We start from the raw sequence: 56901 nt of genomic DNA on the forward strand, positions 1-56901 counted from the left end.
CTCCTGGTCGACCAGCGTCGACTGCTGCTGGGCCTCCGCCTGGGGCACGTCGTTGATCGCGGGCGGGGGCTCGGCTCCGTCGGTGTAGGCGAGGTACGCCCAGGTGCAGGCGGCGACCAGGCCCAGCACGAGGATCATGAGCAGGGCGCGGCTGCGGGGCCGGGGGGTGTCGCTCATGACGTCAGGCCTCCCGTCGCGGGCGCGGCCGGGGCCGGGGCCGGATGGTGGATCGGCAGCGACGGCTCGCGGTGCCGTGGCCGGTCCCCGCCGTACGCGGAGCGGGCCGGCGCGGTCCCGGCGGGACGCAGCGCGAGGACGGGCCGCTCCTCCAGCACCCGCTGGCGCGCGTAGGGGTCGCCGATGGCGGTACGGCGCCGCCGGCGATCGGCTCCCGCCTGGCGCGACCGCAGCGCCGACACGATGACCAGGAGGATGACCGCGGCCCAGATGAGGTTCATCGGCTTGACGTAACGCTTGGCCTTGACCCAGAACGTCGAGGTGTCGTGCCAGGCGTCCTCGACGTTGTCGTGCTCGTTCACCCGGTGGGCGGACCGCGAGACGCTGATCGCGCTGGTGCCCGAGCCGATGACGGTGTTGCGGGTGATCTCGGTGGCGCCGACGTCGCCGACCATGGTGATCCCGTGGGCCCGGGGCTTCACCAAGGTCGTGATCTTGTTTCCCACCACCTTGGCGTTGGAGTCGCGCAGGTAGATCCCGGTCAGGGTGTCCGTGATCGTGTTCCCGGCCACGTGGCCGGCGGTCGCGCCGTCGCGCAGCGCGATGCCCTGCCGGGCCTGGCCGGACAGCCTGTTGCCGGAGATCTGCACCTCGCTGGCGCCCTCGCGGACCACGATCCCCATGTCGCCACCGGTGATCTCGCTGGTGTAGACGGACAGGCGGCTGCCGCCGAGCACCTCGACGCCGTACCTCCCGTTGTCGCGGGCGACGCTGTCGTTGACCGAGTTGTCGCCGTAGACGGCCAGCGACTCGCCGCTCGCGGACGGGCCCTGCGCGAGGGCCTGCCCGTTGAGCGTGAAGCCGTTGCGGCCGTTGCGCTCCGCGAGGCAGTCGGTGATCTGCACCTTCTCGGTCGCGCGCGAGAGCACGAAGCCGTCGCCGCCGCTGCCGATCACCTTGGTCGACTGGACGGTCGCGCTGTTCACGAAACGGTGCAGGAAGACGCCGTGCGCCAGGCTGTCCCTGATCTCGTCGTCGACGATCTGCGTCTGGTTCGACCCCGAGACGAACAGCCCGTACGCGTTGCCGGTGATGACGCTGTGCCTGATCGACCCGGACACCAGGTCGTCGGCGAGCACGTGCGTCGCGGTGCCGGGGCCGATCGGGATGGTCTCCACGTCGCCGAAGCTGCTCCCGCCCCGCTGGCTGCCGGCCTTGGACAGGCGCTCCGCCTTGTCCTGGTGCCGCTGCGTCTTGGTGCGGTGCCGGTAGACGCTCGCCGGCCGCTCGGTGCCGGTGAGCGCGATGCCCCCGGTGCGGCCGCTCCAGAACCCCAGGTCGGAGACCTCGGCGTACGACATCTCGAACTTGCCGCCGACCGCCCTGATGTAGGCGCGGCCGTCGGTGGTGGTCAGGTCGGGCTTGCGCGTGCGCACGTCCCAGCTGGTGATCCGGACCGGCTTGGCGGCGGTGCCCTTGATGTCGATGTCGCCGCCGAACGAGATGATCGAGCTGAACGACCCCGGCAGGCTGCCCATCCGCAGCGTCAGCGGCCCGCGCAACTGCAGGCTCGCCCCGTCTGCCACGAAGACCTGCACGCCGAGCAGGTAGGAGCCGTCCTTCATCCGCCGCAGGTAACGGCCCTTCTCCACCGCCGCGATGTCACGCAGCGTGTAGGGAGCCGTGGTGTCGTTGCGCGCGGGCAGCACCAGGGTCCTGCCGTACGCCGAGACGAAGACCTGGGGCCGCTTGCGCTGGGCCGCGGCGATGCCGCCGGCCTGCAGCAGAGCCGTGAGCGCGGCCCGGGTCTGGATGATGCGCTGGTCCTCGACGTCCACCAGCCGCGCCTGCGCCTCGGCGTCGGCGGAGATCAGGCCGGCCTTGAGCGTCTCGTCGTCGGCCATGACCGCCTTCTCCAGCGGCGGCGGCTCCTCTTCCTCCTTCGGCTCCTCCCGCGTGGGAGTCGGCAGGCTCTGGCCACCCGAAGGAGCCGGCCGCGCCGTCCCGGCCGTGCCGGCCCCCGGCGTACGGGTGGCCTCGGGAGACCGGGCGGACGAGCGGGTGGGGCGGGACGACGGGCTCCGCTTGGGGGTGGGGGACGGCCGGGAGGTCTCGGTCGGCGTCGGATCGGGCGAGGGAGTCGGACTGTTCTCCCGGTCGGACGGGGGCGCCGCCGGATCCACGAGATCCACCGGCGTCGGCTCCGCGGCCGCCGCGAGCCCGCCGCGTACGGGGGCGGCCGCGGCCGCCGCGCCGCCCATGCCGAGCGTGAGGGCCGCCGCCGTCAGAAGAGCGGGCAGCGACCGCCTCACTCAGGCCACCCCCTTGAGGGTGGCCGCGGTCTGGCCCGCCCCGCCCATCTGGTTGGACGAGCGGGTCAGCCATCCCTGCTTGTTCATGGTGACGAACGCGTACAGCTTGATCGGCAGCGCGATCATGATGACCACCAGGCAGACCAGCGGCAGGAGCCAGATCTCCCCGGGGTGGCGGCGCAGGTGCGACCAGCCGCGGACGCCCCGGCTGAGGAGCACCCAGCCGACGGCGAGCGCGATGCTCGGCAGGGTGGGCTGGAGCCTGCTGAAGAACAGGTAGGCCAGCGTGATGCCCATGGTCACCGGGGTGAGCAGGATCTGCAGCACGGTCACCTTGGTCACCAGCGGCGTCTTCCACAGCCACCCCTTCCACAGGGCGGTGAGGTAGCAACGGTAGGAGTTTCGGCTCCACCGGACGCGCTGCTTGACGAAGGCGCGGAAGGAGGAGGGGAACATCGATATGGCCCGCGCGGTCGACTGGTGCACCGTCTTGTAGCCGGAGGCGAGGACCAGCCAGGTGAGCCGGCCGTCGTCACCGGCGATGCAGCGGCGGCCGAGGAAGAACTCGTTCTCCAGGTGCTGGACCACCGGGAGGATGGCCGCGCGGCGGTAGGCCGCCGTACGGCCGGACAGGCAGGCCACGCCGCCCCTGCTGCCCATCGCCGGCACGTAGTCGTAGTAGCGGAGGTTGACCAGCCAGTCCGCGACGCGCCGCCAGACGCTGGTGGTCCGCTGGTAGACGTTCTGCTGGGTGCCCACGCCGCCGACGGCCGGGTCCTCGAAGGGCATCTGCACCGCGTCGAGCAGGCCGGGCTGCCACCACGTGTCGGAGTCGGCGAAGACCACGACCTCGCCCTGCGCGGCCCGGATGCCGACCCCCAGCGCCGAGCGCTTGCCCGCGTGCTCGTAGATGAGGACGTGCAGCCGGGGGTCCTCCACCTTCGCGAGCCTGGCGTGGCATTCGGTGTCGCCCACGTCGACGACGATGATCACTTCGAGCGGGTCCTGGGCCAGCCAGCTCTCCAGGCAGCGCACCAGGATCTCGGGATCCTCGCGATAGGACGGGACCACCACGGAGACCGTCGTCCGGTAGCCGTTCACGATCGGCCTGGCCAGCCGGGACAGCACCACCCGATAGATCCACAGTCCCCACACGAGGAGTCCGGCCAGGCCCAGCGGGATCAGATTGCGCCAGGAACCGTCCGTTCCGGTGCGCACCAGCCATTCATAGGCGGTATCGAGCCAATTCGAATCTGACCCCACGGATCCTCCCCGACATTTATCCGCCTGCCCACGTGCGTGGGGCGACGTGCTCGCTTGGCGACAGGTAGAGAAGATACGTGGCGATATGCCTGGCTTGCCTGGAACGATCCATCTGTTATCAGAGTGAAATATGTTTCATCTAGGGCAGATGGAGTGTTTGAGGTGACGCGAAGTAAACTTGTAGGTAACTAAATATGTCCGCACGAAAAAGTAGAAATGACTTAGTACGGTCATTTCTCGCCTTTAAAGGATACCCGAAACCCCCAAAGCGGACAAACGGTGTGTCGGATAGTGAGATGACTCGAAAATTGACTGAATTGTCAGAGTCAGCTTTCCTTGCGCCTCCTGTCGGAAGATCGCCACTCCATCAGGTTCTGCAGCAGCTCGGCCTGCTCGATCGCATCGTCGAGCGCGTTGTGGGTGTGCCGCCGGCTCGACCGCACCTCGCGCGGCATCTGCCGCTTGGTGGCCCAGGCCACCGGCACGGCGGCCTTCGCCGCGTACAGCGTCTTGATGTCGATGCACCGGGAGTGGCCGAACGGCGACTCGCCCGTGAAGCGCAGGAAGTACCAGTACATCCACATCCAGTCGTATGACAGTGGGAAGGCCGCGAGCACCGGGAGGTCCGCCCCGCAGACCTCCCGGACCCAGGCGGTCGCGGCCGTCATCGCCTCCGCCGGATCGCGGCCCTCGCGCAGCAGCGTGCCGCGGTCGAGGCCGCTCACCGCCAGCGCCTCCGGCACGAAGTCGTCGCTGATCGGCCGCAGTTCGGCGTAGAAGGTCCGGGTCTCCGGATCGGTCCGCTCGAAGCGCCGTCCGATCATCCGGCCCGCCACGGTCATGCCGAAACTGACCATCGAGTACGGGCCCGGGATCGGGCCGTCCGCCTCGATGTCAACCGATATGTACGTCTCGGCTTTCACCAAATCTCCCTGAGGGCCGGGGCGCGGCGGCTAGCATTCCATCACGTTCAGTAGCAAGACGATCGCGGGGGGTGAGAGTGCTGGACGGCGACATGTCCCGGGTCGCCGCCGGCGCGTCGCGGGGCGCACCCGGCCGTCCGGCCGCGCGGCCGGCGAAGTGGGCCGTGCGACACCGGCTCGCCGCCGTCGTCTGCGCCATCGCGGGCGCCCTTCTCGCGGGGATCACCGCCGTCGTGATCCGGTCCGGCGAGGTTACTGCGTCCGTGGCGCCGTACGTGATCGCGCTGCCGCTCGCGGCCGTGCTCACCCTCTGCGCGCGGTACGGCCCCTGGCGCGGGCCGCGCCGGCGCCGGACCGCGGGCGGGGGCCGCGCGGGGCCGCCGCACGCCGGGCCGGCCGGGTGGCGGCGGCTGATCAAGGCCGTCTTCGACCGGCTGGTGGCCACCGTGGCGCTGGTCGTGCTGGCCCCGCTGCTGACCGCCGTCGCCGTCGCCGTACGGGTGAGCGGGCCGGGCCCGGCCCTGTTCCGGCAGCGGCGGGTGGGCCGGGACGGCGCCGAGTTCACGATCCTCAAGTTCCGCACGACGCACCGCGACGCGGAGGCCCGCAAGGTCGAGCTGACCAGCGACGCCCGAGGCGTGCTGTTCAAGGTGCGCAGGGATCCCCGCGTCACCCCGCTCGGCGCACTGCTGCGGCGTTACTCGATCGACGAGCTGCCGCAGCTCCTCAACGTGCTGCGCGGGGACATGTCGCTCGTCGGCCCGCGCCCGCTGCTGCCGGAGGAGGTCGCGCGGTACAGCGACGTACGCGGGAGGCTGCCGGTGCGCCCGGGGATGACCGGACTGTGGCAGGTCAACGGCCGATCTGACCTGTCATGGGAGGAATCGGTACGGTTGGACCTGCGTTATGTCGAGAACTGGTCTCTCAGGCTGGATCTGCAGATCCTATGGAGGACATGGGCCGCGGTCGCACGCGGGGCGGGAGCGTACTGAAGATGACGATGCGGGACGACCATTCCCTCGCGGGGGAACTGGCGTCGGAGGCGGGGGAGCGGCTCCTGGAGCTGCGCGCCCGCCTCGGGTTCGAGGACGGCCGGGCGTTGAAGGACGCCGGTGACCAGACCTCGCACCGGTTCCTGATGGACGCCCTGCGGCGGCTCCGCCCGGACGACGCCGTGCTGTCGGAGGAGGCGACCCGCGAGGAGCGGATGGATCCCCGGCGGCTGTCGGCCGAGCGCGTCTGGATCGTCGACCCCCTCGACGGCACGCGCGAGTTCTCCGAGGCGGGCCGCGCCGACTGGGCCGTCCACGTCGCCTTGTGGGAGCGGGGCTCCCTCAGTGCGGGCGCCGTCGCGCTGCCCGCACAGGGTCGTACGCTCACGACGGCGGCTCCGCCGGAGCTGCCGGAGAAGGCGCGCGAGCCGTTCCGCGTCGCGGTCAGCCGCACCCGGCCGCCGGAGTTCGTCCGCGACCTCGCCGCCCGCCTCGGCGCGGAGCTCGTCCCGATCGGCTCGGCCGGCGCGAAGATCGCCGCCGTGCTCACGGGAGAGGTCGAGGCGTACGTCCACGCCGGAGGTCAGTACGAGTGGGACTCGGCCGCGCCGGTCGCGGTGGCGCTCGCGGCGGGGGCCCACGCCAGCAGGATCGACGGCTCACCCCTGACCTACAACCAGGGTGACCCCTCACTCCCCGATATCCTGGTCTCCCTACCGGATCTGGCGCCAACGTTGCTCGCCGGAATCCGTGACCTGCATCGCCAGACTCCCTGAAGGAAGCCGAATGCTTCAGCGTGACTACACCACGTCGCAGCTCGACGTGCTCGAGGCCGAGGCGATCCACATCATGCGTGAGGTCGCGGCCGAGTTCGAGCGCCCCTGTCTGCTCTTCTCCGGCGGCAAGGACTCCATCGTCATGCTGCGGGTCGCGGAGAAGGCGTTCTGGCCGGCGCCGATCCCCTTCCCCCTCATGCACGTCGACACCGGGCACAACTTCTCCGAAGTGATCGACTACCGCGACCGCCGGGTCGGCGAACTCGGCGCGCGGCTGGTCGTCGCCTCGGTCCAGGCGTCGATCGACGCCGGACGGGTGGCCGAGGAGACCGGTCGGCGGGCCTCCCGCAACCGGCTGCAGACCACGACCCTGCTGGACGCCATCGAGGAGCACGAGTTCGACGCGGTGTTCGGCGGGGCCCGGCGCGACGAGGAGAAGGCCCGGGCCAAGGAGCGGGTGTTCTCCTTCCGCGACGACTTCGGCCAGTGGGACCCCAAGAACCAGCGGCCCGAGCTGTGGAACCTCTACAACACCAAGATCCGCCGCGGTGAGCACATCCGCGTGTTCCCGTTGTCGAACTGGACCGAGCTGGACGTGTGGCACTACATCCGGCGGGAGGGCATCGAGATCCCGTCGATCTACTTCGCCCACTCCCGCACGGTCTTCGAGCGCGACGGCATGCTGCTGGCCGACTCGCCGGTCGTCCAGCGGGGCGAGGACGAGCCGGTGTTCGACGCGGTCGTCCGCTACCGCACGGTCGGCGACATGACCTGCACCGGGGCGGTCGCCTCCACCGCCACGACCGTCGAGCAGATCATCGACGAGATCGCCGCCACCCGGATCACCGAGCGCGGTGCGACCCGCGCCGACGACCGGGCGTCCGAGGCCGCCATGGAAGATCGCAAGAAGGAAGGCTACTTCTGATGGACATCCTTCGTTTCGCGACGGCGGGCAGCGTCGACGACGGCAAGTCCACGCTGATCGGGCGGCTGCTGTTCGACTCCAAGGCGATCTTCGAGGACCAGCTCGAAGCGGTCGAGCGGACCTCCCGCGACCGGGGCACGGAGTACACCGATCTGTCGCTGCTGACCGACGGCCTGCGGGCCGAGCGCGAGCAGGGCATCACGATCGACGTGGCGTACCGCTACTTCGCCACGCCCAAGCGGAAGTTCATCATCGCCGACACCCCGGGGCACATCCAGTACACCCGGAACATGGTCACCGGCGCCTCCACCGCCGACCTGGCGATCATCCTCATCGACGCGCGCAAGGGCGTGCTGGAGCAGTCGCGGCGGCACGCCTTCCTGACGACGCTGCTGCGGGTGCCGCACCTGGTCCTGGCGGTCAACAAGATGGACCTCGTCGACTACTCCGAGGCCCGCTTCGACGAGATCCGCGAGGAGTTCACCGCGTTCGCCAGCAAGCTGAACGCGAGCGACCTCACCTTCATCCCGATCTCGGCGCTGCACGGCGACAACGTCGTCTCCCGCTCCGAGAACATGCCGTGGTACGAGGGCTCCTCGCTGCTGCACCACCTGGAGCACGTGCACATCGCCTCCGACCGCAACCTGGTCGACGTGCGCTTCCCGGTGCAGTACGTCATCCGCCCGCACAGCGCGACGAGCCAGGAACTGCACGACTACCGGGGGTACGCCGGGCAGGTCGCGGGCGGCGTGCTCAAGCCGGGGGACGAGGTGCTGCACCTGCCCTCGGGCCTCACCACCACGATCGCCGCGATCGACACCTTCGACGGGCCGGTGGAGGAGGCGTTCCCGCCCATGTCGGTCACGCTGCGCCTGGCCGACGACATCGACATCTCCCGGGGCGACATGATCTGCCGGCCGAACAACCAGCCGCAGGCCGCCCAGGAGATCGACGCGATGATCAGCTGGATGGCCGACGGCGTGAAGCTCCAGCCCAGGTCGAAGCTGATCATCAAGCACACCACCCGTACGGCCCGGGCGCTGGTGCGCGACCTGCACTACCGGCTCGACGTCAACACCCTGCACCGGGACGAGTCGGCCACCTCCCTCGGCCTGAACGAGATCGGCCGGGTGTCGCTGCGGACCACCCAGCCTCTGTTCGTGGACGACTACGCCCGCAACCGCCTCACCGGGGGCTTCATCCTGATCGACGAGGCCACCAACGGCACCGTCGGCGCCGGCATGATCGTCGACGCACACTGATCCGGGTACGTCTGAGTTCCATCCTGATCGGCCCCCGAGCGCGATTGCGCCGGGGGCCGTTCGCGTACGGAAGGCGCCACCCCGCCCGCCGGTAGATCCTTTGGGAATCGCCGGTCGGTGGATTACTCTCCGCGCTAGGGTCGTCACGTTTCGCATCCGTTTCGTGGAGGACACGTGGCCGACGCTCAGCCGGTGATCTTCGTGGGCGGCCTGGGGCGCAGTGGAAGCACCCTGATCGAGCGCCTGCTCGGCGAGCTGCCGGGGGTGGCGCCGCTCGGCGAGGTGGTCCATCTGTGGGACCGCGGGGTGCGGGCCGACGAGCCCTGCGGCTGCGGGCAGCCGTTCTCCCGGTGCCCGTTCTGGACGAAGGTGGGCGAGCACGCGTTCGGGCAGTGGCGGCAGAGCCAGGCGGAATGGCTCCCGAGCCTGCGCATGCGGGTCGACCGGACCCGGCGGCTGCCCGTCCTCGCCCTCGGGCTCCCGAGCCGTGAGGCCGAACTGGCCGAGTACGTGCGGTCGTACTCCCGCATCTACGCGGCGGCGGCCGAGGTGGCCGACGCCCGGGTCGTCGTCGACTCCAGCAAGCACGCCTCGCTGGCGTACTGCCTGGCCTCGATCATGAAACTCCGGGTCGTGCACGTGGTGCGCGACCCGCGGGCGGTGGCCGCGTCCTGGCGCCGCAGGGTGCGCAGACCCGAGAACGGGCGGCCGATGACCCGCTGGACGCCCGCCAGGACCGCCGTCCACTGGCTGGCCCAGAACCTCGCCTTCGAGATCCTGCGCCGCAGGGGCGTGCGGGTCGTCCGGGTCCGGCACGAGGACCTGCTGCGCGACCCGCGCACCACCGTCGTCCGCCTGGCCGCACGGCTCGGGCTGTCCGCCGGCGGGCTCGACTTCCTCGACGGCCGCCACGCGCGCCTGGGCGTCGCCCACACCGTCTCCGGCAACCCGATGCGTTTCTCCGTCGGCCCGGTCGAGCTGCGCGACCGTCCCGCACCGCTGCCGCGTGCGCAGCGGTGGCTGGTCACCGCGCTCACCCTTCCGCTGCTCCTCTGGTACGGCTACCGCCTCGCCCAGTCCCCTGGAGCCCGGCGATGACGCCGTCGGTCGGGGTCGTCATCCCCACCAGGGGCGACCGGCCCGGCCCGCTCCGCGCCGCGCTGACCGGGGTGCTCGGCCAGGAGTACGGCGGCGAGGTGCGCGTGGTGGTCGTGGCCGACGGCATCCCTGCGCCGCTGGTGGCCAGGCAGCTGCCCGGCGTGGCCGGGCCCGGGAGCGGAGGCCCGCGCGGCGTACGGGTGCTGGGCAACCGGCGCACCCCCGGGCTGCCCGGCGCCAGGAACACCGGGATCGCCGTGCTGGACACCGATCTCGTCGCGTTCTGCGACGACGACGACCTCTGGCTGCCGGGCAAGCTGGCCGCCCAGGTGGCCGCGCTCGCGGAGGAGCCCGCGGCGGCCTTCGCGAGCTGCGCGGTCGAGGTCGAGTACGGGACGCGCCGCGTGCCGCGGCTGGCCGGCACCGACCGGGTCGCCCACCACCACCTCACCCGATCGAGGATGATGATGATCCACTCATCGACGTTCCTGTTCCGGCGCGGCTCGGTGTGGGTGGACGAGAGCGCCCCCGGCGGCCAGAACGAGGACTGGGACCTCGCGCTGCGGGCCGCCCGGCGGCACCCGATCGTCCACGTCGACCACCCGCTTGTACGGGTGCGCTGGGGATCGTCGCACTACGCGGCACGGTGGGCGGACCGGATCGCGGGGCTGGAGTGGATGCTCGCCCGGCATCCGGGCCTGACCCGCGAGCCACGCGGCGCGGCCCGTGTCTACGGGCAGCTCGCCTTCTGCCACGCCGCCCTCGGGCGGCGCCGCGAGGCAGCGCGGTGGTCGTTGCGGGCCTTCTCCGCCCGGCCGGGCGAGCCGCGCGTGGCGATGGCGCTGGCGGTCGCCGGCGGCCTCCTCACCCCGCGCGCCGTACTGCACGCCCTCCACCTGCGCGGCCACGGCATCTGATGGCCGATCCCACATCGATCCCCACGGCCGCTCTGGACCCGGCGTTCGCGGCCGGGATCGGGGCGGTCGGGCCTGGGACGGACAGAGTTCCGGTGGCCGGGGTGCTGCTCGACCCGTTCACCGAGGCGCGGGTGGTGGCGCACATCATGGCCGCGCTGGAGCGCGGCGAGGGCGGTCACCTGGTCACGCCGAACGTCGACATCTGCCGGGCCGCCGCCCGCGATCCGTCGCTGCGTGAGCTGATCGACGCGGCCGAGCTCGCGGTGGCCGACGGTATGCCCCTGGTCTGGGCGTCGCGGCTGCTCGGGCGTCCGTTGCCGGAGCGGGTGACGGGAGCCGACCTGCTCTGGTCGCTGACCGGAGCCGCCGCGGCGCGCGGCCTGTCCGTCTATCTGATCGGGGGACCGCCGGGCGTCGCCGAGGCGGCGCGCGACGCGCTGTGCGGGCGGCATCCGGGCCTGGTGGTGGCGGGCGTCCACGCTCCGCCGTACGGATTCGAGACCAGCCCGGCGGCGCTGGCGGAGATGCGGGGGCGCCTCGTCGCCACGCGGCCGTCCCTGGTCTTCGTGGGTCTCGGGTTCCCCCGGCAGGACCGGCTCATCACGCGGCTTCGGCCCGACCTGCCGGGCACGTGGTTCGTCGGCTGCGGCGCGGCCATCGCCTTCGCCGCCGGTTCGGTGCGCCGCGCCCCCGGCTGGATGGGCGACCACGGGCTCGAATGGCTGTTCCGCCTGATCAGCGAACCCCACCGGCTCGCCCGCCGCTACCTCGTCGACGACCTCCCCTTCGCCCTCCGCCTCCTCACCCGCGCCCTCCTCCACCGCGCACTCCCCCCTCGCCCACCGGACCGCCGACGCTCACCCTGACGGCGCCGAGGAGCGTGATCGTTCCGCAGGCGGAGAGCTCTGGTTCGTCCTTCTGCTCGGTTCTACGCTGCGGTCATGTCCATCGAGCGCTTCGAGCCCTTCCCCGGCTCACTTGATCCTGGCAGCGTGTCCGCCCGCCGCTGCACCTGGCACACGCCTGGGTACAAGCCGTGCCCCGAACCGCCCCGCAACGTCGTACGCACCAGGGACGGGGCACGTTGGTCCGCCTGCGAGGCGGCTGTTCGCGAGATTGCCGCGAAGGAGGGCGTCCCGCTGCCCACTGATCTGGTCTGAGGTCTCAGCTCTCGGCGTTCCACGCGATGATTTGGGCCGTCACTGGTTACGGACGCGGATTCTCGATCCTGGCCTGTTCGACCAGTTCCGCGTACGCGCCGGGCTCGCCGAGGTCCGAATGCCGGAGCAGCGACACCGACCATGGAATCGGGCACGGCGGAGCATGGTCCGGATCCGGGCACAACAGTTTCGTGACGTGTTCCTTGATTTCTTCGGCCTGCTGGGCAGTCGCATAAACGCCAAGCCGGATCTCCCAGATGGTCGGTTCCTCAGACATCGGCACATGTCCTTCCCGGCGGCGCCGCGCCGCCCGCCGCAGAGAAGAGGAAGTGACTTGGTCCCGCCTCCCTTGGGGGACGCCACTGAACACGTCTCGTGTTGGAGTGGCGCTTGTAGTGGCCCTGCGGGCCGGGAATGTCGCGGTCAGGCGTCGGTGTCCTTGGGATGGCGAGTCGAGGCGTAGACGAGGTAGACGGTGCGCCGGGACTCGTCGACCAGGTAGCGGACGCGACCGCCCGCAGTGACCTCGTACTCCCATTGGGGATAGTCGCGGCCGCCGAGCGACCCCGTCGCGAGGCGGCCACGCAGGCGATGCTGCCGGTCGGGGTCGTTCTGTGACAGCGGGTCGGCGCGTAACGCCTCGAAACAGCGCCGGGTGTTCCCGGCCGCGTCCGTACACAGGTCGCTCCAGCCTTTGGCGGCCTCGCTGGTTGCGAAGCGAAGATGCCATTCGTCGCCCACCGGTGGTGGGGCCACCGCGTCTCCGCGCTTGGGGCTCACGGCGCGAGCACCTCGCCGTGGTCCTCGTCGGGAAGCTGCTGAGTGAGCTGTGCGGTAAGCGCTGGGTTCGCCAGTATCCGGGCTGTGGCCCGCCACTCCACGATGACCCGGTGCAGTGTCGCGTGTACGTCCAGATCTATCGCGTCATGAGTGGCGTCGAGAAGGTCCTGAATGAACTGCTGCCTCTCGTCGCCGGACAGGTGCCTGACCCAGGGGAAGACGCGGGGCAAGGCGTGCAGAACGACCTCCGTGCCCTCTTCGCTGGACAGGAGCGCAGAGACCATGCGGGCCGCGACCTCGGCGGTCTCCTCACGTTCGCGGTCGTGGCGAGCGGTGGAGATGAACAGGTCCTCCCCGTCACGCCTCTTGATGTGCACGCGGTGAACCCGCTCCACTGTCTCGGCGACGCGCTTGGAGTGCTTCGACAAGTCGGAGAACGGGACAGTCGGCATGGTCATGCCTAATGCTACTTCGGAACACATTCCGAAGTGAAGAGTTGCCGGTGTGGCGGTGTGGCGCCTTACCTCCCGGACGGTCGTGTGGATCCTGCGCGACGACGGCGTGATCAGCGGGTACGGGCACGGTCGGCGGCGTGGACGGTGTGGCGCAGCAGGAGGGCGGTGGTCACCGGACCGACACCGCCGGGCACGGGCGTGAGCGCCCCGGCGCTGTCGGCGACCGCGACCGCGTCCACGTCGCCGACCAGGCCGCCGTCCTCGGTGGGATTGGTGCCGACGTCCACCACGACCGCTCCCGGGCGTACGTGCTCGGCCGTGATCAGACCGGCGCGGCCGACCGCCGCGACGACCACGTCGGCCGCTGAGGTGACGGCGGCCAGGTCCCTCGTACGGGAGTGGCAGACCGTCACGGTGGCGTTCCGGTCCAGCAGGAGATGGGCGGCGGGCTTGCCGACGACGGTTGAGCGGCCCACCACGGCGACGTGCCGACCGGCCAGGTCGATCCCGTGGTGGTCGAGGATCGCCACGACCGCCTCGGCGGTCGCCGGTGCGAACGCGGGCAGCCCCGCGGCCAGACGGCCGAGCGACAGCGGGTTCGCGCCGTCGACGTCCTTCTCGAACGCGATGGCGCCGGCCAGATCCTCAAGCCTGGCCCCCTGCGGCAGCGGGGTCTGGAGGATGATCCCGTGGACGGTGTCGTCGGCGCTCAGCGACGCCAGCCTGTCGCGGATCAGGGCGGGGCCGGCCTCCGCGCCGAGGTCGACGATCTCGCAGACGATCCCGGACTTCTCGGCGGCCCGGGCGATCGAGCGGACGTACCAGGCGCTGGACTCGTCCGCCGTGGCGACGAGGACCGCGAGCTTCGCCGGGGTCCCGGCCGCCGCGAGTTCGGCGGCCCGCCCGGTGGCCTCGGACCGGATGGACGCGGCGAGTTCCTTGCCGGACAGCACGCGGGCGCTCACTTCGCGATCTCCTCGCGTACGGCGGCGGTGACCTGCTCGGCACGCGCGGCGACGTCGTCCACCTCCGCGGCCTCGGCGGCCAGTCCGGCTCGGACCTTCTCGTCCTTGATCCCGCCCAGGTTGATCTCGATGTTCACCCGGGCGGTGGCCGCTGCGGCCCGCGCGGCCTCGGTGGCGGCGGCGACGTCGGAGACGACGTTGCGATTGGCGACGGGAAGCAGTTCCTCGGCGATCTCGACGGCCCGCCGGGCGACGGCCACCACCTTCGCCGGCACGGTGCCCGCCCCCACCAGCGCCCGCGCGATGGCGGCGGACCGGGCCTCCTTCGCCTCGTCGGTGTCCTTGGGCAGCTTGTAGGCCTCGGCGACCGCCCCGAAGGCCGCCGCGTCGTCCTCGGCCAGGCGCAGCGCCTCCGATCGCAGCACGTCGGTCTCGCCGATGATCCGCTCAATCAGGGACGTGTGCTCGGCGTACCTCTCGCCGGTGCTGTAGCGCGCGACCATCCCCAGCAGCGCCACGGCCTGGGCGGCCTGGAGGGCCGCGGCGGCGCCTCCGCCGGGCGCCGGCACCCGGTCGGCGAGGTGGAACAGGAAGTCGCCGATCGTCTCCTCGCGCATCGCGCCGCCCTCCGCTCGTCGCAACACAACGTGAAAATCCTCCCACGCCCGTCCGGACGCCCCGGCCCCGCAAGTGTCGGCTTAGACGGACCGTGTTCAGCGTTGGTCGGGGAACAGCCAGGACATGGGGGAGATCTTGGAGACGCCAACGGCCATGCCGACCAACTTTGTACCCACTGTGGCGACATCCGTGATGTGCAGGCGCTCGGCCATGGCGATGACGATCGCATCGACGTAGCCGAGCGGCGCGCTCGCCATTCGTCGTACGAGTTCCGCGCTGCGGCGGAGGTCCTCCGCCGTGGGCATGCTGACTGTGAAGTCCCCTGTACCCAGCGCCACGTGCTCGAGCAGGTCGGCCTCATAGAGGGCGCCCTTGCGCAAGTTGTTGCGCAGGAATCCGCAGGTCTCCGCAAGCACCGGCTCAGGTATGACCAGCTGTCCGGGCCAGCCCGACAGGAGTTTGACGCAACGTTCGTGGTGGACGTCGCCCGGCGAGTAGGTGGCGATGAGTGGGTGATGAAAGCTCGTTCGATGACTTAGCGCGACCTCAACTCGAATGAGCTGTCACGGGGGAAGGGTGTGGGGGAGCTTTGGTGGAAGGGGTGGGCTTGGGTGATGTCTGGCCGAGCAGGGTGCCGACGAGGGCGAGGGCCATGCCGAGCAGCTGGATCGGGGTGAGGGCCTGACCGAGCGCCGCCCAGCCGATCACGGTGGCCGACACCGGGCTGAGCAGGGCCAGGAAGGCGACCGAGGTCGCGGGGAGCCGGGAGATGCCGCGGAACCAGATCCAGTACGCGCAGGCGGTGCCGACGATCCCGAGATAGGCGTAGCCGAGGATGTTCTCGGTGGTCAGCGCGGGCGGCGCCCCCTCGATGAGCAGGGCGACCGGGAGGAGCAGCAGCCCGCCCGTGGTCAGTTGCCATCCCGTGAGCGCGAGGGCGCCGACGCCCTCGGGACGGCCCCAGCGCTTGGTCAGCACGGTTCCGGCGGACATGGAGGCGGCCCCGGCGAGCCCGGCCAGCACCCCGACCGTGTCGAGCGCCGCGTCGGCGCGCAGGACGACCAGGCCGACACCGGCCAGCCCCACGAGACCGGCGAGCAGTTTCCGGCCGGTCGGCCGTTCGGCGAGCAGGGCTCGGGCGAAGGCGAGCGCGAACAGCGGGCCCGCCGCGCCCAGTACGGCGGCGACGCCGCCGGGCAGCCGGTACGCCGCGAGGAACAGGAACGGGAAGAACGCCCCGATGTTCAGCACGCCGAGCAGCGCGGCCCGCCAGACCCACATACCGCGCGGCAGCACGCGGGTGACGGCGAGCAGCCCGAGCCCGGCCGGTAACGCCCTGGTCAGTGCGGTGAACAGCGGCCGGTCGTGCGGCAGGAACTCGGTCGTCACGGCGTAGGTCGAGCCCCAGACCAATGGGGTGAGCCCGGTGATGGCGAGCGTGCCCGCGATCGACAGGGATGTGCGGTTCGAGGCTCCCATGATTACTCCTCCGTTGATAATCTCAACGTTGAGATAAAAACATCCACGAAGCTTCAGCGTCAAGTAAACGAACGTTGAGATATCTGGAGGGGTGTCTGTGGGCGATGCGGTGGACCTGTTGCTGGATCAGTGGCGGCGGGAGCGGCCGGACGTGGACCCCTGGCCGATGGGCGTGGTCGGCCGGGTCTCGCGGCTGGCCAAGCTGCTCGACCGGGAACTCAAGGAGTTCTTCGCCTCGTACGGGTTGGAGCACTGGGAGTTCGACGTGCTCGCGACGCTGCGCCGCTCGGGCCCGCCGTACGAGCTGGCGGCGGGTGCCCTGGTCAAGGCGGCGATGGTGACCTCCGGCGCGATCACCAACCGGATCGACCGGATGGTGGCCAGGGGACTGGTCGACCGCCTGCCGGACAAGGAGGATCGCAGGTCGGTCCGGGTGCGGCTCACCGACCGCGGGGTCGCACTCGTGGACGAGATGCTGGCGCCGCATGTCGCGAACGAGGAGCGCCTGCTCGCGGCTCTCGGCCCCCGTGACCGCGACCACCTGGCCGACGCCCTGCGCACCCTCCTCGCATCCCTCGGCGACACGACACTCGGCTAGCGAGCCGAGATCCCACCCAGCAGTCCTTGACGAAACGAGACGGAGAACGGCGGGATATGGCAGAAGGCAAGCCGGTTCTGTATGTGATCGCGTGTGGGGGCCGGCCGGCGGGTGACCTCCCCGCCTTCGTCGAGCGCCTTCAGGCGGACGGCTGGACGGTCTGTGTGATCGCGACGCCGTCAGGCATGAAGTTCGTCGACGCCGAGCGGCTCAGCGCGCTCACGGGCTATCCCGTCCGGTACGACTACAAACGGCCCGAGGAACCGGACGTGCTGCCTCCGGCCGACGCCATGGCGGTCGTCCCGGCGACCTTCAACACGACCAACAAGTGGGCCCAGGGCATCAGCGACACCCTGGCACTGGGCTTGCTCAACGAGGCCATCGGCCTCGGCCTGCCGATCGTCGCCGTGCCGTGGCCCAACCACGCGCTCGCGAGGCACCCCGCCTTCCCCGTCAGCGTGGCCCGGCTCAAGGAATGGGGCGTGCGGGTGATTCTCGACTGGGACCGGCTCCCCGCGCCCGATTCAGGCGTACCCGGAGCGGGTTCCTTCCCCTGGGACGAGCTGCAGAACGCTTTGCACGCCATGCGCGGCACGTTCGGCTCTTCGTCCGGCTGACACCTGCAGCCCTCGATCCGCTGCTCGACGCTGTCACCCGTGCCCGTCGGGCAGTCGTTCGGGCGGGCTCGACCTCCAACGCGCCGTCCAAGGAAGGACACCGGAACCATGACACAACCCGGCGACTACGGCCTGCCTGGGTCGCTGAACCGAGTGCTGAGCGACGTGGCAGCCGAACGGGCCGCCCAGGATGCGATGTGGGGAGTACAGGACCACGCCGACGGCACCGGTCCCGGGTACGGACCCGAGGCCGAACTCGCCAAGCGCGCCGTGACCGACGCCGCGGCCGAAGGCCGGCTGACCTGGCGGCACATCCTGCACGAGGAGGTGCTCGAAGCGTTCGCCGAGGACGACGCCGACCGCCTGCGCGATGAGCTGATCCAGGTCGCCGCGGTCGCGGTCAAGTGGGTCCAGGACCTCGACAGACGCACCCGCTCGCAGGAGGCACCAGCACCACCACCGGTCACGGGCTGAGCCGTCTGCCCGGGTTCTTCTCCGTGAACGGGTTGAGGGAGGTCAGATCGCGGACGGCGGCCAGATGAGTGGGGAAGTTCGGATCGAGGAGACCCAGGAGGAGGACGACGGCCCAGGCGAGGGCGGCGATCAAGGCGCCGTCGTCGAAAGGAGACGGGAGCGTGAGGCCCAGCCGGTGGACGACGAGAAGAACGGCGAGGGGGACCAGGGCGATTATCAGGGTTCGGGTGGTCTCCACGGCACGGACGTGCCAGGTGCGACGCGTGGCCTCGGGGGTGGTTTCGCGGATGGGGAGCCGGTCGTACTCGGCTGTGAGGATGGTGCGGGTCAGTTCGGCGATGCGGGTGCGGAAGTCGTCGTGGCTGGTCGGGGACGGCAGCGCGATCCAGAGTTGGAGGTCGACGACCGCTTTCGAAGCCTCGATCGCACGGGCACGGACGACGGCCCTGGTCAGAGAGGTTCCACCGCGGGCGGCGGCCGGGATCCCTGCCCGCAGGAGGACGGCGACCTTGGCCAGCAGGGTGAGGATCTCCTGACGAGCTTTGGGCGGGAGCTGACCACGACGGTCGGGTTCGGTGCGGGCGAGGATGGTCGTCAGGTGCTCGAAGAGGGCCTCGGCGGGAAAGGTGGGGGACTCGCGGTCCCACAGCCGCATCGCCCCCTGAACCGGAGCCCACGCGAGGACCAGGCCCACGCAGAGGACGCCGATGCTCTGGACGATCGGCATCCACCACCGGCCCGCCAGGTCGACGGCCGATGCTGGGCCGCTCGCGTAGCGGCCGTACAGGGCCACCGGAAAGCAGCCAAATCCCACTACGTTGACCAGCGGGTTGATGAGGAAGCGGAAGAGCAGGCGATGCCGGCGGTTCTCGGACCAGGCGACGATCCCGAAGAAGACCACGAGCCGCCGACGGCCGATCTGAGCTCCTGCCAGGAGTCGACGGAGAAGATCGTCACCAGGACGGTGCAGGCCACGGCGAACATCAGTAGCAGGGCGAGCAGAGACACATACCCATCGACGTTTCTCCGTCGGATCGACCAGCGGGCGGTGGACACCGCCGCCGACCGGTAGCGGCCGCGCAGGCGTGCGGGGTCGGTGGCGGGATCCAGGCTCCGGGCGAAGAGCGGCCAGGCGCCGTCCAGCTTCTTCGCCAGGCCGAACACCTCCGCGAGGTAGGGCCTCTCGTCCTCCACAGGGTCGGCCACAGGGTCGGCCACAGTGGCGGGCGCCGTGGCGGACGCGACGGGTTCGACAACGGGGGGTACCGCTTCTTCGGTCATGAGGTGGTCCTCACGGTGAGCGGATCAGGCAGGTAGCGGGACCAGTGGGAGGAGCGGCCCACCACACGCGGGTCGGCCTGTCTGCAGACAGTACAAAGCGAGGAGACGTCGCGGTGGATACAGGATCGTGTCGGATGCGCGGTCATCGTCCCTCTCCGAGGAGGACGACTGGTGGCATCGGCTCATCGCGGGCCGCACCGGCAGAGGCCGCGTCTCTGGAACACGCCGGGCATCACACGTCGGTCAGGGCCCGTACGCGGACGGCGTCCTCGACGGGGAGGGAAGGCGGGGTGAGGGCCTGGCGGGAGTCCATCGGGCGGTAGGCCGTGCGGGACAGGCCGGTCCAGGTGAACGCGGACGGGGCCGGAGCCCGGCGGGACGTGCAGGCGGCCGCGATGCGGCGAGCGGCGCGATCGGTCCAGGGCAGGCCGCACCAGGCGTACAGGTCGCGGAAGCCGTCGAGCGGCGCCGCGCACAGGTCCTCGTAGCGCACGACCCTGATGCCGGTGGTACGGCCGGCCACTGTGCGAACGAACTGGTGGGCGACCCGCCACAGCATGGCCGCCCCCGTGATCACGTCCTGACCGCCGACGACGGACTCCAGCTCGGCGACGTACGGATGGTCGCGGACCAGGAGCGGCTGGCTCAGCAGTTCGCGGACGTCCACCGACCAGCCGAGCCGTTGCCAGCTTCCGGCGAACGACACGGGGTCGCGGACCACGACGACCACCCGGCAGCCGAGGCGGCGGGCGAACCACTCGGCGGACAGCAGCGCGAACGGGTCGTCGAGCAGCGCCCGCCGCGCGACCAACCGGCCGAGGGTGAAGGCGGTGCCGTATTTGGCCATTCTGGCGAGGTCGCCGGGCCGGTGGTTGCGGCGCAGTTCCGCCCGCCAGTTGTAGCGCAGCGCGACCGTACGGGAGAACGCCCGCAGCCAGGGCGTCTCGTCGTCGGGGCAGATGTACTGGAACCGGTGCGTGACGGACGCGTCGAGCACGCCGGGGGAGCGGCCGGGCGGGCGCTGCGGGTTGAGCGGCTCGTTGACGTAGACCAGGCGGCCGCTCGCCGTGAGCATCCGGCCCATCCAGCTCGTGCCGCTGCGCGGCAGGCCGGTGACCAGCACAGGAGGCCCAGCCGGTGTTGTCACGACGCCGCCCTCCCGGCGCCGCGCGTGTTCCCCACCAGGCAACCGGCCGCGAGGGGCCTGTCGGTGAGGCGGCCCACCCCGAAGGGGCGCAGGCCGTAGCGGCGGTGGACCTGTACGGCGGGCAGCAGGTTCTTCACCAGCACCCCGCCCGACCATCCGAGCGCGGCTCCCAGCGCGCCGTGCGCGGGGACCAGCAGCACGTCGAGGACGATCGTCACAGCCACTGCGGCGGACACGTTCGCCAGGCTGGCCGTCGTACGCCCGGCCGCCACGAGCACGACGTCGACCATCCCGCAGGCCGTGGCGACCATCATCGTGGCCGACAGGACGAGCGCGATCGCGACACCTCCCGCGTACGCAGGCCCGAACAGCGACAGCGCCCACGGCGCGAGCGCCGCGTACCCCAGCCAGAGCGGCCACGTCAGCCCGACCAGCCACCTCGTCGTGGTCCGGTACACCCTCCCGGCGGTGCCGAGGTCGCCCTCCGCCAGGGCCCTGACCAGGCGGGCCTGCGCGGCCTGGGCGAGCCCCTGCCCGGCGAGCTGTCCCACCACCTTGAAGCGGGTCGCGGCGGTGTAGACGGCGGCGGCGGCCGGCCCGGCGAGCAGCGCGACGACCACCACGTCGAGCCGCTGGAACACCGACTGCACCGCCGCCGCCACCGACCGGGGCGCGGTGTGCCGCCAGAAGGCGCGCACGTCTTCCACGTCGTACGGCGCGAGCCCACGCAACCGGGCGGCGGCGAGCACCGCGCAGGCCACGGAGGGCAGCGCCCAGGCCGCCGCCAGCGCCGCTGGTGGAGCCCCGGCGAGTACGGCCGCGGTGACGAGAGCGAGCTGGCCGAGCGGCTGGACGGCCCCGGAGATCAGCAGGGTCGGCCGCATCGTGCCGAGACCGCGGGTGGCGCACACCAGCACGTCCGACAGGACCACGAACGGCAGGGCGGCGGCCAGCACCGTCCAGACGCCGGGGGACACGCCGGTCAGCCCGGCCAGCGGACCGGCTGCCAGCCAGACCCCGGCCGCGGCCACGCACGCCAGCGCCGCCACCGGGGCCAGGACCCCCCGTACCATCCCCGCCGACGCTGCCGAAGGTATCCGACGATGCGGTGCGCCTGCCGACACCCCCCGCGCCGAACCCGGCGACGCCGCTGGAGGTGGTGTCCGTTGACGCGGTGCGCCTGCCAGGACTCTCCGCTCCGGTCCCGGCGACCCGGCGTTCCGCGTCGTTCTCGTACGGCTCCCGGCGAGGGCGTGGACGAGGCCGTTGCCGGTGTCGAGGCGTACGACGCCCGCGAGCATCAGGCACGCCGTGGTGGCCGTGAAGAACGCGCCGGCGGCGCGTGGTTCGAGCGTCCGCGTCACCACCAGCACGATCGCGAACTGCCCGATCGCGGCCGTCGCGGCGGCGGCCAGACCGGCGGCGCCGTGCCGCGCGAGCCCATGCCGGAACAGCTTTCGGCGGAGCCGGCCCAGGCGGAACAGCCAGCGGTTCGCCTCCCCGGTCAGCGTCGCCATGACGGGTCGGCTCCCAGCCAGCGGACGAGCAGGGCGTCCCAGGGCTCGAAGTGCTCATGCAGGCGGCGGCGCACCGACTCGGGCACGACGCCCGTACGCGGGCGGGCGTTGTGCCGCGCGAACTCCACGCCGCCGATCCGGGGCAGGTCCAGGAACTCCAGCACCCGGTCGTACGCGGAGGCCGGATCGTCGAACATCCGCCCGCTGTCGAGCACGAGGATCCGGTCGCGGCCCAGGAGGGGCTCCAGCCGGGCCAGTTGCTCGGCGTACCGGCCACGGGCGAGATAGGCGTGGTGGCGGTGGGCGGCGCTCACGTAGCCGGGCACGTCGCGCAGCCGTTCGACCTCCCCTGCGAGGCGGAGCGGTTCGAGCTCGACGGCGCGCTCGAAGCTCGGCTCGGTCTCATAGCCCCGCGCCAGCTCGTGGGCGTGGGCGGAGCAGGCCCGCTCGACCGGGTCCCGGACCAGGACGATCAGCTTCACGCCGGGCAGGTCGGCGGCGATCCGGGCGCCCGCGAGGGGATGGAAGAGGTAGTAGGGGGTGGATTCAAAGGCCTGAACGCGGCCGCCGTGCCTGCGGCCCAGCGCCCTGGCCGTGGTCACCAGCGGGAAGTGGGCGCGATACCAGGGCAGGCCCCGGTCGTAGGCCATGTCGAAGTAGTGGACGCCCTTGCGCAGCACCGGCTTCATGACGAGCGGGTGGCGTGACAGCGCGCGGTAGAGCGAGGTCGTGCCGCACCGCTGCGCCCCGGCGATGAGGAACGAGGGGAGCACCCGCGCCTCCGTGGTGAGCCGTCCGGCGGCGAACGAGACGGCGTGGGCCGAGCGCTTCAGTACGGACGTCATGGTCGCCCCTTCCGTCGTCCCGGGACGGAGGAGGCTTTCCCGCGCGCTCGGGCGCGTCCGACAGGTTTCACAGGAGGCACTCCAGGTGGTCGATGACGGGGTTGAGCCAGAGGGCGGGGGACCCGAGCGGCTCGTGGCCGTCGCGGCGGTGCCGCTCGGCGAGGGTGATCAGGTAGTGGGCCGCCGTACGACGCGCCGCGGTGGCGTCGGGGCCGAACGGCTCCAGGATCCGGCCCGCCTGGGCCAGGCAGGCGCGGGCGGCGACCGGGGGAGACATCCGGCGCAGCGCCCGGTGGAAGAAGTGGTGCAGCGCGTCGAAGCCCACGGGCACGCCGACGGCGAACCGCTCCCAGTCCCACACGAGCAGCCGTCCGTCCGCGCCCGCCGCCGTGTTCCACGGAGTGAAGTCCCCGTGCCACGCCGCCGTCCGGCCGCGGCCCGCGCACGGGCCGGCGTGCAGGTCACCGAGCAGGTCGCTGTGCAGGTCAGCGGGCGGGACGTCGTGACGCATGGGTGTGGAGCCGCCTGTGGCCTGCCGGGTGACGCGGCCGAGGGCGGCGATCTCCTGGACGGCCGAGGCGAGCAGGCCGGCGGGTACCCCGCATGAGGTGACGGGGCGGTAGAAGACGGAGTGGAAGGCGACGGGGCGGGAGGGGACGGGCAGGGGTGACAGCGCCAGCACCTCCAGACCTCGCCACACACCCTGATGCAGCACCGTGGGCGGCACGACGACCTTGAGCGGCCGGTCGGCGAGCCCGCGCAACACCTCGCCCTCGTGCCGCACCAGTTCGCGCGCTCGCTCGGAGTCGCCGATCTTCACGAACGCCACGAGCCCGGAGGCGTCGTACGCCTCCAGGACCGGCTTGCGGTTGGCCCGGCGGGCGGGCCTGACGTGGACGACGACGCGCACGCGGCGGCCGAGGACCTCGCTCAGGTGTGTCTCGATCGTGCCGGACGCCCCGCCGGTCCGCAGGCCGCGGCCCAGCGCCGCGTGCCACCAGGCGCGGGGGACGACCCGCCGGGGGACGAGGCGGTGCGGCAGCACGGTGCGCGCTGCCACCCCGGCGGGCCAGGAGCCGTCCGATCTCCCACCGGCCAGGTAGCGGCCGCGTCCCGCCGGGGAAGGGGGGAAGTGGTCGCGTGCCTCACCGGCCGAAGAACGGGCGCGTCCCTCGCCGGACAGGATGCGGTCGCGTTCCCCGGCGGGCGGGAAGTCCTCCCCGGCGGGCGGGAACAGCGCTTCCATCACCTCGTCGAGGTAGCGGAGCCGGATGGTCGCGTCCCTCATGGCCGCCGCCGATCGCCGGGGAACGCACCGGTGGCCGTCGTGGCTCCGTTGCGCCAGAGGAGGGCGAAGGAGATCAGGTAGAGGGTCAGGGCGCTCACCAGCCCGTCGTAGACGACCATGTAGAGCAGCACGAGGATCATCACGAGCGTCCCCGCCTTGCCGATGGGCGACCGGTCGGCCCAGTAGCGCCGCACCGCTCCGGCGAAGAAGGCGACGTACAGCAGCGCCCCCGTGAAGCCCTGGCTGATCAGCAGCAGCCACAGGTGCCCGTCGCTCCCGAGCGGGGGATGGCCGCAGTCGGGGCACCACGCGCTGCGGCCCGTCGTGGCCGTGCGGTGACTGCCGTAAGCGGTGCGGGTGTTGCCGTAGCCGATGACCGGAGACGAGGTCGCGACCCGGACCGTGGTCGCGATCGTGAAGGCCCGGATGCCGTTGCTCTGTGGATTGTCCAGGCGCTGGGCGACGATCCCGCTCAGCGGCGACAGCAGGAACGCGACCCCGGCGACGGCCGCGACCAGGCCCGCGAGGAGAGGACGCCCACCCCGGACGGCCAGGTACGCCGCCGAGACGCCGAGCCCGATCCACAGGCCCCGGTTCAGCGAGTAGACGACCGGGACCGCCGCGACGGCGAGCAGCAGCACGGCCGCCGCCCGCCGGTACGGCCCGCCGTAGGTCCACCAGCCCACCACGAACCAGATCACCAGCACCGAGACGTCGCTGCCCCAGGCGTTGGCCCACTCGAACGGCGCCTCCGGGCGCGGCGAGGCGTGCCCGAGCACGTGCTGCACCTGGGCCGCCGTCGGATGGATCAGGTTGGCGACGAACGGGTTGCCGCCGAGCCACGACGGCAGCGCCATCTCCAGTGGCGAGGTGAACTCGAAGCGCGGGACGAGGACGCCGAGCAGGCCGCCCGCGACGGCAGTCAGGAACAGCGCGCCGAGCCACCTCACCAGCGTGCGCTGCGGCAGCTCCGCCACGCTCAGGTTGCCCAGGTAGAGCACCATGATCAGAAGGGCGACGTAGACCGCGAGCCGCATCAGGTAGCCGATGACCCGGCCGGTGCCGAGCTCGCCGTAGGTGCCGTCCGGGGTCTCGGCGAGCGTGAGCGCGCTGACGAGGTAGCCCACGAGCAGCAGCGCCCACAGGCCGAACCCCTTCGGCACCCTTGTCGGCCGCCTGCGCCACAGCACCACCGCCATCGGCACGGCCAGCACCACCACCGACAGGGCTCCCAGGCCGAGCGCCCACCAGAGCGGGTAGCCCAGCAGGAGCGCCCCGATCGGCCACGCCGCCGCGGACGCCCGCCCGGGTCCTGTCGCCGGTCCTGTCGCCGGTCCGCTCATCGGCACGCGGTGCCTGCCACGCGCCGGTTCACGTTCCGGTGCGGGTGGCGGGGCGTCCGCGGACTCCCGGCGCTTCGCGTGCGCGGGCCGGGCCGCGGGCAGCCGCCCGCTCCCGCCCAAGCCGTACGGCGCGGGGTCGGGAGACGCGGCGTACGGCGGAGGATCGATGCGGCCGGAGAAGGCGGCGTGTGGCGTCGGTGACGTCAAGCGCTCCACCTCGTGGGCTCGGTGACGGGCTCGGGAACGGGCGGGGTGAATCCCTGAGGCACGGTGACCACGCCGAGGACCCGCGCTCCCTGCCGCCCGAGCTGCCGTACGGCCCGGGTGACCTCGGTGGAGGTCGTGCGCCTGAGGCCGACGAGCAGCAGGGCGGCGTCCGGGTGGGCGGCGCGGCCGGTCACGACCGTCACCGGCACGAGGTGGGCGAGCGCGGCGCCGAGTCCCCTGGCGAGCTGCCTGGCGGCGCCGTCCGCCCCGGCCCGCCTGGCCCCGCTGTCGGCCCCCGCCCGCCTGGCCCTGCCGCCGTCCCCGCTCCGCCGAGGTCCGGTGTCGGTCCCGACGCCCTCGACGAGCAGCCGGTGCGGTCCGCCGCCGAGAGACGTGGCGACGGTGGCGGCCATCTCGCCGAGGATCTCCGGATCAGGTCTGACCGGCAGTTCGGCGAGCAGGGGCAGGCCGCACATCCGCTCGACGTCCGCACAGGTGCGCAGTCGCCGGTCCGTGTGGTCGCGGGCGAAGGCGGCGCCCGCCCCCGCGAGTATCCCGAGGAACAGGCCGCTGCCCAGATAGAGCGGAGGGCTGGGACTGCCGGGCCGCGCGGGCGGCCGGGCCGGGCTGATCACCGTGCCCGGCGTGACCGCGACCGTCCTGAGCGCGTCGTAGCGCAGGGTGAGATCCGACACCTGGCGGGCCAGCACGGCCTGGCGCCGGGCCGCTCCCAGCCGGGCCGTGGGATCAGCCTGCCCGGCCGTACGCGCGGTCTGCCCGGTCTGCGCGGCAGCCTGAGTGGCTCCGGCGGCCTCGTCCAGGTCGTCCTCCACCTGGCGCAGCCGCGCCGAGATGAGCTTGAGCTGGGCGGCGAGCGCGTCCTCGGCGGAACGGGCGCGATTGCGCAGGTACGCCTCCGCGTACGCCTGGGCGCCCGCCGCCGCGGCCCCGGCATCGTACGCCGTGTAGGAAATGGAGAGAACGGCGGAATTGGGTGGCACGTCCACCATGACGTGTTCCCGTAATTCCTCCGGATCCTGATATTTCAGAGTTCTGGCGGCAAGGGCGGATACGACCGCCGATCGGGCGACCTGTGATTCGGTGTCGAGATTGAGTGGTTCGCGTTGCCGGGTGCTCGGTGTGTTGAGTTGTTCCTGTACGCCGGTCGGCAGCACCTGCACCTGGGCGACCGCCGTGTACCGCGCGGGGGTCGCCGCCAGCGCCGCGGCCCCGCCGCCCACTCCGGCCAGCAGGCAGGCGGTCACGACCAGCCGCCTGCGCCGGAGCACCGAACCGTACTCCCCGATGTCCCGGCTGTGCGGCGGCAGGCTCATGGACCTCTCCGTGCGCTCGTTCGTCACCCCGCCGCGGTCGCGGCACAGCGGCGGCACGCCGTCGGAGACGGGCGCGTCCGCGGTCCCGGCGGCCCTCCGGCGTGACCCGATTTCGAACTATAGGCGGCGGCGGGCTTTCGCCCCCGGCTATTGCTGAATTTCCTCAGGACAATGACCGCCAATTAGCTACTTAAAACCCGCTATTTCGGTACACGTGAGATCGAGAAAACGGCCTCGGAATCCGGGGAATCGGTGGGATGGTGTTCACCCATCCATTGCGGGGACAGGGGGCGCGATGAGACGGATCGCCGGCATGGCCGTACTGGTGGCGGGGGCGTGCCTGACCGCCTGCGGGGGCACCGCGACGGGCGGCACCACCACAGGGGGCGTGGGACCGGGAGACCACACGGCTCCGGGAGACAGCCGCGGGCCCGGGGACAACGCCGGCTTGGGCGGCATCGTGGGGCCGGGCAAGCCGGGGAACGGCGCCGCGCGGACGCAGGCCGCCTGCGCGGTCACGGACAAGCTGATCCCGACGTGCGGGGCGTGGTGGGGGATAGCGCCCGACGTCTTCTCCGGGCGCGGCCCGGTCCGGGCGATCGAGCTCGCCGAGAGGCGGATGGGCCGCAGGGCCGACATCGTGCACGTCTATCACCGGGGCGGCGAGCTCTTCCCGACCGCCGAGGAGCGGGAGGTGGCGAAGGGACCCCGGCTGCTGCTGGTCAACTGGAAGCCCGCGCTCGACCACACCTGGGCGGAGGTCGCCCGCGGCGACGTGGACGGGCGGATCGACCGGCTCGCCGACCACGTCAGGCGCACCTTCCCCGGCCGGTTCTTCCTCACGATCCACCACGAGCCGGAGAACGACGTACGCGAGGGCGGGGGATACTCGGCGGCCGACTACACCGCCATGTTCCGCCACGTCGTGACCCGTCTGCGGGAGCGGGGCGTGCGCAACGCGGTGACCGTGATGACCTACATGGGCGCGCCCAACTGGGCGGCGAGGCCGTGGTTCGGCCGGCTCTACCCGGGTGACGACGTGGTCGACTGGGTGGCGTTCGACCCCTACGCCGACGGCCGGGTGGGCGACTTCGCCGCACTGGTCGACAAGACCCGTCCCGACGTGCCGGGCTGGCCGGGGTTCTACCGGTGGATGCAGGCCAGGTTCCCGGCGAAGCCGATCATGGTCGCCGAGTGGGGCGCGTTCGAGCGGCCGGACGCGCCGCACTTCAAGCGCGACTTCTTCGACTCCGTCGCCCGCCAGATCGGGAACTATCCCCAGATCAAGGCGCTGGTCTACTTCGACTCGCCGCTGGCGCCCCGGGGGGACACCCGGTTCGACACCACGCCCGGCGCCACCCGGGCGTTCGCCCAGCTCGGCCGGGACCGCCGCTTCACCTCCACGCCGGTGCCGGCCTCCTGACCCGCCCGCTCCACCGCCCGCGGCGGCGCTCCCCCGCGAGGCGCCGGAGTCGGACGACAAGGGTCTTCACCCACCGTTCGGCCGATCTTCACGTCGGGCGTGCGGTCCGCGTCACGACGCGTTCCTAGCCTGAGCTGGTCGCAGACACCCCCCCTGTGGAGGACAGCCATGCCGTCCCGCCGGATCACCGCTCTCGCCGCCGCCCTCACGCTGTCCGCCGCCTCCCTGGGCCTGTGGGCCGCCGGGGGCCTCAGCGCCCACGCGGCCACGTTGCCGACGCCCGACCACACGGTGGTCGTGGTCTTCGAGAACCACGCCTACTCCCAGATCATCGGCAGCTCCAGCGCGCCGTACATCAACTCGCTGAAGAGCGGCGGGGCCAACCTGACCGCGTTCTACGCCGAGACCCACCCCAGCCAGCCCAACTACTTCGCCATGTTCTCCGGGTCGACGCAGGGCATCACCGACGACTCCTGCTACACCCCCGGCTTCAGCTCCAAGCCCAACCTGGCGTCGGAACTGATCGCGGCGGGCAGGAGCTGGGCCAGTTACAACGAGACGCTGCCCAGCCAGGGCTCGACCACGTGCAGCAGCGGAAACTACGCGCGCAAGCACAACCCCTGGTTCGGGTTCTCCAACGTGCCGACGTCCACCGCGTACACGTTCGCCCAGTTCCCCACCGACTTCACCAAGCTGCCGACGGTGTCGTTCGTCGTCCCCAACCTGTGCAGCGACATGCACGACTGCTCGGTGTCCACCGGTGACACCTGGCTGAAGAACAAACTCGGCGCGTACGCGACCTGGGCCAAGACCCACAACAGCCTGCTCGTGGTCACCTTCGACGAGGACAACCGGCTGAGCGGCAACCGCATCGCCACCGTGCTGTACGGGCAGCCGGTGCGGGCGGGATCGTCCTCCGGGACCACCTACAACCACTACAACCTGCTGCGCACCATCGAGGACATGTACGGCACCGCCCACGCGGGCAACGCGGCGTCGGCGTCGGCCGTCTCCGGCGTCTGGAACTGACCGCGTGTACCTCGCGGACAGTCGCGGCGCGCCCGCCGCCGTCGAGCACCGGGGACGGCGGTGGGCCGCGGTTCCGGGAACCGTGCTGGCCCTGGGCGCGGTGAGCCTGATCACGGACGTGTCGGCGGAGATGGTCACCGCCGTGCTGCCGCTCTACCTCGTTTCGGGCCTGGGGCTGTCCCCGCTCGGCTTCGGCGTGCTGGACGGCGTCTACAACGGGGTCGGCGCCCTGGTGAGGCTGGCCGGAGGCCACCTCGCCGACGGCGGGGGCGGGCGGCACAAGGCGGTCGCCGTGGCCGGCTACGGACTGTCGGCGCTGTGCAAGCCGCTGCTGCTGGTCGCCCACACCCTGCCGGTGATCGGCGCGGTGCTGGCCCTCGACCGTACGGGCAAGGGCCTGCGCACCGCGCCCCGGGACGCCCTCATCTCCCTGGCCACCCCGCCTGAGCGCCGGGGGCGCGCGTTCGGCGTGCACCGGGCGATGGACACCACCGGAGCCCTCTGCGGGCCCGTCCTGGCGTTCCTGGTGCTCGGAGTGGCGGCGGAGGGCTACGACGCCGTGTTCACGGTCAGTTCCTGCGTCGCCGCGCTGGGCGTGGTGGTGCTGGTGCTCTTCGTCCCCGGCCGTCCCGCCCGTGCCGAGGCGAACATCAATGCCGCCGACACCGCCGCCCACACCACGCGTGCCGCCCGCACTACGAGCGCCGCCGGCACCGACGCTCACGGGAGCGCGGCGTCCTCCGGTCCGCTCCGGGTGACCGCGCTCCTGCGGATGCCCGGCGTACGGCGGCTTGCGGCGTGCGCGGTGCTGCTGGGGCTGACCACGGTGAGCGACTCCTTCGTCTACCTGCTGCTGCAGCGCAGGTTCGAGGTGCCCGCGCAGTGGTTCCCCCTGCTGCCGCTCGGGACCGCGGCCGCCTTCCTGCTGCTGGCCGTGCCCGCCGGCGTGGTCGCCGACCGGATCGGGCGGCGGCGGTTGTTCCTGCTCGGGCACCTGGCGCTGCTCGGCGCGTACGGGCTCGTGCTGGCGGCCCCCGGCGGGCCGCTGCCGGTGATGGCGGTGCTCGTCCTGCACGGCGCCTTCTACGCGGCGACCGACGGCGTGCTGGCGGCCGCGGTGACCGGCCTCGTGCCGGAGGCGATGCGGGCGAGAGGGCTGGCCCTGGTGGGCACCGGCCAGGCCCTCGCCCGGTTCGCCTGCTCGATCGCCTTCGGCGCCGCCTGGACGGCCTGGGGCGACGGCCCGGCGCTGGCCGTCGCGGCGGCGGGGCTGGCGATCTCCACCCCCGCCGCGATCGCCGCCTTGCGCTCGCCGGCGCGCCCCTCCGCGCAGCGGACAGCCTGAGCATGTGACGGAAAGGAACCCCGTGCCCGTCCCGCGCCGTCTGACGGTCCTGCTGACCGCGGTCCTGCTCCTCGGGGGCCTGTCCGTCTGGGCGGTGGTGCACGCCGCCGCCCGGGCGGAGAGCCGGAGCCTGCCGCGGGCGGGGGAGCCCGCCGCCGGACCGGGAGCGGTCACGCTCGCGGCGGGACACGAGCGCAGGATGCTCTTCCGGACGATGGCGTGGGGTCCGCACCGCGACGAGGTGGTCTCCGTGCCCGCGGACGACCCGGGGGCCCCGCGCGTCTCGGCGGGGGTGCGGTGCCTGCGCTTCCACGCCTCGTCCGGCACCGGCGCCTGTCTCCAGGCCGTGCACGGCTCGCTGGGCGACACCTACCGGGCCGTGGTGCTCGACGCGCGCCTGCGGGAGCGGCGCGCGTTCCCCCTCGCCGGCATCCCCACCCGCACGAGGGTCTCGCCGTCCGGCCGCATGGCGGCGTGGACCGTGTTCGTGAGCGGCGACTCGTACGCGGGGACGAACTTCTCCACCCGCACCTCGATCCTGGACACGCGCACCTGGTCCCTGCAGGACAACCTGGAGACCTACCGCGTCGTCAAGGACGGCCGGCCCTATCACGCGGCCGACGTCAACCTGTGGGGGGTGACCTTCGCCGACGACGGCCACTTCTGGGTCACCCTCGCGACCGGGGGCCGGACGTGGCTGGCCCGCGGCGACGTCGCCGCCCGCACCCTGACCACGGTCCGGCGGAACGTGGAGTGCCCGTCGCTCTCCCCGGACGGCACCCGCGTCGCGTTCAAGAAGCGGGTGCCCGGCCTGCCCGAGGACGCGCCGTGGCGGCTGTACGTCCTCGACCTCCGGACGATGCGGGAGACCCCGGTCGCCGAGCGGCGCAGCGTCGACGACCAGGCGGTGTGGATCGACGCCCGCACGCTCGGCTACGCCCTGCCGGGGGACTTCGGCGCCGATGTCTGGACGGCGCCGGCGGACGGCTCGGGCGCCCCGCGCCGCCTGCTCACCGCGGCGCTCGCGCCCGTCGTCGTCGAGTGAGCGCCGTCGCGGCTAACGGATCCAGCCGCCCGAGGTGACGAGGTTCAGGACGGACCCGACCGCGCGTTCGACCGTCATGCCGGTGGTGTCGAGGACGAGGTCGGCGTCCTCCGGCTCCTCGTACGGGTCGGAGACGCCGGTGAACTCCGGGATCAGCCCGGCCCGCGCCTTGGCGTACAGGCCCTTGCGGTCGCGCCGCTCGCACTCCTCCAGCGGCGTGGCCACGTGGATCAGCAGGAAGTCGCCGCCGACCTCCGCGACCATCGCCCGCACCTCGTCCCGGGTCGCGGCGTACGGCGCGATGGGCGCGCAGATCGCCAGGCCGCCGTGCCGGGCGACCTCGGCGGCGACGAATCCGATCCGGCGGATGTTCAGGTCGCGGTCCTCCCGCGAGAACGTCAGCCCGGCCGACAGCAGGCGGCGCACGACGTCGCCGTCCAGGTAGGTGACGGTGCGGCCGCCCCGCTCCAGCAGCGCGTCGCGCAGCCCCCGCGCGATCGTCGACTTGCCCGAGCCGGACAGCCCGGTGAAGAACACGACGAGGCCCCGCCGGTGCGGCGGCCCGGGGATCGTGACCGGCGCGGGGCCGGCGTAGTGCTCGGTGGCGCCGTAGTTGCGGGCCACGTGCTCACGGAGTTCGAGGTCGATCTCGGCGTCCTCGCGCGGCGCGAGCGGCACCGCGACCACCATCGCCCCGGGCAGCCGCTCGGCCGCCTTGAGCGCGGCCCGCACCACCGCGGGGCCCGCCTCGCCGAAGACCAGGGGCATCAGGAGCACGGCCGCGTCCAGTTCCTCCGCGGTCGCCGCGACGTCGTCGAGCGCGGCCGAGTCGAGCGGCCCGCGCATGGTCACCGCGAGGACCTCGCCGCCGTCCGGCAGGTCCTTGCGCACCTCCTCCGGCGTACGGCGCAGCCGCGAGAACGGGCCGTAGACGGGGGCGTCGAGCGCCTCGACCGGCCCGGCCGCGTGGTGCCCGTCGCGCTCGGTGACGGTCAGCACCGCGACTGCCGCGCCCTCGGGGTCCTTCAGCGTCACCCGGTCGCCGGGCCCGATCTCGTCGGGCAGCGCGATGGTGACCGGGTCGGGCCAGGGAGCGCCGCCGGGCAGCCGCCCGCGCCCGGCCACGCTCTCCACCTCCGCCGCGGTGAGGAAGCCGGTCAGCGGCGCGTACGCCCCGGACAGCAGCAGCTCAAGGTCGGCCAGCTCACGCGCGTCGGGCGTCCACTCGATCATGATTTCCGCTTCGTGGGTCGGTGGGTCGTCGGATGGTCAGGAAACTTTACCCCGGAGTACGGCGGACCGCCCGTGCCCGTTGCCCCGCCCGTTCCCCGCCCGTTCCCCGCACGTCTTCCCCGCGCCTCGCGATCGATTCCGCGGCGCATTTCCTTCACGCCGACCTTTTTCGCATAACACAATCCTATGTGCAAATCAGATTATTGTGGATAAATCTACACATAGTGGCCCTGTTGTGAAAGAGGCTCTTTTGGTGGGGCGGTATTCGGTCTAATGTCTGTCGGGCGGAGCGGAAAAGGAGTGACTGTGGCGAACAAAGGACGCACGTTCATGTCTGCCGGGATGCTGCGGGCGACGATGCAGCTGGCCCTGGTCAAGAATCCGGTCACCGTCTACCGGAACTTCAGGCGCACCTACAAGACGATATCCACCGTCCGGCTCGGCCCCTACCCCAAGGCGATCTATTCCCTCGACGCCGGCCAGTCGGCGGTGAGTCACTACTTCTCGGTCATGCGGCAGATCGGCGCACTCGACAAGCCCGACGACGACCTGCGAGTCATCCTCTTCCCGGAATTCGCCCTCAACGGGGTGATCGAACAGGGGCCGGGCGATGGCACGACCAACAGTCAGCTCGTCCACTCGGCCGCGAACCCGCACAGCGAGGAAACCGCCCGGGCTGTCTTCGACGAAATCCACGCGCAGCTCTCCAAGCTGTCTCCCGGATTCGTCGTGGCGGCGGGCGGAATCGCCGTCGACACCGGTGAGACGCTCCCCAGCGGCAAGAAAAAGGGGATGAACGTGGGGGCCGTGCTGGAATCGCACGAGCAGACCCGTGTCTACTTCTCCAAGCACAACGAGAGTGGCATCGACGGCTGGGACTCCAATCGGTACGAGGTGCAGCCGGGCACAGGTCCGATCGCGCGGACCGTCAAGGACTCGTCGGGTGGCCGGTCCGCCACCTTGGGCGCGATCATCTGCCTCGACATGGTCAAGGGCCCCTTCTCGGAGGAATTCCGCGAACTGGACCTGGTGGCCGTGTCGTCCGCGGGAACCCCCCACTGGAGGCGGATGTGGATCGAGAATTCCCCGGTCGGCGCGCAGACCGAGATCGCGGTGGCCGACTCCATGATGGGCGGACGGATCGGAGGCGGACTGTTCGTCCGGGGCGAGTCGCCGAAGCACCCCTACCTCAAGGGGCTGCACTCGCTCGCGGGCCGGGGACTGCTCGCCGACATCCTGCTCGCGGCCTACGACTTCTTCCTGGCCGTCAAGCCCGGCGACGCGCTCGGCGACCGGCCCGACTACGTCATCCGGGGCGAGAAGCGGTACAGCGTCGACGGCATCCTCGTCTGGACCAGCGACCCGCGTGAGCTGCCCGAACTGCCGGGACTGGTGAAGCGTCTGGACGAGAACACCGACACATGATCCTCACGAGGGCCGGACATCGGCGGCGACGTCCGGTCCTTGTGTTGTCGATCCCGCGACGGGTGCGGGTCAGATGAGGCGGGCGAAGTGGTTCTGGGGCCGCCGGATCACCATGGTGATCTCGTCTTCGGTGCCGTTGAGCCCGCCCCGCGAGAGCGCGGCCACGGCCCGGCAGACCAGGGCGACCAGGGTGGGGTGCGGACCCCGCCGGGCCGAACCGCTCACCGCCGAGTAGTCCTCCGCGATCATGAGCCCGCGCATCAGGCAGTACGCCTGGACGCCCTCGCGCGAGGCCAGCGGCTCGTAGACCGCCGGCAGCGGTCCCACGGACCCGGCCGGGGCGAACGCCCGCCACACCGTCCGCCGGAACCAGCCGGGGATCGTCCGGTCGCAGAAGCCGTACGCCGACCTGCGGTCGCGCATCTTGAGCAGCAGCAGCCCGCCGGGGCGCAGCCCGGCGACGAGCCGGTCGAGGACGAGCTCGGCGTGGCGGATGCGCTCGAGCAGGAACGACACGTAGACGACGTCGAAGGAGCGCGGCGGGATCGGCACCAGGCGCAGGTCACCCAGGTAGGACGCCTCCAGGTCGTCGCGGGCGGCGGTGCGCGCCCGCAGGGCCGGGAGGTCCTCGTCCACCCCCGTCATCCTGGGCTCGTACCGTCCGACGTCGAGCACGCCGCCCCGTCCGCACCCGGCGATGAGGATGTCGAGCCGCCGCCCGAGCTGGTCGGTCCACTGTTCGCGGATCCGCTGACTGAACACGTCGTCCTGGTCGGCGGACGACACCCGAACCTCTGTCATGACACCGAGAGTAATGACCTGACGACTCATCGTTGCGCATTTGCCGTCGTCGGTCGCGGGAGGCGAGGGCTCCGCGGACCGCGAACCCCGGGCGCCCCGAGCGGCCGGACGGAGCGAGCCGGATAAACCGGGGTAGCCTTGGTAGCCGCGGCCCGGTCGGGATCGTCTCGTGGATCGGGCCCGTGTCCGCACGCCGGCTGTCTTTGTCACGGGGCTTTTGAAGGCATCGATGTCTCTTTCCGGACTGCTCGACCTCGTTTCCGCCGAACCAAGGCTGGCCGCCGCGCTCGACGCCGCCGGGCAGCCCGCCGATCCGCGCGCCCAGTTGGGCGCCGACCTGGTGGCGCCGCCCGCGCTGCGGCCATTCGCCGTGGCCGCGCTGTCCCGCGTACGGCCCGTGCTCGCCATCACGGCGACCGAGCGTGAGGCGGAGGACCTCGCGGCGGCGCTCACGAGCCTGATCGACGAGAGCACGGTGGCCGTCTTCCCCGCCTGGGAGACGCTGCCGCACGAGCGCCTGTCGCCCCGCAGCGACACGGTCGGCCAGCGCCTGGCCGTCCTGCGGCGGCTGGCGCACCCGATCGAGGGCGACCCGGCCGCCGGGCCGCTGCGCGTCGTGGTGGCCCCGGTCCGCTCGCTGCTGCAGCCGATCGTGTCCGGCCTCGGCGACCTCGCGCCCGTACGGCTGCACGCGGGCGACGACGCCGACCTGGACGACGTGGTGGTCCGGCTGGTGCAGAACGGCTACCACCGGGTGGACATGGTCGAGAAGCGCGGCGAGGTGGCCGTGCGCGGCGGCCTGCTCGACGTGTTCCCGCCGACCGAGGAGCACCCGCTCCGGCTGGAGTTCTGGGGCGACACGATCGAGGAGATCCGCTGGTTCAAGGTGGCCGACCAGCGCTCCCTGGAGGTCGCGCGCGACGGCCTGTTCGCCGCGCCCTGCCGTGAGCTGCTGCTGACCGACGACGTCCGGCGGCGGGCCCGCGAGCTGGGGGAGGAGCACCCGGCGCTGAAGGACGTGCTGGACCAGCTCGCTGAGGGCGTGCCGGTCGAGGGCATGGAGGCGTTCGCGCCCGTGCTCGCCGGGTCGATGGACCTGCTGCTCGACCATCTGCCGGTGCGGGCGGCCGTGTTCGTCTGCGACCCCGAGCGCATCCGCGGCCGGGCCGTCGAGCTGGTCCGTACGAGCCAGGAGTTCATGGAGGCGTCGTGGATCGCCGCGGCGGCCGGCGGCGAGGCCCCGATCGACCTGGAGGCGGCCTCGTTCCGGACGCTGGAGGAGGTGCGCGACCACGCCCGTGAGCTCGGCCAGCCGTGGTGGAGCATCGCCCCCTTCGGGGAGGGCGTCGAGCTGGAGGCCCAGGACGTCGAGGCGTACCGGGGTGACACGCAGCGCGCGCTCGCCGACATCAAGGGCTGGCTCGGCGCGGGCCGGGCCGTGGTGCTGCTGAGCGAGGGACACGGCCCGGCCGAGCGGATGGTCGAGCTGCTCCGGGGCGTGGACGTGGCGGCGCGGCTGGTGCCGTCCCTCGACGGCCCGCTGCCCGCCGACGTCGTGCAGGTCACCACCGGGCGGATCGACCACGGGTTCATCGCGCCCGGCGTCGCCGTGCTGACCCATCTCGACCTGGTCGGGCAGAAGGCCTCGACCAAGGACATGCGGCGGCTGCCGTCGCGCCGCCGCAACATGGTCGACCCGCTCCAGCTCAAGGTCGGCGACCACGTGGTGCACGAGCAGCACGGCGTGGGCCGCTACATCGAGATGGTGCAGCGCACGATCCAGGGCGCGACCCGGGAGTACCTCGTGATCGAGTACGCCAGGGGCGACCGGCTGTACGTGCCGACCGACCAGCTCGACGAGGTCACCCGTTACGTCGGCGGCGAGGCCCCGACCCTCAACCGGATGGGCGGCGCCGACTGGGCCAAGGCCAAGACCCGGGCCAAGAAGGCGGTCAGGGAGATCGCGGGCGAGCTGATCCGGCTCTACTCGGCCCGGATGGCCTCCCCGGGCCACCCCTTCGGCCCCGACAGTCCGTGGCAGCGGGAGATGGAGGACGCCTTCCCGTACGCCGAGACGAACGACCAGCTCGAAGCGATCGACGAGGTCAAGCGCGACATGGAGCGGGCGGTCCCGATGGACCGCCTGATCTGCGGCGACGTGGGCTACGGCAAGACCGAGATCGCGGTGCGGGCGGCCTTCAAGGCGGTGCAGGACGGCAAGCAGGTCGCCGTGCTCGTGCCGACGACGCTTCTGGTGCAGCAGCACCTGTCGACGTTCGGCGAACGGTTCGCCAGCTTCCCCGTCACGGTGAAGCCGGTCTCCCGGTTCCAGACCGACGCCGACGTGCGGGAGACGCTCGACGGCCTCCGTACGGGCGGGGTGGACGTCGTGATCGGCACCCACCGGCTGCTGTCGCCGGAGGTCAGGTTCAAGGACCTCGGCCTGATCATCGTGGACGAGGAGCAGCGGTTCGGCGTCGAGCACAAAGAGGCCATGAAGCACATGCGCACGCAGGTGGACGTGCTCGCCATGTCGGCCACGCCGATCCCGCGGACGCTGGAGATGGGCCTCACCGGCATCCGCGAGATGTCGACGATCCTCACTCCGCCGGAGGAGCGGCACCCGATCCTCACCTTCGTCGGGCCGTACGACGAGAAGCAGATCGGCGCGGCGATCCGGCGCGAGCTGATGCGCGACGGCCAGGTGTTCTTCGTCCACAACCGGGTCCGCACGATCGACAAGGTGGCCGCGCGGCTGCACGAGCTGGTGCCGGAGGCGCGCATCGCGGTCGCGCACGGGCAGATGAACGAGACCCAGCTCGAAAAGATCATGGTGGACTTCTGGGAGCGCAACTTCGACGTGCTCGTGTGCACCACGATCGTGGAATCGGGCCTGGACGTGCCCAACGCCAACACGCTCATCGTGGACCGGGCCGACAACTACGGCCTGTCGCAGCTCCACCAGCTGCGCGGCCGGGTGGGCCGGGGCCGCGAGCGGGGGTACGCCTACTTCCTCTACCCGCCCGAGTCGCCGCTGACCGAGACCGCGCACGAGCGGCTCGCCACGATCGCCCAGCACACCGAGATGGGCGCCGGCATGTACGTCGCGATGAAGGACCTGGAGATCCGCGGCGCCGGCAACATCCTCGGCGCGGAGCAGTCCGGGCACATCGCCGGCGTTGGCTTCGACCTTTATGTCCGGATGATGGCCGAGGCCGTCCAGGAGCAGAAGGCCAAGCTCACGGGGGGCACGCAGACGGAGGAGCGGCCGGACGTCAAGGTCGAGCTGCCGATCAACGCCCACGTGCCGCACGACTACGTCACCTCCGAGCGGCTGCGGCTGGAGGCGTACAAGCGGATCGCGGCCATCGGCTCGGAGGACGACATCGCGGCGGTCCGCGACGAGCTCACCGACCGGTACGGCAGGCCGCCGCAGGAGGTGGACAACCTGCTGGAGGTGGCGCGCTTCCGGATCAACGCGCGCCGGGCCGGGCTGACGGACGTGACGCTGCAGGGTCAGCAGATCAGGTTCGCCCCGGTGGAGCTGAGGGACTCCCAGCAGGTGCGGCTGCAGCGGCTCTATCCCCGGTCCCTGTGGAAGCAGGCCACCGGGACCCTGCTCGTGCCGGTGCCCAAGACCAAGCCGATCGGCGGGCAACCGCTGCGCGACCTGGACCTGCTGAAATGGTGCGGGGACCTGGTCGAGGCCCTGTTCCTGGAGCCGATGCGGGTACAGTGACCCGCGAAATCGTCAACACCACGCCTGGCCGGTGTCGTTCGGGAGGATTGTCCGTGAAGTCGTATCGAGTGCGCGTCGCCGTGACGCTGGCGGCGGTCGGTATCGCCATGACCGCCTGCGGCGGCCCGGTGCAGGCGGGTTCCGCGGCCATCATCGGCAATGAGCGCATCACCTCCAGCCAGGTGAACGACGAGGTGCGCGCGCTGCGTGCCGACCTCGCCGCGAACAAGATCCCCGAGGAGCAGCTCCAGCTCCCCGCCTCGCTGCCGCAGATGGTGCTGCTCAACATGACCTTCAGCAGGCAGTTCGAGGAGCTCGGCCGGCGCAAGGGCGTCGCCGTGAGCGACCGGGACATCGACGACCTCGCCACGGCCCAGGGCGGCTGGACGCAGTTCGACAAGGTGCTGCTGGCCAACGGCATCCCGCGGGACCAGAGCCGTGCCTTCCTCCGCGCCTACATCATCCGGTCGAAGCTGGCCCAGCAGGCCGGGGCGGGCCAGGACCAGGAGAGCCAGGCCGCCGCGGGGCAGAAGGTGCTCCAGGAGGCCGACGCGACGGTCCCGGTGAAGTACAGCCCGCGGTACGGCAAGTACGACCCCCAGCAGGGCTTCGTGGCCGACGACCGCTTCGGCGCCTACACGCCCGTCGCGCCCCCTGCGAACCCCGCGGAGGCGCCGCCGGCCGCCGGCTGAGCGGTGGCCGCTCACCGGTCGTTAGGGTGAGGGCATGTCGTTGATCGTGGTGACCACCTCGCCCCGGGTCGCCCCGGGCCTGCTCGCTCCCGCGGCGTGGCGGGCCCTCACCCGGGGCCGGGTGCTCACCGGCAGTCCAGATCATCCTTGTCTGCCCTATCTCGACGAGGCCGGTGTTCCGGTCGAGGTGGTGACGCCCGACCCGGGCGCGCTCGCCCGCGAGAGCCGTACGGGGACGGTGGTGTGGCTGGCCGCCCAGGACGGCGACGAGGACCTCATGCGCGCCGTCGGCCACGCCGCGATCTCCCTGGACGACCCGCCGGAGATCGAGGTGGTCCCCGGCTCCTACGACCTTCCCGGCGCCCGGGTGCTCGATCTCGTCCAGGTCATGGACCGGCTGCGCCGCGAGTGTCCCTGGGACCGCAAGCAGACCCACGAGTCGCTCGCGCCCTACCTGGTCGAGGAGGCCTACGAGGTGCTCGAGACCATCGACCAGGGTGACTACCCCGCCCTCCGGGAGGAGCTGGGCGACCTGCTGCTCCAGGTGATGTTCCACTCCCGGGTGGCCCAGGAGCGGACGGCCGAGGGCGGCGGCTTCGACGTCGACGACGTGGCCGCCGGCATCGTGGAGAAACTGGTGCGCCGGCATCCCCACGTCTTCGGCGACGTCCGGGTGACCGGGGCCGGAGAGGTCAGCGACAACTGGGAGACGATCAAGGCCGCCGAGCGCGCCGCCAAGGGCGAGACCGCGTCGGCGCTCAGCGGCGTGCCGATGGGCCAGCCGGCGATCTCCCTGGCCGCCCAGCTGCTCCGCCGGGCGGGCCGGGCCGGAGCGCCCGCCTCGCTCGCCGACGGCCTCACCGCGGGCGCCGGGGCCCGCCTGTTCGCGCTCGTACGGAAGGTCCAGGAGGACGGGCTCGACCCCGAGGCCGAGCTCAGGGCGGCGGCCAGGGAGTACCGGCGGCGCGTCGAGCAGTGGGAGGCCGGCGAAGGGCAGGACGGGGAGCCGCGGGACACGCCGTGAACCGGAGCCCCTCCGCGATACGGGGTGGTGGAGACCGATAGGCTCTGGTCGCAAACCGCCCGTCTTTTTGCTAGGAGCGTTCGTGGCTGCCATCGAGGCCGTTACCGCCCGCGAGATCCTCGATTCCCGTGGGAACCCCACGGTCGAGGTCGAGGTACTGCTGGACGACTACAGCACCGGCCGCGCCGCCGTTCCGAGCGGCGCCTCCACCGGCCAGTTCGAGGCCGTCGAGCTGCGTGACGGGGACAAGAGCCGCTATCTCGGCAAGGGTGTCGAGAAGGCCGTCCTCGGCGTCACCGACGAGATCGCCGACGAGATCATCGGCTTCGACGCCGAGGAGCAGCGTCTGATCGACCAGACGATGATCGACCTCGACGGCACGCCCAACAAGGCCCGCCTCGGGGCGAACGCGCTCCTCGGCATCTCGCTGGCCGTCGCCAAGGCCGCCGCCGACAGCGCCGACCTGCCCCTGTTCCGCTACATCGGCGGCCCGAACGCGCACATCCTGCCCGTGCCGATGATGAACATCCTGAACGGCGGCGCGCACGCCGACACCAACGTGGACATCCAGGAGTTCATGATCGCGCCGATCGGGGCGGAGACGTTCTCCGAGGCGCTGCGCATGGGCGCGGAGACCTACCACACGCTCAAGGGCGTGCTCAAGGAGAAGGGCTACGCCACCGGCCTCGGCGACGAGGGCGGCTTCGCGCCGAACCTGCCGTCGAACCGCGACGCGCTCGACCTGATCCTGGTGGCGATCGAGAAGGCCGGATACACCCCGGGCCAGGACATCGCGCTCGCGCTCGACGTCGCGGCGAGCGAGTTCCACAACGACGGCGTCTACACGATCGACGGCAAGGGCGTGTCGTCCGCCGAGCTGATCTCCTTCTACGAGGACCTGGTCCGCTCGTACCCGCTGGTCTCCATCGAGGACCCGCTGAACGAGGAGGACTGGGAGGGCTGGAAGGCCATCACCACGTCCCTCGGCGCGAAGGTCCAGCTCGTGGGTGACGACCTGTTCGTGACCAACCCCGAGCGGCTCGGCCGCGGCATCGGCGAGGGCGCGGCCAACGCCCTGCTGGTGAAGGTGAACCAGATCGGCACGCTGTCGGAGACCCTCGACGCGGTCGACCTCGCCCACCGCAGCGGCTACCGCTGCATGATGAGCCACCGCTCCGGCGAGACCGAGGACACCACGATCGCCGATCTCGCCGTGGCCACCAACTGCGGCCAGATCAAGACCGGCGCCCCGGCCCGCTCCGACCGCGTGGCGAAGTACAACCAGCTCCTGCGCATCGAGGAGCTGCTCGACGACGCGGCGCGTTACGCCGGTCGCTCCGCCTTCCCGCGCTTCAAGGGATAACGGCGGCGTGACGGGGTAGCCTGCGGCGAACGCGGGCGGCCCGGCCCGGCGTCGTACGGACGGGCGGCGCGGCACCCCGCCGCGCCGCACCCGGCGTGACCGGGCCTGTGCGAGCACCGACCGGGAGGGGTGGTTTCGGTGGCGGCGACGCGGCCGCAGCTCACCGGGCGCGCGGCGATCCTCGCGGTCGTCGTGTGCGCCATCGCCATGAGCCTGGCCTACCCCGCCCGGGAGTACGTCGCCCAGCGCCGGCAGATCGCCCAGCTGGAGGCGCAGCAGGCGAACGCGCTGAGCAAGCTCCAGAAGCTGGAGGAGCGGCGCCGCCGGCTGGAGGACCCGGAGTACATCAAGCGCCTGGCCAAGGAGCGGCTCTTCTACTGCGAGCCGGGGGCCGACTGCTACCAGGTGCTCGACGAGGAGGCGGCCGGCTCCACCGCCGCGAAGGCCGGGAGCAGGCCGCCGGAGCGCCCCGCGTGGTACGTCACGCTCTGGCGGTCCTTCGAAGCGGCGGACAGAGGGTCTGACAGGGGACGGCCCGCCGCACCGGCGGCGCGGCCGAGTCCCGCGACCTCCGTGGGGCGGCAGAAGAGCCCGGCGCCGTCGGTGGGATGAGACCGCGGACGGCGTCCGGACCGGCGCGCCGGCACCGCGGCGAAGCACCGTGGCGGAGCATCGGGGCGGGCATCGGGGCGGGCATCGGGGCAGGCATGGTGAAGGGCGAGGAGATCGACGTGGCGGACCAGGTGGACCAGGCGGACCTGGCGGCGGCGCGGGCGCAGCTCGGGCGTCCCCCGCGCGGGGTGCGGGCCGTCGCGCACCGGTGCCCCTGCGGGCTGCCCGACGTGCTGGAGACCGCGCCGCGGCTGCCGGACGGCACGCCGTTCCCGACCCTGTTCTACCTGACCTGTCCCAAGGCGGCCTCGGCCATCGGCACGCTGGAGTCGTCCGGGCTGATGAAGCGGATGCAGGCCCGGCTGGCAGAGGACCCCGAACTGGCCGAGGCGTACCGGGCGGCCCACGAGGACTACCTCGACCGCCGCGACCGGGCGGCCGGCGAGGAGGGCATGGAGCCGCTGCCCCGCGACATGCAGAGCGCGGGCGGGATGCCCGGCCGGGTCAAGTGCCTGCACGCGCTGGTCGCGCACGAACTGGCCGCGCCCGGCGTCAACCCCTTCGGCCGGGAGGCCCTGGACGCGCTGCCGCGGTGGTGGGCCGACGGACCCTGCGTGACGGACGAGGAGACGAGCACCGACGGGGGGACCCGGGCATGAGGCGGGTGGCGGCGATCGACTGCGGGACCAACTCGGTCCGGCTCCTCATCGCGGACATCTCCGGCGACGACCTCACGGACGTCGAGCGCCGGATGGAGATCGTCAGGCTCGGCCAGGACGTCGACAGGACGGGACGGCTCGCGCCCGAGGCGCTGGAGCGCACGTTCACCGCCATGCGCGGGTACGCCAAGCTGATCAGGGAGCACGCCGCGGGCGAGGCGGTGCCGGTCCGGGTGGTCGCGACCTCGGCGACCCGGGACGCCGCCAACCGGGCCGACTTCACGGCCGGCGTGCGGGAGATCTTCGGCGTGGAGCCCGAAGTGGTCTCCGGCGACGAGGAGGCCAGGCTGTCCTTCACCGGCGCGACCCGGGGCCTCGCGCGCGCCGGCGCCGCCGCCGAGACGCCGTACCTGGTGGTCGACATCGGCGGCGGCAGCACCGAGTTCGTCGTCGGCTCCCGGAGCGTCGAGGGCGCGCTGTCCGTGGACATCGGGTGCGTACGGCTCACGGAGCGGCACCTTCGGGCCGATCCCCCGGCGGACGGGGAGGTGACGGCCGCCGTCGCCGACATCGAGGCGGCCATGGACCGGGTGGAGGAGCACGTCCCCGTCCGTACGGCGCGGACGCTGGTCGGCCTGGCCGGTTCGGTCACCACGGTCGCCGGGATCGCGCTGGACCTGCCCGCCTACGACCCCGAGCGCATCCACCATTCGCGGATCCCCGCCGAGCGGGTCCACGAGGTGTCCGCACGCCTGCTGCGCATGACCCACGACGAGCGGGCGGCCGTACCGGTCATGCATCCGGGCCGGGTGGACGTGATCGGGGCGGGCGCGCTGATCCTCGACCGGATCGTCCGCCGGTACGGCTTCGCCGAGGTCGTGGTCAGCGAGCACGACATCCTCGACGGGATCGCCTGGTCGCTCGCCTGACCGGCCGGGAGGCGCAGCTCCGCCTCCGGCCCGCGCGGGTCCTCGCCTGACCGGCGCGTGCGCCGCGATGTGTGCCGCGATATGTGCCGCGCGTGCCTGACCGGCGCGTGCCTGACCGGCGCGTGCCCGGCGGGCGCGGGCCTGACCGCTCACGCCGCCCGCACGGGCCGCTGCGGCGCACGGGCCGCTCCGGCACGCACCGGTTGCTCCGGCATGCGCAGGGCTCGATCTTGTAGCTATTACGCATTGCGTAGTACTCTGCGGTGCGTGGACAGTAGCCAGCTTCTCAAGGGGGTCCTCGACCTGGCCGTCCTCGCGGTGCTCGCCGAACGTGACAGCTACGGCTACGACGTCGTACGCCGCCTGCGCGAGGCGGGGCTGGAGGACGTCGGCGACGCCTCCGTGTACGGGACCCTGCGGCGGCTCTTCAAGGCCGGAGCGCTCAACTCCTACGTGGTCGCCTCCGACGAGGGGCCGCACCGCAAGTACTACGGCCTGAACGACGTCGGCCGCTCGCTCCTCCGGAACTCGGCGACGACCTGGACGTCGTTCGCCGCCACCATGAACGACCTGCTGAAGGAGGTCGCATCGGCATGAACTCCCCCCTGACGCCCAAGGCGTACGCCGACGCCGTGCGCGAGGCACTGGCCGATCTTCCCCCGGAGGACCGGGAGACCCTGCTGGAGGACCTTCACGACCACATCTCGGAGGTCGCGGCCGAGCCGGGACTGTCCCTGGAGGACCGCCTCGGCGCCCCGGAGGCGTACGCCGCCGAGTTGCGCGCCGCCTACGGAGGCCGGTCGGCGGGCACCGCGACCTCCCGGCGCGGCCGGCTGCGCTCCAGGACGGCCGGGGCGGCCCGGCGCGCCCACACCCGGATGCTGGGCCTGCCGCCCTACCGCCAGGCGGCCGCCTTCCTCCCCGAGTTGCGCCCGGCCTGGTGGGTGCTGCGCGGCTACGCGATCGCGCTGGCCGTGCTCGCGACCCTGACCTCGCCCGGGCTGGTCCCCGGCGACCTGGTGGCCTGGGTGTTCACCCTCACCGTCGTCTGGGCCTCCGTCTGGCTGGGCCGGCACGCCCGCACCGGGCCGAGGGGCTGGGGGCGGACGCTGCTCGCCGGGGCCAACGTGCTGGCGGCGGTCCTCGTGATCTCCGCCATGGCCGACGCGTCGAGCACGTCGCCGATGAACGTGTCCTTCGACTACGGTCCCGGCCCCGCCGCCGTGGGGCCTGGGCGATCGGTCATGATCGAGCGGGCCGCCACTCTGGACGGCGGTCCGGTCTACAACATCCTCCCGTACGCCGCGGACGGCACTCCGCTGCGCGACGTGCGTCTCTACGACCAGGACGGCAGGCCGCTCACCCTGCGGCCGGAGGACTTCGGGCAGATGCTCGTCATTCCCTGCGAGGGGGAGCCGCCGCTCCGCAACGCCTACCCCCTGCCGCTGACGCCGTTCGACCCCCGGGCGGCCCGGGAGCGCGACTGCGCCCCCAACGCCGCCTCCGCCACCGCCACGCCGGGTCCCGCGGTCACGGCGGCCCCGGGCGACGGCGGCGAGGAGGCGACCCCGACACCCGAACCCTCCGCCGCGTCACCGGCCCCGTCCCCGACGAAGCCGAAGCCGAAGCCGGGCCGCCAGGGGGACTGACCGGTCAGGCGCGCAGCCGGACCGGCAGCGAGAACAGGCCGCGCATGATCATGCTCGGCCACCACCGCAGCTCGGCCGGGTCGACGGCGAGGGTCAGATCGGGGAAGCGCTCCAGCACCCTGCCGATCGCGGCCTCGCCCTCGACCTTGGCCAGGGCGGCGCCGATGCAGTAGTGGGGGCCCCGGCCGAAGGCGAGGTGCGGCTCGCCGATCCGCCCCGGCGTGAACGTGTCCGGGTCGGCGAAGGCGCCGGGGTCCCGGTTGGCGGCCAGAAGTGAGACGAGGATCGGCTCTCCGGGCCGCATCTCCTGGCCGCCGATCACCACCGGCTCGGTGGGGAAGCGCCAGGTGGCGTTCCGTACGGGGCCGTCGTAGCGCAGCATCTCGTCGATGTAGTCCGGCAGCAGGGCGGGATCGTCGCGCAGGGCCCGGGCCTGGGCGGGATGCCGCAGCAGCGCGAGGAGGCCGTTGCCGATCAACGCCACCGTCGTCTCGTGACCCGCGACGAGCAGCAGGAACGCGGTCGAGGTCAGCTCGTCCTTGTCGATCTCGCCCTCGTTGGACCGCCGGACGAGGTCGGTGAGCAGGTCGTTGCCCGGCCTCGACCGCTTGAGCTCGACCAGGTCGTCCAGGAACGCCTCCAGGCCGTCGGTCGCCCGGGCGATCTCCTCCACCTCGGACGCCGCCGCGGAGTCGATCACGGAGGCGTGCCGGTGGAAGACCGCCCGGTCCTCCTCGGGCACTCCGAGCAGGTCGCAGATGATCGCGATCGGCAGGGGGTAGGCGAGGCCGGTGACCAAATCCGCCTCCGGGCCGTCGAGACGGTCGAGGAGGTCGTCGGTGATCTCCAGCGCCCGGGCCCGCAGCCCCGCGATCCGCCGGGGCGTGAAGGCCGCGCTCACGAGACGGCGCAGCCGCGCGTGGTCGGCCCCGTCCGCGTTGATCATGTGCCGGGCGAGCGACGGCCGGTGATCGAGGGGCAGGCCGAGACCGGCCGCCTGCCACTCCGGCGAACCGGCGGCAGGGTCCTTGGCGAGCGACGGGTGGGTCAGCGTGGCGACGGCGTCCTCGTACCGCGTGACCAGCCATGCCTCGCAGCCGGGCAGCGGCACGCGGCTGATCGGCGCGTTGCGCCGCAGCCAGTCGAAGGCGGGATAGGGGTCGGCGTCGAAGGCGGGGCCGAACAGCGGGGGGCATGAGTCGGTGGACACGGGCCGATACGTACCCACCTCCGCCGCCGCGGAAAAGATCGGAATCTTTCTCGGTGCGTGACCTCCTGACACCCGCGCTCACGCGCGCCGAGCGTGCCGGTTCCCAGGCGTCGCGCCCGGCCGTCGCGGGCCTCGTGAGAGCCGGCTTCCGGCCGACGCATCCCCGTCCCACCTGGCACGATCGGTGTTATGAGCTTCGTTCCTCCCGGTTCCGGCTGGCCGGGCGACCCCGCCGATCCCGGCACCCCCGTCGCCCGTGACGCCCACGAGGTCGCCAAGCTGGCGGCCGAGAGCCGTACGCTCGCGGACCTGACGGCCAGGCAGTCGGTGTGCCGGGCCTGCCCCCGGCTCGTCGAATGGCGGGAGGAGGTCGCCGACGTCAGGCGGCGGGCGTTCGCGGACGAGACCTACTGGGGCCGGCCGATCGCGGGCTGGGGCGACGACGCGCCGCACACGCTCATCGTGGGCCTGGCCCCCGCCGCGCACGGAGGCAACCGTACCGGGCGGATCTTCACCGGCGACCGCAGCGGCGACTGGCTGTTCGCCTCGCTGCACCGCACCGGGCTCGCCGCGCAGGAGACCAGCGTCCACGCGGGCGACGGCCAGCGGCTGATCGGGGCCCGGATGATGGCGGCCGTGCGCTGCGCGCCGCCCGCCAACAAGCCCACCCCCGAAGAGCGCGACACCTGCTTCCCCTGGCTGGCCGCGGAACTGGCGCTGGTCGCGGGAACGACCCGGGTGGTCGTGGCCCTCGGCGGCTTCGCCTGGCAGGCGGTCTGGCCCGCGCTGCGCGCGGCGGGGTTCACCCTGCCGTCCCGCAGGCCCGCGTTCGGGCACGGCGTGGAGGTGCCGCTCGTCCACGGCGCGGCGCCCGTCACGCTCATCGGCTGCTACCACCCCAGCCAGCAGAACACCTTCACCGGCCGGGTCACGGCGGAGATGCTCGACGCCGTTTTCGCCCGAGCCGCCGCACTCGGCACCACCGCCTGATCAGCCCTTGTGAACGGATTCACGAGTGTGAACCGGATCACTCCCGGAATTTCACGGAAATTTTTTGCCGCAACATCGCCAGCGAGTGACCAAGTGGGGAAAATCACTCGACCTTCGGCCCTTGCGCATTGGCCTCGTGGCCAACCCGTGACGTAAGCTTGTGAATGGTTTCACAAGCCTTGGAGGGCATCGTGGCAGACCGCAAGCCGCAGCACATCGTCATCGTCGGCGGTGGATACGTGGGCCTCTACTCGGCTCTTCGTCTCCAGCGCACGCTCCGCCGTGAGCTCCGTGACGGCAGCGTGCGGATCACGCTCATCGACCCGCAGTCGTACATGACCTACCAGCCGTTCCTGCCCGAGGCCGCGGCCGGCAACATCTCGCCGCGCCACGTCGTGGCGCCGCTGCGCCGGGTGCTGCCGAAGGTCCGCATCCTCAACGGCAAGGTCTCCAAGGTGCACCACGAGGCCCGTACGGTCACCTTCGAACCCCCGGCGGGTGAGTCGAGGGAGATCGAGTACGACGTCATCGTCATGGCCGCCGGGTCGATCTCGCGGACGCTGCCGATCCCCGGCCTGGAGGACGCGGCCATCGGCTTCAAGACGGTCGGCGAGGCCATCGCGCTGCGCAACCGGGTCATCTCCCTCCTCGACCGCGCCGACTCGGCCGAGGACGAGGACGTGCGCCGCCGGGCGCTCACCTTCGTCGTGGTCGGCGGCGGCTTCGCGGGCATCGAGGCGCTCGCCGAGCTGGAGGACATGACCGAGGACGCGATCAGGTACTACCCGGGCATCGACAAGAAGGACCTGCGCTGGGTCCTCATCGAGGCGTCCAACCGCATCCTCCCCGAGGTCGGCCCCGAGATGGGCGAGTGGACCGCCGAGCAGCTTCGCGAGCGCGGCATCGAGCTCAAGATGGAGACGTTCCTGCAGTCCTGCGAGGGCGGCCTGGTCAAGACCTCCGACGGCGACGAGTTCGAGTCGGCCACGATCGTCTGGACCGCGGGCGTCAAGCCCAGCCCGATCGTCAACTCCACCGACCTGCCGCTCGACGAGCGCGGCCGGATCAAGACCACCACCCGCCTGACCGTCGCGGGCGTCAAGGGCGCCTTCGCCGCCGGCGACATCGCGGGCGTGCCCGACGTGACCAACCCCGGCCAGTTCTGCGCCCCCAACGCCCAGCACGCCGTACGGCAGGCCCGGGTCCTGGGCGACAACATCACCGCGTACCTGCGCGGGGAGGAGCTGAAGGACTACCGGCACAAGTACGTCGGGTCGGTCGCGGGCCTGGGCCTCCACCGGGGCGTCGCCAACGTCTACGGCATCAAGCTGCGCGGCCTCCCCGCCTGGTTCATGCACCGCACCTACCACCTGTCGCGGGTGCCCACCGTGAACCGCAAGGTCCGCGTGGTCATGGACTGGACGCTGTCGCTGTTCTTCAGGCGGGAGACCGTCTCCCTGGGCGAGATCGAGCACCCGCGCGACGAGTTCCGGGCGGCCGCCAAGAGCGGGCTCAAGCGCTGAGTCGCGGGCCGTACCGCGCCGCCACGGAGGCGCCCGGCCCTCGGCGCGGTACGGCCCGGCGCTCACCGCCGGGCCGTTTTCGCGTTCTCCACGCCCACGACAGGTGGTGTCATGGAGGCCCGATCGCGGCCGGGCGCTCCCGGAGGCTCTCCCGTTCCTTGACCGGCCAGCGGCCACGGGCGCCGTTCACCGGCCGTGGAAAGGGGGACAAGCCGCGTAAGACGTAACTTGCTTACAGAGGAGTGATCCGTGACATATGATCGCGGCGCCCCCGTAGCCCAATGGCAGAGGCAAGCCCCTTAAAAGGGCTGTGGTGTGGGTTCGAGTCCCACCGGGGGCACCGAGTGCCGCCTCACCCAATCAGCCCATGACCTGCGGGAGCGTGCCCACGGGCCGATCGTCACCGTCCGGCTGAGTACGGCTGGCACCGATCGACTACGGCCCGTCTTGCCCCCCGTGTGCCCCCGAAATCAGATCTCGCCAAGCGCCTCGGAGATGCGTTTCCGCGCATGCTCCTCCTGGCCGGCAATGCATTTGGCGTAAACGTGCAGCAGTACGGCGACGCTGTGCCCCGCCCATTCGGCTACCTGGGTTGCGGGAACTCCGGCGTTGAGCCACGTGGAGACAGCGGCGTGCCGAAGGTCGTATGGCCGTTTGGCGAGCGGTGAAGCGAACTCCTCAGGGGTCAAGGCCGCTTCGCGGGCCTTGCGCCAGACGCGGTGGTACGTGCTCTCCTGGAGGTCCGCCCCGTCCCGTAGAGCACGGAACAGCCGGCCGTTGGGTCCGGCGCCCGGGTTCTCGAGGTGAGCCCGGAGTATCCGCGTCAGCGCCGGCGGACAAGGTACGACGCGGCTCTCGCCCTTCTCGCGGTGCTTGAGAGGGCCGGGGTCGCGTCGCTGGCCGCTGTTCGACCAGGCGGCTCCGGGCGCAGGACTTGCCTCCTCCACGATCAGTTCCCCCCATCCCTCGTCAGGGATCAGAAGGTTGCGCTTGAAAAGGTTGACCGCCTCCTCGGGCCGGAGCCCCGCGTAGTACATGACGGCGAAGAACGCGACGAGCCGCGGCCCGCTCGGCTTCTGGGCGCGTACGGCCTCCAGGAGCGCACGGGCCTGGCCGGGATTCACCACGATGCGCCTGTCCACCTGCCGTACGGACTTGGTCGCCTTCCAGGGGAGATCAGCGATCGGGTTCCGGTCGAGCAGACGCAGCTCTATGGCGTACTGCATCGCGTTGACCAGCACGCCGCGCGTGCGCTGAACCGTGCTCGCGGCCATCCGCTTGCCGTCCCGGCGGGTCGAGAGTGCCTCCAGGACCTTCCTGGCCAGGGAGGGGTCATTGAGGTCTCCCACTGGCCTCGTGTTCTGCTTGAGCCATTCCAGCGCCTTCCGAAGGCCCTCTGGCGGAGCACCGGCCTTCCTGCGGGGCGAGTTGAAGGCCCACTCCAGAAGGGCGCGACGGAGAGTTTCAGCGTCGGGCCGGCCCCGCGAACTGCTGAGCAAGACCGGCGTCGCGTCGCGAAGCGCACTGGCCGTGATGCGGCGAGAATGCCCGGCTAGGTCGGGCCACTTCATGTCGATGTAGGCGCAGGCGAAGTCGAACCAGCTCATGGCACGCTCAGCGCGTTCCCAGGACACCGGGAGCCCGATGACCGTGCTGAACGCCTCGCCTCGGCGGGCGGCCGACAGCAGATCGGACCGGTAGCTTTCGGCATGGGCGATTGTGCCGAACGACTCGCGGTAGATCCGGCCGTCCACACTCCAGCGAACTCGGTAGTTCGTGGTGATCGCTCGCTTGCGCGTCTCCAGTTTGTAGATGCGCACGTTGTAGGAGATGTCCTTCACCGGGCGCCGTCCTCCAGCGTGGCGAGCCAGCGGTCAAGGTCAGTACGGCGGATGCGCAGGTCGCCGTTCGGGAGTTTGAGGCAGCGGGGCGCGCGGCCCTTGGCGCGCCAGTCGTAGAAGGTGGAGCGGGAAACCTGGAGCTCGTCCAGGACTTCGGCGAGGGTGAGCGTCCCTCGTGGCTTGGTGCCGGTGGTCATGGCTGGGATGTCCTCTCGGCGCGTTGCGGTGGGGTGTATATGGCTGGGCCGGAATGTGCTCCGGGTGCGTCTCTGCTGCGGGGGCTGAAACATCTCCGCATCTCCGCATCTCCGCAGGACCGGCTGTGAGCTGGGCGGATGGTTGCGGAGATGGAAAGGCTCGGGCCGGTGTCATCTCCGCAGGAGGGGGGTCATCTCCGCACCGGGTGCGGAGTTGCGGAGATGGACGGTGGTTGATCGTTGGTATCTCCGCACGCGTTTTGCCAGGTGGCAGGGTGTGTTGCGGGGATGCGGAGATGCGGAGATGTTTCAGCGCTCTGTCACTCATGGCGCTCGACCCAAAAGACGTTCCGGTCGCCGCGGTCGTTCTTGGCGGAGCGGATGACGTGGTCGCCGCGCCAGCGTCCGATCTGGCCGGTGAGGAGCCGGCCGAGAGCAAGGGGGTTGGGCAGGCGGCCGGTGTGGGTGGTGATGAACTGGCCGTCCCAGCGGTCGTTGTCGTCGTAGCCCGGGCCGATGTGGTCGGGTTCGCCGGAGCGGCGTAGGTCGGCTGCGGTCATGGGCTGGTTCCCGTGCAGGCGGTGCCAGCAGGCAAGGAAGGCGCGCCAGCGGGTTTCGTCCTCGTCGATGTCGCGGACGTCGGCGGCGTTGGTCAGGAAGCCGTCGATGCCGTGGTGGGCGAGGAACCCGCCCAGCGATTGCGCCCAGGGGGTGAACTGCCGCATCGAGAGGCCCGCGGCCCGGGGAGCGCCGTTGCCGGTCCAGTCGAGGATCAAGATGAGCAGGTGCCACAAGACGGTGAGCTGGTTGGCCGGGAGGGTGATCCACTGGTCCAGGTGCGGGATGCCGAACCGGGTCTGGTCGCGCTGCTCGGGCCGGGGCATGTTCGGGTCCAGGTGGACGCGGACCGTGCGGGAGGCCATGTCACCGCCGACCTGGAGGTTGTTGCCGGTGGCCATCCACAGCCGGTCGTTGACGGTGGCGATGTTGCGGGAGGCGCCGAGCTGGCGGTCGGACCAGACGCCGGCGGTCACCAGCAAGGCCAGGGTGGGCGAGTCGATGACGGTGCCCTCGGCGAGGTTGTCCCAGACCACCACGCCGACCTGTTCGGCCAGGACAGCGGTGATGGATTTGCGGAGTTCTTCTTCGGTGTAGGCCCAGGGCAGGACGCGCTGGCCGTAGAGCATGCCGGGGCCGCCGGTGAGGATGGACTTGCCGGAGGCGGGCATGGTCGCGTCGATCAGCGCGAACGGGGTGAGGCTGCGGGTGTAGTGCCGCAGGATCGGCGTGGCCACAAGGGCGAGGTAGTTGGCCCGGTCGGCGGGCCCGGCCCAGGGAAAGTCCCGCAGGAACCGATTCAGCAGGAAGTCCCGCGCGACCTGCACCTGCTCCGCGGTCGGACGGTCGGGAACCTCGGGCAGGGCGACCTTGGCGGCCAAGTACAGGCCGGTGGCCGGGTCGTAGCCGGGCCGCTGGAGCAGGGTGCCGTCGCGGCGCAACACCGGCGCGCCGATCACCCCGCGCAGCGGCGGCAGCTTGGGCCAGGTCTTGCCAGCCAGGACGGAGGCGAGGATGTCCCGGGGCGGGGTGACCTCTTCTTCGTACATCTCGACTCCTCCGGCGCCGTCTTTGCGGGAGCGGGTGCGGTAGACGTAGGCGTGTTCGGCCAGCAGCCCCGCCAACGTGGCCGGGGTGATGGTGCTGGCAGTCACCGGGAGCGGGGAGTCTTCGTCAGCGGCGGGGCTGACCTGGCCGCCGGAGATGGTCTCCATGTGGACCAGGGCGCCCCCGGACACGTAGGTGTCGGGCAGGAGCTGGTCGGCAAGGGCGGCTTTGAGGACGCGGATCGTCTCGGGGCCGGACCCGACCTGCACGTGCCTCCACCCGCTCGACTCGTTCGCTCCGTTGGAACCGGTCACGCGGGCACGCTCCGGGGCCGGTGGGCGCCCGCGCGGAACCCGGACTGGACGGTGCGCCGGGCTTGGGTCTCGGGGTGTCCGGCTCGTACGGCGGCCTGCAGCAGCAGGGCCCCGGTGTCGGTCGCGTGCAGGGCGCCGCCGGCGACGAGCTGGCCGAGGGCGACGGACGCGCCGTACAGGGTGGTGTTCAGGCTTCCGTCGGGTGCGGCGGCGATCGCGTCGAGGCTGGCGCGGATCGCGGCGTCGAGGTAGGCGCCTCGGCGGCCTGTGCGCAGCGGGACGACGACGGGGCGTTGCGGGGGGAGCGGGGCGGGGCGGAGCCGGTCGGCCAGCCAGCCCGGCAGCGGCGCTACCGCGTCGCGGCGGACCACCTCATAGACGCCGGAGCCGTCGGGCAGGTCGACGACGCTGCCGGGGCCGACGACGTAGCCGCCGGCGGCGCGGGTGTCGATCAGCCAGCCCAGGCCGTTGCCCTGGTCGCCGGAGGTGTTGCCGAGCGGCGGGTCGCCGGGCGGGGCGGTGAAGTACAGGTGCAGCCCGCCCCGGCGGGTGGCGACGGTGAAGGTGTCGAACGGCAGCACTTGCCCGGTCTGCTCGCACAGGGTGGCCAGGACGTCGGCGCCGTCGTTGACGCCGGGCATTGCCCAGGCGGGCGGGGGCGTCTGGCCGGGCTTGGGCGTGTCTAGGTCGACGACCACGAGGTTGGAGGGGCCGCAGGCGATGCCGATGTTGAACGGGCGGCGGCCCCACAGGCGGCGGATCAGTTCGGGGTCGGTGGTGTTGTGTTCTGTCCACGCCCAGCCCTTCAGTGGCACCTTGCCCCCTGGCACGAGCGGGAAGACGTGCCAGCCGCGGGCGGCGGCGGCCAGGGCGTAGCGGGTCAGGTCTGTGGTCATCGGCGCGTCTCCTTTGAGGCGTCGAGGTCGTCAAGAAGGGGCGGAATGAGCGGCCTGACCCTTGCCGTGGGTGGCCGCTAGGTTCTCGACCGGGACGGCGTAGTTGTCGGCTTGTACGTACGCGGCTCAGCGCGTCACGACGGGCTTGCCGAGGTCGCGGTGGGTCAGGTTCACCCGCAGGCCTCGGCCGCGGAGCCGGGTGGTGAGGAACTGGGCGAAGACGGGGGCGCGGTGACGGCCGCCGGCGCAACCGAGAGCGACGGTCACGCCGTCGGCGGACGGGCCAGACAGCAGCGCGGTCACGGCGTCTTTGGTCGCCTCCAACAACTCCGGGATGCCGGACGTGCCCAGCACTGTCGTGCGGACCGGCTCGTCGTGGGCGCTCATGTGCCGCAACTCCGGGGAGATGTGCGGGTCCCGGAAGTGCGCGCGCAGGTCGATCGTCAGGTGCGCCGGGGGCGGCGCCGCGTGCAGGTAGCCGAACGAGATGATCTCGACGGTGGCGACGTGGGGACCGGTGTCGGCCATGATGGGAGTTCCTCCTTTGGTGGGGGCTGTGGGCGCGTCCGCGGTGGCCGGTCTTGGCGGATGGACCACCGTGGTACGCGCCCGTTGCGTCAGCTGGTGGCGGCGGTTCCGCCGGTGCTGGTCTGGCCGGTGATCCATCGGCCGTCGTAGGGCAGGGCTCGGCCCTGCCGGATGAGCGTGTAGACCGCGGCGTAGGTCTCGCCCAGCTCGCCGGGGACACGAGCCAGGCGGCCGGCCGCGTAGCCGAGGCGCTGCTCCGCGCTCGCGAGGATCTCCAGGGCGGCCATGATGTCCGCGATGACGTGGGTGTTCTCTTCGGTGTCCGGGATCGTCTCCAGCAGCGCGTCAAGCTGGTCGCGGTAGGACCGGATGCGGAACAGGCGGTGCCGCATGTCGTCTTCCAGGTCGACGACGGCGTTGACCAGCGCGCGGTCAGTGCGCCACGCCTCGCCGTGGTGCGCGGGCTGCATGCCGAGCGTCAGGGCGCAGCCCATCAGCCCCCGGTAGCCGCTGACGTCCAGGCCGGTCGCGCGGCACGAGCCGACCATGCCGGCGGCGGCCGCCGCTATCTCTTCGGTGTCGGCCAGCTCGACGGCCTGCCCGAGATACGTCGCCATTTCCATCACTCTCCGTGCTGCTGATCGTGTCTGTGGGAGTCGTGGGCGGCGGATCGCCTCATCACCTCATCGACTCATCGCCTCGCCCCGTGCCCCAGGTAGAGGAGCGCTCAAAGGCGAATGAGGCGATCCATGAGGTGATCCCATGAGGTGATCCGCGCCCATCACTGAGCGTGTTCCGCGCCCGCGTTCGCGGGCTCTCGCGTCGTCGCGTGCCAGCGGGACGCCGGGCCTGCTCCGCGCAGCTCGGCGTCGCCCTCGTCCCGCAGGGCCTGCATCAGGCGCAGCGTGTGCTGCGTGCTGTAGCCGATCGCGTCGGCGATGTCCGAGATCCGCGCCCCGCCGTCCTGGCGGATCAGGGCGAGGATCTGCTCACGCTTACCGCTCGGCACGAACGACGTGGCGGCGCGCTCGACAGCCCGGAACATCTCCCACCGGGCCGCGGAGTGCTCCCGGACCCTGGCGGCCTCCTCCTCCGTCGGGGTCGGCACGAGGAACAGCCGCGGCCGGTCCTGCGCGTCGGCGGCGGGCGCGGCCTGCGCGGCGGCGGCCGGCTGCTGCACGGGCGCGGCCGGTGCCGTCGCGGGCACGTCCCCAGCCTTGAGCCGCTCGTAGGTCTCGCCCCAGAACTCCAGGAGTTCCGGCTCGAACTCGCTCGGCTCGCGGCCGGCGCCCAACTCCTCGACGTCGTCCAGCTCCTTGAGCATGAACGTCCGCCCGAGGCCGGTCAGGCTTCCCATCGCCGTCAGCGCGACGACGCCCGGCTTGCCCTCGCCGTACTTCGCCATGTTCGGCAGATCGACGGCGGCCTCGCCGACGGCGTTGTTCGCCTCGCTGGACCGGGCGAGCTTGAGCAGCGCCTGGCGGTCAAGGTTCGACCGGATGTCAGCACCGCCCATCCATGCGGCGGTGCCGCGCTGCCCCACGATGATCACGCCCACGCTCTCGGACCGGCCCTTGCTCGTGATGGTCTTGAGTGCCGCGACCGCGCGCTGTGCGAGCACGTCGCCGGGCGCGACCAGCGCGTCCACCTCGTCAATGACGATGACGTGCAGCGGGTGACCAGGCCGGGGCTCGAACACCGCCGCGGTATTGTGCTCGGCGCGGTGGCCGACCTCGGCGGCGGCCAGCTCCAGCATCACGACCGCGCGCTCACGCTCACGCGGGCCGCACGCGGCCAGGTCCAGCGCCCCCGAACCCCGCCAGCGCCGCAGGTCCTTGGCCTTGCTGACGTCGATGCCCCAGACGGTCGCGTTGTCGGCGGCGGTCAGCCGCTCCAGCACGTTGTTGAGCAGCACCGTCTTGCCGCCGCCCTTGATGGCGACGATGTACCAGTGGGCGGCGCCGTCCTCGTCCCAGACGACGAACTCCAGCGGGGCCCCGGTCTCCGGGTCCTGCCCGATGACGAGCGGCCGGCGGGCGTCGGCCACCTCGGGCAGCTCGATCTCCGGTTCGTCGT

At 71.9% G+C, this 56901-nt stretch carries 54 protein-coding genes, 1 tRNA gene and 1 pseudogene (2 of these 56 running past the window's edge); 27 read left to right on the forward strand and 29 right to left on the reverse strand.

Features of this window, described 5'->3' with window-relative positions:
• The 4 genes from HHX33_RS17920 to HHX33_RS17935 all read right to left on the reverse strand — a co-directional run.
• Positions 1 to 177: the 5' end (the start) of a right-handed parallel beta-helix repeat-containing protein gene (locus HHX33_RS17920; RefSeq protein WP_182875600.1), read on the reverse strand. It extends 1785 nt beyond the left edge of the window; the window shows 177 of its 1962 coding nt (coding positions 1-177); it begins with the start codon at positions 175 to 177; its stop codon lies off the left edge, out of view.
• The gene (locus HHX33_RS37265) at positions 174 to 2489 is read right to left on the reverse strand and encodes a right-handed parallel beta-helix repeat-containing protein (protein WP_182875601.1); all 2316 of its coding nucleotides are present in this window, start codon (positions 2487 to 2489) and stop codon (positions 174 to 176) included. Before HHX33_RS37265 ends, HHX33_RS17920 begins: the two co-directional genes overlap by 4 nt.
• Positions 2490 to 3707: a glycosyltransferase family 2 protein gene (locus tag HHX33_RS17930; RefSeq protein WP_220501915.1), complete on the reverse strand. Its 1218-nt coding sequence runs from the start codon at positions 3705 to 3707 to the stop codon at positions 2490 to 2492. It lies immediately after the preceding gene.
• A gap of 371 nt (positions 3708 to 4078) precedes the next feature.
• A complete protein-coding gene (locus tag HHX33_RS17935) occupies positions 4079 to 4675 on the reverse strand; it encodes an exonuclease (protein WP_182875603.1) in 597 nt (198 codons plus the stop codon).
• A gap of 335 nt (positions 4676 to 5010) precedes the next feature.
• On the opposite strand from HHX33_RS17935, the pseudogene HHX33_RS17940 reads away from it, so the two are divergent.
• The 7 genes and pseudogenes from HHX33_RS17940 to HHX33_RS17970 form a co-directional block, all read left to right on the forward strand.
• A pseudogene (locus tag HHX33_RS17940) lies at positions 5011 to 5667 on the forward strand (sugar transferase); the annotation flags it as partial.
• Between the two features lie 2 nt (positions 5668 to 5669).
• The gene (locus HHX33_RS17945) at positions 5670 to 6443 is read left to right on the forward strand and encodes a 3'(2'),5'-bisphosphate nucleotidase CysQ (RefSeq protein ID WP_310741424.1); all 774 of its coding nucleotides are present in this window, start codon (positions 5670 to 5672) and stop codon (positions 6441 to 6443) included.
• 10 nt (positions 6444 to 6453) lie between these two features.
• Positions 6454 to 7368, forward strand: coding sequence for a sulfate adenylyltransferase subunit CysD (cysD, locus tag HHX33_RS17950; RefSeq protein WP_182875604.1), 915 nt, complete (start codon positions 6454 to 6456; stop codon positions 7366 to 7368).
• Complete coding sequence (gene cysN, locus HHX33_RS17955) at positions 7368 to 8630, forward strand: sulfate adenylyltransferase subunit CysN (RefSeq protein ID WP_182875605.1); 1263 nt, start codon at positions 7368 to 7370, stop codon at positions 8628 to 8630. The genes cysD and cysN overlap by 1 nt, the downstream gene beginning before the upstream one ends.
• 174 nt (positions 8631 to 8804) lie before the next feature.
• Complete coding sequence (locus HHX33_RS17960; protein ID WP_310741425.1) at positions 8805 to 9728, forward strand: sulfotransferase; 924 nt, start codon at positions 8805 to 8807, stop codon at positions 9726 to 9728.
• Positions 9725 to 10645 carry a glycosyltransferase family 2 protein gene (locus tag HHX33_RS17965; RefSeq protein WP_182875606.1) on the forward strand — a complete coding sequence of 307 codons (921 nt, stop codon included), beginning with the start codon at positions 9725 to 9727 and terminating at the stop codon, positions 10643 to 10645. Before HHX33_RS17960 ends, HHX33_RS17965 begins: the two co-directional genes overlap by 4 nt.
• Entirely contained in the window at positions 10645 to 11511 is an 867-nt protein-coding gene (locus tag HHX33_RS17970; protein WP_182875607.1) for a WecB/TagA/CpsF family glycosyltransferase, read from the forward strand. The genes HHX33_RS17965 and HHX33_RS17970 overlap by 1 nt, the downstream gene beginning before the upstream one ends.
• Before the next feature lie 340 nt (positions 11512 to 11851).
• Here HHX33_RS17970 and HHX33_RS17975 read toward each other — a convergent pair whose 3' ends face one another.
• The 7 genes from HHX33_RS17975 to HHX33_RS18005 all read right to left on the reverse strand — a co-directional run bounded on the left by HHX33_RS17975 (position 11852) and on the right by HHX33_RS18005 (position 16102).
• Positions 11852 to 12082 (reverse strand): hypothetical protein, encoded by a 231-nt coding sequence (locus tag HHX33_RS17975; RefSeq protein WP_182875608.1) that lies wholly within the window; start codon positions 12080 to 12082, stop codon positions 11852 to 11854.
• A gap of 146 nt (positions 12083 to 12228) precedes the next feature.
• Positions 12229 to 12585, reverse strand: a complete 357-nt coding sequence (locus tag HHX33_RS17980; RefSeq protein WP_117409250.1) for a hypothetical protein — start codon at positions 12583 to 12585, stop codon at positions 12229 to 12231.
• The gene (locus HHX33_RS17985; RefSeq protein WP_117409251.1) at positions 12582 to 13043 is read right to left on the reverse strand and encodes a prevent-host-death family protein; all 462 of its coding nucleotides are present in this window, start codon (positions 13041 to 13043) and stop codon (positions 12582 to 12584) included. The genes HHX33_RS17980 and HHX33_RS17985 overlap by 4 nt, the downstream gene beginning before the upstream one ends.
• Positions 13044 to 13150: 107 nt before the next feature.
• A complete protein-coding gene (locus tag HHX33_RS17990) occupies positions 13151 to 14005 on the reverse strand; it encodes a bifunctional 5,10-methylenetetrahydrofolate dehydrogenase/5,10-methenyltetrahydrofolate cyclohydrolase (RefSeq protein WP_182875609.1) in 855 nt (284 codons plus the stop codon).
• Positions 14002 to 14649, reverse strand: a complete 648-nt coding sequence (locus HHX33_RS17995; RefSeq protein WP_310741426.1) for a cyclodeaminase/cyclohydrolase family protein — start codon at positions 14647 to 14649, stop codon at positions 14002 to 14004. The genes HHX33_RS17990 and HHX33_RS17995 overlap by 4 nt, the downstream gene beginning before the upstream one ends.
• A gap of 69 nt (positions 14650 to 14718) precedes the next feature.
• A complete protein-coding gene (locus HHX33_RS18000; RefSeq protein ID WP_182875672.1) occupies positions 14719 to 15180 on the reverse strand; it encodes a type II toxin-antitoxin system VapC family toxin in 462 nt (153 codons plus the stop codon).
• Positions 15170 to 16102: an EamA family transporter gene (locus HHX33_RS18005; protein WP_182875610.1), complete on the reverse strand. Its 933-nt coding sequence runs from the start codon at positions 16100 to 16102 to the stop codon at positions 15170 to 15172. Before HHX33_RS18005 ends, HHX33_RS18000 begins: the two co-directional genes overlap by 11 nt.
• Positions 16103 to 16199: 97 nt before the next feature.
• Here HHX33_RS18005 and HHX33_RS18010 point away from each other — a divergent pair, with 97 nt between their 5' ends.
• The 3 genes from HHX33_RS18010 (at position 16200) to HHX33_RS18020 (ending at position 17791) form a co-directional block, all read left to right on the forward strand.
• Complete coding sequence (locus tag HHX33_RS18010) at positions 16200 to 16700, forward strand: MarR family winged helix-turn-helix transcriptional regulator (protein ID WP_182875611.1); 501 nt, start codon at positions 16200 to 16202, stop codon at positions 16698 to 16700.
• A gap of 56 nt (positions 16701 to 16756) precedes the next feature.
• Positions 16757 to 17317 carry a flavoprotein gene (locus tag HHX33_RS18015; RefSeq protein WP_182875612.1) on the forward strand — a complete coding sequence of 187 codons (561 nt, stop codon included), beginning with the start codon at positions 16757 to 16759 and terminating at the stop codon, positions 17315 to 17317.
• A gap of 108 nt (positions 17318 to 17425) precedes the next feature.
• The gene (locus tag HHX33_RS18020; RefSeq protein ID WP_182875613.1) at positions 17426 to 17791 is read left to right on the forward strand and encodes a hypothetical protein; all 366 of its coding nucleotides are present in this window, start codon (positions 17426 to 17428) and stop codon (positions 17789 to 17791) included.
• Here the strand turns inward: HHX33_RS18020 and HHX33_RS18025 are convergent.
• The 8 genes from HHX33_RS18025 to HHX33_RS18060 all read right to left on the reverse strand — a co-directional run bounded on the left by HHX33_RS18025 (position 17781) and on the right by HHX33_RS18060 (position 26753).
• On the reverse strand, positions 17781 to 18584 hold the full coding sequence (locus HHX33_RS18025) for a hypothetical protein (protein WP_182875614.1): 804 nt from the start codon (positions 18582 to 18584) through the stop codon (positions 17781 to 17783). The two genes, HHX33_RS18020 and HHX33_RS18025, sit on opposite strands and share 11 nt — an antisense overlap.
• 20 nt (positions 18585 to 18604) lie before the next feature.
• A complete protein-coding gene (locus tag HHX33_RS18030) occupies positions 18605 to 19072 on the reverse strand; it encodes a hypothetical protein (protein ID WP_182875615.1) in 468 nt (155 codons plus the stop codon).
• A gap of 232 nt (positions 19073 to 19304) precedes the next feature.
• Entirely contained in the window at positions 19305 to 20219 is a 915-nt protein-coding gene (locus HHX33_RS18035) for a sulfotransferase (RefSeq protein WP_310741427.1), read from the reverse strand.
• A complete protein-coding gene (locus tag HHX33_RS18040; protein WP_182875616.1) occupies positions 20216 to 21736 on the reverse strand; it encodes a lipopolysaccharide biosynthesis protein in 1521 nt (506 codons plus the stop codon). Before HHX33_RS18040 ends, HHX33_RS18035 begins: the two co-directional genes overlap by 4 nt.
• The gene (locus HHX33_RS18045) at positions 21724 to 22581 is read right to left on the reverse strand and encodes a sulfotransferase domain-containing protein (protein WP_182875617.1); all 858 of its coding nucleotides are present in this window, start codon (positions 22579 to 22581) and stop codon (positions 21724 to 21726) included. The genes HHX33_RS18040 and HHX33_RS18045 overlap by 13 nt, the downstream gene beginning before the upstream one ends.
• A 67-nt stretch (positions 22582 to 22648) precedes the next feature.
• Positions 22649 to 23869, reverse strand: a complete 1221-nt coding sequence (locus HHX33_RS18050) for a hypothetical protein (protein WP_182875618.1) — start codon at positions 23867 to 23869, stop codon at positions 22649 to 22651.
• Positions 23866 to 25419: a hypothetical protein gene (locus HHX33_RS18055; RefSeq protein ID WP_259402579.1), complete on the reverse strand. Its 1554-nt coding sequence runs from the start codon at positions 25417 to 25419 to the stop codon at positions 23866 to 23868. Before HHX33_RS18055 ends, HHX33_RS18050 begins: the two co-directional genes overlap by 4 nt.
• On the reverse strand, positions 25416 to 26753 hold the full coding sequence (locus HHX33_RS18060) for a Wzz/FepE/Etk N-terminal domain-containing protein (protein ID WP_182875619.1): 1338 nt from the start codon (positions 26751 to 26753) through the stop codon (positions 25416 to 25418). Before HHX33_RS18060 ends, HHX33_RS18055 begins: the two co-directional genes overlap by 4 nt.
• Before the next feature lie 295 nt (positions 26754 to 27048).
• Between HHX33_RS18060 and HHX33_RS18065 the strand changes: the two genes are divergently transcribed.
• The 4 genes from HHX33_RS18065 to HHX33_RS18080 all read left to right on the forward strand — a co-directional run bounded on the left by HHX33_RS18065 (position 27049) and on the right by HHX33_RS18080 (position 31595).
• A complete protein-coding gene (locus HHX33_RS18065; RefSeq protein ID WP_182875620.1) occupies positions 27049 to 28176 on the forward strand; it encodes a glycoside hydrolase family 26 protein in 1128 nt (375 codons plus the stop codon).
• 168 nt (positions 28177 to 28344) lie between these two features.
• On the forward strand, positions 28345 to 29205 hold the full coding sequence (locus HHX33_RS18070; protein WP_182875621.1) for an alkaline phosphatase family protein: 861 nt from the start codon (positions 28345 to 28347) through the stop codon (positions 29203 to 29205).
• Between the two features lie 4 nt (positions 29206 to 29209).
• Positions 29210 to 30550 carry an MFS transporter gene (locus HHX33_RS18075; protein ID WP_310741428.1) on the forward strand — a complete coding sequence of 447 codons (1341 nt, stop codon included), beginning with the start codon at positions 29210 to 29212 and terminating at the stop codon, positions 30548 to 30550.
• A gap of 4 nt (positions 30551 to 30554) precedes the next feature.
• The gene (locus tag HHX33_RS18080; protein ID WP_310741429.1) at positions 30555 to 31595 is read left to right on the forward strand and encodes a hypothetical protein; all 1041 of its coding nucleotides are present in this window, start codon (positions 30555 to 30557) and stop codon (positions 31593 to 31595) included.
• Between the two features lie 12 nt (positions 31596 to 31607).
• Here HHX33_RS18080 and cysC read toward each other — a convergent pair whose 3' ends face one another.
• A complete protein-coding gene (gene cysC / locus HHX33_RS18085; protein ID WP_396785088.1) occupies positions 31608 to 32831 on the reverse strand; it encodes an adenylyl-sulfate kinase in 1224 nt (407 codons plus the stop codon).
• 327 nt (positions 32832 to 33158) lie between these two features.
• Between cysC and HHX33_RS18090 the strand changes: the two genes are divergently transcribed.
• Positions 33159 to 34253 (forward strand): hypothetical protein, encoded by a 1095-nt coding sequence (locus tag HHX33_RS18090; protein WP_182875623.1) that lies wholly within the window; start codon positions 33159 to 33161, stop codon positions 34251 to 34253.
• 69 nt (positions 34254 to 34322) lie between these two features.
• Here HHX33_RS18090 and HHX33_RS18095 read toward each other — a convergent pair whose 3' ends face one another.
• A complete protein-coding gene (locus tag HHX33_RS18095) occupies positions 34323 to 35054 on the reverse strand; it encodes a methyltransferase domain-containing protein (RefSeq protein ID WP_182875624.1) in 732 nt (243 codons plus the stop codon).
• A gap of 229 nt (positions 35055 to 35283) precedes the next feature.
• On the opposite strand from HHX33_RS18095, the gene mfd reads away from it, so the two are divergent.
• From mfd to HHX33_RS18140, 9 genes are all read left to right on the forward strand, one after another.
• Positions 35284 to 38793: a transcription-repair coupling factor gene (gene mfd, locus HHX33_RS18100; RefSeq protein ID WP_182875625.1), complete on the forward strand. Its 3510-nt coding sequence runs from the start codon at positions 35284 to 35286 to the stop codon at positions 38791 to 38793.
• 53 nt (positions 38794 to 38846) lie between these two features.
• Entirely contained in the window at positions 38847 to 39485 is a 639-nt protein-coding gene (locus HHX33_RS18105; protein WP_182875626.1) for a SurA N-terminal domain-containing protein, read from the forward strand.
• Positions 39486 to 39519: 34 nt separating this feature from the next.
• Complete coding sequence (locus HHX33_RS18110; protein ID WP_182875627.1) at positions 39520 to 40509, forward strand: MazG family protein; 990 nt, start codon at positions 39520 to 39522, stop codon at positions 40507 to 40509.
• An 82-nt stretch (positions 40510 to 40591) separates the two neighbouring features.
• The gene (eno, locus tag HHX33_RS18115; RefSeq protein WP_117410519.1) at positions 40592 to 41872 is read left to right on the forward strand and encodes a phosphopyruvate hydratase; all 1281 of its coding nucleotides are present in this window, start codon (positions 40592 to 40594) and stop codon (positions 41870 to 41872) included.
• Positions 41873 to 42010: 138 nt separating this feature from the next.
• Positions 42011 to 42484 (forward strand): septum formation initiator family protein, encoded by a 474-nt coding sequence (locus tag HHX33_RS18120; protein ID WP_310741430.1) that lies wholly within the window; start codon positions 42011 to 42013, stop codon positions 42482 to 42484.
• Between the two features lie 95 nt (positions 42485 to 42579).
• Positions 42580 to 43143, forward strand: coding sequence for a DUF501 domain-containing protein (locus HHX33_RS18125; RefSeq protein WP_182875678.1), 564 nt, complete (start codon positions 42580 to 42582; stop codon positions 43141 to 43143).
• Positions 43140 to 44072, forward strand: a complete 933-nt coding sequence (locus HHX33_RS18130) for a Ppx/GppA phosphatase family protein (protein ID WP_182875628.1) — start codon at positions 43140 to 43142, stop codon at positions 44070 to 44072. Before HHX33_RS18125 ends, HHX33_RS18130 begins: the two co-directional genes overlap by 4 nt.
• A gap of 267 nt (positions 44073 to 44339) precedes the next feature.
• On the forward strand, positions 44340 to 44669 hold the full coding sequence (locus HHX33_RS18135; protein WP_117410517.1) for a PadR family transcriptional regulator: 330 nt from the start codon (positions 44340 to 44342) through the stop codon (positions 44667 to 44669).
• Complete coding sequence (locus tag HHX33_RS18140) at positions 44666 to 45721, forward strand: HAAS signaling domain-containing protein (protein WP_182875629.1); 1056 nt, start codon at positions 44666 to 44668, stop codon at positions 45719 to 45721. Before HHX33_RS18135 ends, HHX33_RS18140 begins: the two co-directional genes overlap by 4 nt.
• 4 nt (positions 45722 to 45725) lie before the next feature.
• On the opposite strand, the gene HHX33_RS18145 is transcribed toward HHX33_RS18140, so the two are convergent.
• Positions 45726 to 46931: a cytochrome P450 family protein gene (locus HHX33_RS18145; RefSeq protein ID WP_182875630.1), complete on the reverse strand. Its 1206-nt coding sequence runs from the start codon at positions 46929 to 46931 to the stop codon at positions 45726 to 45728.
• A 189-nt stretch (positions 46932 to 47120) separates the two neighbouring features.
• Here HHX33_RS18145 and HHX33_RS18150 point away from each other — a divergent pair, with 189 nt between their 5' ends.
• The 3 genes from HHX33_RS18150 to HHX33_RS18160 all read left to right on the forward strand — a co-directional run bounded on the left by HHX33_RS18150 (position 47121) and on the right by HHX33_RS18160 (position 49784).
• Entirely contained in the window at positions 47121 to 47921 is an 801-nt protein-coding gene (locus HHX33_RS18150; protein ID WP_182875631.1) for a uracil-DNA glycosylase, read from the forward strand.
• A gap of 164 nt (positions 47922 to 48085) precedes the next feature.
• The gene (locus HHX33_RS18155) at positions 48086 to 49444 is read left to right on the forward strand and encodes an NAD(P)/FAD-dependent oxidoreductase (RefSeq protein ID WP_117410464.1); all 1359 of its coding nucleotides are present in this window, start codon (positions 48086 to 48088) and stop codon (positions 49442 to 49444) included.
• 267 nt (positions 49445 to 49711) lie between these two features.
• Positions 49712 to 49784: transfer RNA gene (locus HHX33_RS18160), tRNA-Leu, on the forward strand.
• A gap of 130 nt (positions 49785 to 49914) precedes the next feature.
• Here HHX33_RS18160 and HHX33_RS18165 read toward each other — a convergent pair.
• From HHX33_RS18165 to HHX33_RS37270, 7 genes are all read right to left on the reverse strand, one after another.
• Entirely contained in the window at positions 49915 to 51285 is a 1371-nt protein-coding gene (locus HHX33_RS18165) for a tyrosine-type recombinase/integrase (RefSeq protein WP_182875632.1), read from the reverse strand.
• The gene (locus HHX33_RS18170) at positions 51282 to 51482 is read right to left on the reverse strand and encodes a helix-turn-helix transcriptional regulator (protein WP_182875633.1); all 201 of its coding nucleotides are present in this window, start codon (positions 51480 to 51482) and stop codon (positions 51282 to 51284) included. The genes HHX33_RS18165 and HHX33_RS18170 overlap by 4 nt, the downstream gene beginning before the upstream one ends.
• Before the next feature lie 320 nt (positions 51483 to 51802).
• On the reverse strand, positions 51803 to 53401 hold the full coding sequence (locus HHX33_RS18175; RefSeq protein WP_182875634.1) for a hypothetical protein: 1599 nt from the start codon (positions 53399 to 53401) through the stop codon (positions 51803 to 51805).
• Positions 53398 to 54297 (reverse strand): bifunctional DNA primase/polymerase, encoded by a 900-nt coding sequence (locus tag HHX33_RS18180; protein WP_182875635.1) that lies wholly within the window; start codon positions 54295 to 54297, stop codon positions 53398 to 53400. Before HHX33_RS18180 ends, HHX33_RS18175 begins: the two co-directional genes overlap by 4 nt.
• A gap of 126 nt (positions 54298 to 54423) precedes the next feature.
• Entirely contained in the window at positions 54424 to 54825 is a 402-nt protein-coding gene (locus tag HHX33_RS18185) for an RNase adapter RapZ (protein ID WP_182875636.1), read from the reverse strand.
• 89 nt (positions 54826 to 54914) lie between these two features.
• Complete coding sequence (locus tag HHX33_RS18190; protein ID WP_182875637.1) at positions 54915 to 55442, reverse strand: hypothetical protein; 528 nt, start codon at positions 55440 to 55442, stop codon at positions 54915 to 54917.
• A 164-nt stretch (positions 55443 to 55606) separates the two neighbouring features.
• A protein-coding gene (locus HHX33_RS37270) for an AAA family ATPase (protein WP_182875638.1) crosses the window boundary here: on the reverse strand, positions 55607 to 56901 show its 3' portion. Its footprint extends 778 nt past the window's final position; the window shows 1295 of its 2073 coding nt (coding positions 779-2073); its start codon lies beyond the right edge, outside the window; its stop codon occupies positions 55607 to 55609.

The organism is Microbispora sp. H10670 (genome assembly GCF_014161385.1).
GTDB lineage: Bacteria > Actinomycetota > Actinomycetes > Streptosporangiales > Streptosporangiaceae > Microbispora > Microbispora triticiradicis.

Excerpts from the sequence above, each read along its gene's own strand:
- HHX33_RS18170 (WP_182875633.1), bottom strand. The coding sequence starts at position 51,482 with ATGACCACCGGCACCAAGCCACGAGGGACGCTCACCCTCGCCGAAGTC.
- HHX33_RS18040 (WP_182875616.1), bottom strand. The coding sequence starts at position 21,736 with ATGGCGACGCTGACCGGGGAGGCGAACCGCTGGCTGTTCCGCCTGGGC.
- HHX33_RS18005 (WP_182875610.1), bottom strand. The coding sequence starts at position 16,102 with ATGGGAGCCTCGAACCGCACATCCCTGTCGATCGCGGGCACGCTCGCC.
- HHX33_RS18185 (WP_182875636.1), bottom strand. The coding sequence starts at position 54,825 with ATGGCCGACACCGGTCCCCACGTCGCCACCGTCGAGATCATCTCGTTC.
- HHX33_RS18110 (WP_182875627.1), top strand. The coding sequence starts at position 39,520 with ATGTCGTTGATCGTGGTGACCACCTCGCCCCGGGTCGCCCCGGGCCTG.
- HHX33_RS17970 (WP_182875607.1), top strand. The coding sequence starts at position 10,645 with ATGGCCGATCCCACATCGATCCCCACGGCCGCTCTGGACCCGGCGTTC.
- HHX33_RS17975 (WP_182875608.1), bottom strand. The coding sequence starts at position 12,082 with ATGTCTGAGGAACCGACCATCTGGGAGATCCGGCTTGGCGTTTATGCG.
- HHX33_RS18030 (WP_182875615.1), bottom strand. The coding sequence starts at position 19,072 with ATGACCGAAGAAGCGGTACCCCCCGTTGTCGAACCCGTCGCGTCCGCC.
- HHX33_RS18095 (WP_182875624.1), bottom strand. The coding sequence starts at position 35,054 with ATGACAGAGGTTCGGGTGTCGTCCGCCGACCAGGACGACGTGTTCAGT.
- HHX33_RS18180 (WP_182875635.1), bottom strand. The coding sequence starts at position 54,297 with ATGACCACAGACCTGACCCGCTACGCCCTGGCCGCCGCCGCCCGCGGC.
- cysN (WP_182875605.1), top strand. The coding sequence starts at position 7,368 with ATGGACATCCTTCGTTTCGCGACGGCGGGCAGCGTCGACGACGGCAAG.
- cysD (WP_182875604.1), top strand. The coding sequence starts at position 6,454 with ATGCTTCAGCGTGACTACACCACGTCGCAGCTCGACGTGCTCGAGGCC.
- HHX33_RS18130 (WP_182875628.1), top strand. The coding sequence starts at position 43,140 with ATGAGGCGGGTGGCGGCGATCGACTGCGGGACCAACTCGGTCCGGCTC.
- HHX33_RS17965 (WP_182875606.1), top strand. The coding sequence starts at position 9,725 with ATGACGCCGTCGGTCGGGGTCGTCATCCCCACCAGGGGCGACCGGCCC.
- HHX33_RS18020 (WP_182875613.1), top strand. The coding sequence starts at position 17,426 with ATGACACAACCCGGCGACTACGGCCTGCCTGGGTCGCTGAACCGAGTG.
- HHX33_RS18090 (WP_182875623.1), top strand. The coding sequence starts at position 33,159 with ATGTCTGCCGGGATGCTGCGGGCGACGATGCAGCTGGCCCTGGTCAAG.
- HHX33_RS18140 (WP_182875629.1), top strand. The coding sequence starts at position 44,666 with ATGAACTCCCCCCTGACGCCCAAGGCGTACGCCGACGCCGTGCGCGAG.
- HHX33_RS17945 (WP_310741424.1), top strand. The coding sequence starts at position 5,670 with ATGACGATGCGGGACGACCATTCCCTCGCGGGGGAACTGGCGTCGGAG.
- HHX33_RS18060 (WP_182875619.1), bottom strand. The coding sequence starts at position 26,753 with ATGAGCCTGCCGCCGCACAGCCGGGACATCGGGGAGTACGGTTCGGTG.
- HHX33_RS18155 (WP_117410464.1), top strand. The coding sequence starts at position 48,086 with ATGGTTTCACAAGCCTTGGAGGGCATCGTGGCAGACCGCAAGCCGCAG.
- HHX33_RS18125 (WP_182875678.1), top strand. The coding sequence starts at position 42,580 with ATGGTGAAGGGCGAGGAGATCGACGTGGCGGACCAGGTGGACCAGGCG.
- mfd (WP_182875625.1), top strand. The coding sequence starts at position 35,284 with ATGTCTCTTTCCGGACTGCTCGACCTCGTTTCCGCCGAACCAAGGCTG.
- HHX33_RS17985 (WP_117409251.1), bottom strand. The coding sequence starts at position 13,043 with ATGACCATGCCGACTGTCCCGTTCTCCGACTTGTCGAAGCACTCCAAG.
- HHX33_RS18015 (WP_182875612.1), top strand. The coding sequence starts at position 16,757 with ATGGCAGAAGGCAAGCCGGTTCTGTATGTGATCGCGTGTGGGGGCCGG.
- HHX33_RS18045 (WP_182875617.1), bottom strand. The coding sequence starts at position 22,581 with ATGACGTCCGTACTGAAGCGCTCGGCCCACGCCGTCTCGTTCGCCGCC.
- HHX33_RS18190 (WP_182875637.1), bottom strand. The coding sequence starts at position 55,442 with ATGGCGACGTATCTCGGGCAGGCCGTCGAGCTGGCCGACACCGAAGAG.
- HHX33_RS18065 (WP_182875620.1), top strand. The coding sequence starts at position 27,049 with ATGAGACGGATCGCCGGCATGGCCGTACTGGTGGCGGGGGCGTGCCTG.
- HHX33_RS18150 (WP_182875631.1), top strand. The coding sequence starts at position 47,121 with ATGAGCTTCGTTCCTCCCGGTTCCGGCTGGCCGGGCGACCCCGCCGAT.
- HHX33_RS18050 (WP_182875618.1), bottom strand. The coding sequence starts at position 23,869 with ATGAGGGACGCGACCATCCGGCTCCGCTACCTCGACGAGGTGATGGAA.
- HHX33_RS18070 (WP_182875621.1), top strand. The coding sequence starts at position 28,345 with ATGCCGTCCCGCCGGATCACCGCTCTCGCCGCCGCCCTCACGCTGTCC.